Genomic DNA, 51,606 nt, shown 5'->3' on the forward strand with positions numbered 1-51,606 from the left:
CCTTCGCGAGGTCGCCGCGGCCGCGCACCAGGTCGGTGCCGAAGGAGTGCCGTAGCACGTGCGGGCCGAAGGGTTCGCCGTCGTCAGCCGGTCCGATCCCGGCCGCCGCGCCCAGCTCGCACACCACCGCGTTCGCCGTCCGGGTCGACAGGGCCCCGCCGTCGCGGTTGCGGATGAGCGGCCCGGCGGCAGGGCGGCCGAGTGCGTCCAGCAGCACCTCCAGGGAACCGCGCACCTCGGCGTGCAGGGGGACGGTGCGGTCCTTGCCGCCGAACTTCCCCTTGCCGCGGACCCGCACGGTGCCCTTGCGTGCGGACAGGCGGATGTCGGCCACGTCCAGGGCGACGATCTCGGCGATGCGCAGGCCCGCGTAGTAGGCCAGGTGGCAGATCACCCGGTCCCGGGGCGAGGCGTCGCGGGCCACGGTGCGCAGGAACCGCAGTTTGGCGCGGGCATCGAGCGCGCGGGGAGCTCTGGGGCGGGCCAGGTGCTCGCGGACCACGTCCGGGCGGCCCGAGCCGCGCAGGGAGAAGAAGGCGTCGATGGCGGCGAGGCGGTTGTTGATGGTGGCCGCCGACAGGCGACCACCAGAGCGGGTTCGGGTGTTCTTCAGGGTGCGGCGGTAGTCGCGCACCGCCCAGTCCCTCGCGTTCGGGTCGGTGAGGGGGGGGCGCCGTCCAGGGCACCGGCCTCCTTCGCGTTGGCGAGCCAGGCCAGGAAGTGGGCGGCGTTGCGTCGGTACTTGTCGCGGGTGGCCGCCTCCAGGTCGGTGGAGGCGGCCAGCTTCTCACTGAAGGCGCGGTGTTCGTCCGCCAGGTCGTCAGGCAGGGTGAGGGTTCGGCGCGGCCGACCGGTGCGTGTGTTTCCAGAAGTAGGACACCCGTCACGAACCTCGACCAAGTTGTGTGCAGCCTGCGCCTACAGCAGCTCGTTTGATTGTGCGGGAATATTCGCACTATTATTGTGCGGTAATAGTCGAACGATCGTGGAGGTGCTGGCGGTGGCTGCGATACGGACCTACGTTCACCCTGAGACCGAGGAGATCTCGCTGCCGCGCGTGCTATTCGCGCTGAGCGAGCCGCTGCGCTTGGAGATGGTCCGCAAACTCGCCCAGGAGGGCGAGGTGGACAGCATCGACCTGGGCCCCGACCTGCCCAGGTCGACCCTGACCCACCACACCAGCCTGCTGCGCGAGTCCGGCGTCGCCTTCGTGCGGGCCGAGGGGCGCAAGTGCATGATCAGCCTGCGTACCGCGGATCTGGAGGCCCGCTTCCCCGGCCTGGTGAACACCGTCCTGGCCGGATACGAGCCCGAGCCATCCGACGAACACGACGAGAAGGCCCACAGCGAGGGCGCAGAGCAGGGGGCCGACCAGTGATCCGCCGACTGTGGCCACTGGTGGCCGCCACCGTCTCGCTCGGCATCGACGCCTACGTGCTGGCCGGCGTCCTGCCCCAGATCGCGGGCTCGCTCACGGTGTCGGTGGCCGCCATCGGCCTGGGCGTCACCGCCTTCACTGGCGCCTACGCTTTCGCCGGGCCGCTGCTGTCGGGGCCGCTCGTCGCCGGTTCCACCAAGCGCGCCCTGGCCGTCGCACTGGCCCTGTTCAACCTCGGCAACCTCGTCACCGCGCTGGCCCCCGGCATCGCGGTGTTCCTGGCATCACGTGTGGTGGCCGGCCTCGGCGCCGGGATCCTGACCGCGGTGGCGACCGCCACGGCCGCCGCGATGGTCGCCGACCACGAGCGCGGACGCGCCATGGCGCTGGTGACCTTCGGACTGTCGACCGGGACCGTGGCGGGCGTGCCGGTGGGCATGCTCATCGGCCAGTGGGCGGGATGGCGCTGGACCATGGGGCTGGTCGTGGCGATCGGCGCCGTCAGCATGGCCGCGGTCCTGGCCCGACGGGCACCGTACCCGTCCATCGCGGTGGTCAGGGTCGGTGAGAACCTCCGCCTCCTCAGATCTCCCGCGATCGCCACCGGCGTGATCCTGGCTTTCCTGCTCGGGCTGGCGAGTCTGGGCCTGTACACCTACCTGGTCCCCATGGCGCAGGCGCGCGACCTGGCCCCGTGGGCGTTCACGCTCGTGTGGCTGTGGGGCCTCGGCGGTGTCGCCGCCTCGGCCCTGATCGGCAAGCCCTTGGACGCCTGGGGGCCCAAGCGGCTGTTCCCCGCGGTCGTGGCGGTTCTGGCCCTGGCGTTGGGCGCTCTGTCGCTCCTGGACCAGGCCGCCGTGTGGGTCGTCGCGGTCGCCCTGTGGGGAGCCGCGGGGTGGGCGAGCGTGCCCGTCCTCCAGCACCTGCTCGTCCACGGGCGTCAGCGGCAGGCCATGGCCCTCATCGCCTTCCAGATGGCCGCCATGTACCTGGGTTCGGCGGCCGGTGCGGCCCTGGGCGGCCGGCTGCTGGATCAGGGCACGTCCGCCGGAGCGCTTCCCGGATGGGCGGGCGGAGCCGCGTTCGTGGCGCTCGTACTCGCCGTGGCCATCACGCGTGGCAGGGCGATGCGGTCGACAGAACGGACCGAGGCCAGTCTCAGCCGGTCCTGAGACCGCAGAGGTCGCCGACGGGATCGACCGGCCTCGCCTCCCGCAGATGCCTGACCTGTCAGATCCGCGACGGGCGGCGCTGGCACCGGGCGATCACGCGGGGGCGGGGCCTGCCGGCCTCGCCCCCGTGCCGATGTCCAGACGCGACCCCAGGTCCAGGTTGACCTCGCCGTAGGGGCGCACGTGGCTCCAGAACAGCGGGGTCAGCCCGCGCCGGTCGGCGCCAGTGAGCCGGTCCGCCCATGCGGGTTCGGCCAGCACGTCCTGGAGCATGAGGGTGTTGACGTAGACCAGGGACGCCTGGAGGATCCGCAGGCACAGCGCGGCCATCTCCACCTCCTCGCGCCGGTTGGTGGAGATCTCCCCGCCCTTGCCGTAGTAGATGACCGCGTTCGCGGCGTTCCAGGACTCCACCACGTTGAGCCCCTCCTCGATCTCGCGCTGCAACTCGCGCTCGCGCAGATAACGGGCCACGAAGCAGGTGCGTCGAGCGCGCCCGATCTCCAGCATCGCCTGGTAGGCCGGATGCGAGGCGGCACGGGTGAAGCGCGACAGGATCGCCTCGGTCGAGGCGGTCCCCGAGCAGATCGCGGTGGCGTACTTGATGACCTGGTCGTAGTTGTTCTCGATCACGTCCCAGCGGATCGGCCGCGTCGTCGCCGGGCCCAGGTTCGGATAGGCGTCCGGCTCGCCGACGTTGGGCCGGTACAGCCGGACGTGGTTGATCTGCTTGATGCACGGCAGCAGGTCCACGTTCAGCAACCGCGTGATGCCGAACCCGATCTCCGACTGACCATGCGAGTCGACGTGGTTGCCCTCCACCTTCATCGTCGTGCCGTGGCGGATAGCGCCCTCCACCATCGCCGCGACCTTCGAGGCCGAGGCCCGCAGCGTCTGGGAGTGCACGACCACCGACCCGCGTTCGACGTGCCAGTACACCAGGATCCCGCGGCCCCCGTAGCGGGAGTGCCACTCGGTGAACAGGTTCTGGTCCCAGGCCCGGAAGTGGGTGGAGTCGGAGGCCACCGCCGTGGAAGAGGCGCCCCACAGACCCGTGTCGCGGGCGGCGAAGGTGGCGTTGGCGATCTCCACGGCGATCTGCCGGGCCGACTCGGGGGTGAGGTAGCGGCGCCGAACGTAGCGGATGTCCTCCTCGGTGTGGCCGTGCGTGCCGCCCGCCACGGCGCGGATCCCGGTGTTGGTGCCGTAGCCGTAGATGGCCAGCATCAAACGCTCGGCCAGCACCTCGACGGGCATGCTCCCGCCGCCGGCCACCGAGGTGACCTGTCTCAGGCAGCCGGTGCGCAGGATCGCCTCCTTGAGCATGTCGATCAGCGGCACACCGTCCCACCTGCGCCGGACCTCGCCCTTGAGCCGGCGCAGGTGGCGCGGCTCGGGGGAGGCCTCCGGCGCGGTGAACCGGATCGCCCCCGCCTTGCGCGCGGCGACCTGGACCCACTCCAGGCCGGGCAGGGCGGCGTCGAGCTCGCCGAGCTCGGCCTCCATCTCCTCGCGCAGCGCGCGGGTGAAGGCCTTGGGGGCGCGGGGTTTGCGCAGCTCGGTGTAGTGCTCGGCGCGGCGCGCCTCGAAGTCGGCGGGCAGGTCCTCATCGGGGTTGCGCCACCGCCCGGCCCCCACCACCCACACCTCCTTGCAGCGCAGCTGCTCGCGCAACGCCTGGAAGGTGGCGACCTCCTAGACCGTGCGCACGGTGCGGCTCCGGCCGCGCTTGTCGTCGCGGCGCACCACCTCGGCCCACTGGCCCGAGGTGCCCCGGTGTTCGGGGATGTGCTCGCCCAGCGGGTAGTAGGTGGTGTTGCCCGCCTTGGCGTAGCGCTCCACCAGGTCCAGGGCCTCGATGACCGGCCGGTGCGCGGAGTTGTTGGACCGGAACTCCAGCACGCCCAGCAGCTCGATCAGGCCGCGCCGATAGTGGTTGGTGTAGGAGGCCTTGAGCGTGGTCTGCACCGTGCGCCGGTACACCGGCCCCTTGGTCCGGTACTCGTGCACCAGCTCCTTGAGCGTCTGCTCGCCGCCGGTCACCGCGGGGAACACCACCTCGCGCACCTGTCCGCCCGGGTCGGCCACGGAGGCCTCGGCGATGTGGAACAGGATGTTCTCCTTGCCGGTGACCCGCTTGAAGGCGTTGATCAGCTCGTTGGTGACCTTGCGCTCGGCGCGCGCGCCGATGCGGTGCACGGTGGCGGTCAGCAGGTCCACCAGGGAGTCGGTGACCTCCCGCTCCCGTTCGGCCAGCAGCGCCGACAGCAGGGTCACGGCCGACTCCGGGGAGCGGCGGCGCAGGTGGGAGGGCGACTCCACCACCGCCCGCTGCCGCCAGGAGGCCAGCACCTTCGGCGCCACGTCGGCGAACAGGGTCGGCGGCAGGCCGATGGAGCGGATCGCGTTCAGCTTGCGGATCTCCCGCAGCATCGACTCCAGGCTGATGTTGCCCGGCATCGCCTTGGCCAGGGACAGCACCGATCTGCTTGCGGTGGTACTCGATGGTGCGCCCGGACCACTCGTAGAAGGCGAGGTCGGCGGCGGGCACCTTCACCTGGCGGGCGACGAAGCCGACGACCTCGTCGGCGAACTCGGCCCGGCCGCGGGGGAAGCGGCCGCGCCGTGTGTAGTACTTCAGCAGCAGCGCGAACCCCAGCTTCGTCGCGCCACGCTTGCCCGCCACCGGTTCCAGTTCGTCGTCGAGCACGGTCCAGTGCTCGACCAGTTCATCCATGCCCACCGACTGTCGTCCCATGGGGGTGCAGCGTGGTGGAGGCACGTTAGAACAGGACGATCAGGGCGAGTCCATCTCGTTTGCGGCTGGTGCCACGTTCGTTAACGGCACCCGAACTCGCCCCGGTAGAAGGCGGGTGAGCCCTTCTCCCCCGCCCAGATGGTGAGGACGTCTCCCTCCAGCGCGTAGACGTAGTCGAAGGTGTTGCCCTGGCTGTCGTAGAAGCGCGACCGCAGGTCCTCGCCCGGCTCCTCGGCGCCGAAGGGGCGCTCCCTGCCGATGATCTCCGTCCCCACCACGTCCTGGCCGTACTGGCGCAGCCTGACGTCCTGGATGAGGAAGAACCCGCCCTCCATCCAGCGGTAGGTGACGGTGCCCTCGGCGCCGCCGGTGATCTTCCAGCTACCGATCAGGCGGTCCAGGGCGGCCATGCGAGGCGTCCACGTAGCGCCGCAGCACGTCGCGCTCCTCCGGCCCGCTCTCGGTGGGCGCTGCCCGGTCCAGCAGCTCGTCCGGGTAGGGCTGGAGCCAGACGACCTCGGTGAACGGTGAGGATCCCGGTTCCCGGGACAGGGGCCTGGTGCGGCGTGCGGAGAGCGCGTCCAGGCAGGTGTTGGTGGCGATCTTGTACAGCCAGGCCCGGAAAGTGGAGTGCCCCCGGAAGGAGGCGCGGTTGCGCCAGGCCTTGAGCAGCGTCTCCTGCACCATGTCCTCGGCCTCGGTGAAGGAGCCCAGGACGCGGTAGCAGTGCACGCGCAACTCGTGGCGGTGGCGCTCGGCCAGCGCGGAGAAGGAGGCCTCGTCCGTGGGAGCCGGTTCGCCGTCCGCTGTGGTGTTTCCCGTCGCGCTCTCGTCCGCCACGTGCCGCCCCTCCCTTTTCGCCTCGCGCCGTCGGGGCCGATCCTAGGGCGCCGGCGGGCTCTGGACCGGGCTTTGCGCGCCGGCGGCGCGTGCTCGGATCCGGCGTGCGGCGCGGCCCCGCCAGAGCACACCCTGCCTGGGTGAGAGCAGGTAGGCCAGGGCGAACGCCGCGGCCTGGGCGAGCACGATCAGCCCGCCGGTGGACACGTTCAGGTAGAAACTGGCGAAGACCCCCACCACGGCGGCGACGACCGCGACCGACGCCGAGATCACCAGCATCCGCTCGAAGCGGTCGGTGAGCAGGTAGGCGGTCGCGCCGGGGATGATGACCATGGCCACCACCAGGATGATCCCCACCGCCTGTAGCGCCACCACCACGGTGACTGACAACAGGCCCAGCAGCAGGGTCTCCAGCAGGCGCGGGTTGATGCCCATCGCGTGCGCGTGGACCGGGTCGAAGGCGTACAGGGTCAGGTCGCGGTGCTTGTACCAGACCACGGCCAGTACGAGTCCGGCCAGTGCCAGCACCTGCCAGATGGCGGCGTTGGAGACTCCCAGCACGTTGCCGAACAGGATGTGTCCCAGGTCGGTCTGGCTGGGTATGCGCGAGATCAGTACCAGGCCCAGGGCGAACATGGCGGTGAAGACCACTCCGATGACGGCGTCCTCCTTGACCCGGGAGGTGCGGTTGACCACTCCGATCAGGGCGACCGAGCCGGCGCCGAATACCAGAGCGCCCGCGGCGAAGGGCAGCCCCAACAGGTAGGACAGCACCACTCCGGGCAGGACGGCGTGGGAGACGGCGTCTCCCATCAGCGACCAGCCCACCAGGGTCATCCAGCAGGACAGGACGGCGCACGCCACTCCGGCGACCACGCTGACCAGCAGGGCCCGTTGAACGAACTCGAACCGCATGGGCACGGCGAACCACTCCACGACCGTCATCAGCGTGTCCATGCCGTTGCCTCCTCGTCGGTGTGGACGCCGAAGGCCTCCATGAGGGTCTGCGGGTGCAGGATCTCCTCGGGGTCGCCGTGTGCGATGACGCGGCGCTGTAGGAGTACCGCCTCGTCGCATAGGAAGGGCACCTGGGCCAGGTCGTGGGTGGACACCAGCAGGGTGTGGCCCTCCCGGCGCAGTTGGAGGAGTAGTTCGGTGATGTGGCCCTCGGAGCGTTTGTCGACCCCGGCGAAGGGTTCGTCGAGCAGCAGCACGTCGGCGCCCTGGGCGATGGCGCGGGCGAGGAAGGCGCGTTTGCGTTGGCCTCCGGAGAGCGCGCCGATCTGGCGGTCGGCCAGGTCGCTCAGGTGGGTGCGGTCCAGGGCGTGGGCGACGGCTTCCCGGTCGGAGGGGCGGGCCCTGCGGCGGCCTCCCATGTGTCCGTAGCGGCCCATCATCACCACGTCGCGCACGCGTACCGGGAAGGCCCAGTCGACCTGTTCGGACTGGGGTACGTAGCCGACCAGGCCTCGGCGGCGGGCGACGGTGCCGGTGCGGCCGAGGATGCGTACGCGGCCGTGGTCGGTGGGGACCAGGCCGAGCACGGTCTTGAACAGGGTGGACTTGCCCGATCCGTTGGTGCCGAGCAGGCCACAGATCCGGCCGGGGGCGATGGAGAGGCTGACTGCGTCCAGGGCCAGGACGTCGCCGTAGCGGACGGTGGCGTCGGTGACCTCGATGGCGGCGCTCACGCGGTTCCTCCCTTGAGTCCGGAGACGATGGCCTCGGCGTCGTGGCGGAGCAGGTCCAGGTAGGTGGGGACGGGGCCGCCCTCCTGGGACAGGGAGTCGACGTAGAGGGTCTGGCCCATCCGCGCACCGGTCTCGCGGGCCACCGAGCGCTGGGCGCTGTCGTTGACGGTGCTCTCGCAGAACACGGCGGGGACCCGGTTGTCGTGGACGAACTCGGTGACGGCGGCGGTCTGTTGGGGTGTGCTCTGGGATTCGGCGTTGACCGGCCACAGGTACATCTCGGTGAGGTCGGCGTCGCGTGCCAGGTAGGAGAAGGCGCCCTCGCAGGTGACCAGGGCCCGGGAGCTGTCGCCGACCTCGGCCAGTTCGGTCTCCAGGTAGTCGCCGACCTCGCTGATCTCGGTCTTGTAGGCCTGTGCGGCCTGGGCGTAGACGGCTTCGCCCCGGGGGTCGAGTTCGGTGAGGGCCTCACGGATGTTGTCGACGTACAGGTGGGCGTTGTCGGGGGACATCCAGGCGTGCGGGTTGGGTGCGCCCTCGTCTTCGCCCGAGGAGATGGGGATGGTCCGGACTCCGTCGCTGAGTACGGCGGTGGGGGCCTGCACGCGTTCGGTGAACTGGGTGAACCAGGCTTCCAGCCCGAGACCGTTCTCCAGGATCAGGTCGGCCTCCTGGCCGCGGACGAGGTCGTCGGGGGTGGGTTCGTAGCCGTGGATCTCGGCGCCGGGCCGGGTGAGGGAGGTGACCTCGACGCGGCCGTCGGCGACGTTGCGGGCCATGTCAGCGATGACGGTGAAGGTGGTCAGGACCAGGAGCCGCCCGTCCGGGCGGGTTTGACCAGCGGAGGTGGAACAGGCGGTCAGGGCCAGGGCAAGGGTGAGGAGGGCGGCGGGGACCCCCGCCGCCCAAGGGTTTACGGAGCCCTCACCTCTAAAGTTCGCCACGCCTAACTTTTTACCACAAGTGCGCCGAACTAAACGGCGTGACAGGGCCGGTCAGCCCCTACCCGCACAGGAGCGGCCTTGACAGGGAGCCCCTACCCACGGCCCCACCGGGTAGACGGAAGGGGTCTCCTCCACGACTCCCCACCGACGCCTCCCCCCTCCAGGCCGACCTGGCCGAGTCCCAGCCCCGCACGCCCCACTCAGCCAAGGCCGTCCAGGGCTTCTTGGGCGGCCGCGGCCCAGTGCGCCGCACCCGACCGCTCGGCCACGCGCAGGGCTTGGCGGTAGTGCTCTGCCGCCCGGTCCTGGTGCCCGAGTGCGCGGGCCAGCTCTCCCAGGTCCTGCGCGGCAGGCCCCAGGACCAACATGCCGCTGCCCGCACCGGCCAGCTCACCGCTCGCGGGCAGCAGCCGACGGTAGGCGCGCTCCATCGCGGAGCGGTCGCCGGCGGCGGTGGCGGTGCGGGCGGCCAGGCAGGTCAGGGCCTCCTGGAGCAGGCCGGGCGGCGCCTTCGGCGGGGGCTGGGCGGTGCCCGGGTCGGCCAGCGCGCGGGCCCAGGGCGCGTAGGGACCCCAGTCCTGCTGGAGGTCCACCCGTGCGGGTCCGGCGTTTCGCACGTGCAGGCACAGCAGGGCCAGGGGGAGGATGCCCTGCTCCACACCCGGCATCCCGCTGCCGGCCAGGTGCGTACTCGCTGTGCGGTAGGCGGCCTCAGCCTCGGCCGGACGTCCCGCCACGGCCAGCCGCAACGCGTCGTACCACCGGGTGAACACACCGACGAGCGGGATCTCGTGCCGTGCGCCCAGCTGGTCGGCGGCCATCGCATGGGCGTCGGCGGCGGGGAAGTCGGCGAGCGCGCAGTGGGCCTGGACGAGGACGAGGTGGCCGAGCACCTCGAAGGTCACCAGGTCGTGCCGCTCGGCCAGCTCGACCAGTTCGGTGCCGAGCGCCGCACGCCGCCGGGCCAGCCCCGCGCGTTCGAAGGACTGCATGAAGCGGGCGTTGAGAGCCAGGGCGAGCAGTGCCGGGTCCCCCAGCCCGCGGGCGATCTCCTCGGCCTGGTGGGCGGCGCGGCGGCCCCGCGTGCCGGAGGTCTCCCGCAGTTCCAGGGCGATGGTGCCCAACAGGCGGCCGCGGTGTCGCCGATGCTGTCCGGGCAGGGCCTCCAGAGTGCGCTCGGCCGCCTCAGCGATCTGGTGGGCCAGTGCCTCGTCGTCGTTGCGAGTCCAGATGGCGGGCACGTCGAAGGCGGTGATGACCTGCGCCGTCAGGTCCGCCTCGCCCAGTTCCTCGGCCTCGGTGACCGCTTGGGCGCGGTACTGGCGTGCCTCCTCCAGCCGTCCGGTCACGGCCAGCGCGCGCACCATGCCCGTGACCGCCTCCAGACGACCCCGGACGTCGGCCCCGCCCGAGCGGTCGTGTGCGGTGACGGCCTCCCGCCACAGCCGGGACTCCTCGTGCGGGGCGAACCGCTCTTGTGCCTGAAGGGCCGCCCGACGTGCGTGGTGTGCGGCCCTGGCAGCCGTGACGCGGGTGCCCGCCCGGCCGAAGTGGTGGGCGAGTGAGGCGCAGCGGTCGGGATGGAGCGCTTCGATCGCCTCGGCGACGGCCGTGTGCCAGCGTGCCCGGCGGGGGTGGGAGATGTCCTCATAGAGGGTGTCGCGCACCAGCACGTGCGCGAACCGCAGCGAGCGGGCCTCGTCCTGGTTCACCGGGTCGGCCTGTTCGGTGAGGAAGCCCGCGCGTAGGGCCGTGTCCAGGGCGTCGAGCAGTTCTTCCTCGTTCGGTGACAGGGCGGCCAGGACATCGGTGTCCACGTCGCGGCCGATCACGGACGCCACGCGCAGCAGGCGCTGGGCCGGGGGTGCCAGCGTGGCCATGCGGTGGCGGATGATGTCGCGGACCCCGGCGGGGACCGCGTCGAGTGCGGCGCTTCCTTCAAGGTCCAGGAGGCGGGCCAGTTCGCGGGCGAAGAAGGGGTTGCCGCCGCTGCGCCGGTGGATCGTGCGCAGGGCCCCGGCGTCGACGTCGTGGTCGAGCAGGGCCCGTACGAGTTCGCCTGTCGCGGTCTCGGGCAGGCCGCCCAGGTAGATCCGGGCCGGTTCACGGGGGGCTAGGTGGGCCAGGGCCGTGGCCAGGGGCGGGTCGATCTCACCGGTGCGGTGGGTCCCGACCATCAGCACCGGCCCAGGGAGGGGTTCGCCGGCCAGGGCGGTGACCAGTTCCAGGGTCTCCCGCCCGGCGCGGTGCAGGTCGTCGAAGACCAGCAGGACGGGGCTCCGCTGCGCTGCGGCGGCCAGGAGCCGGACGGCCTCGCGCAGGGCGCGGAATCGGGCCGCGGCCGGGTCCGCCGAGGCGTTGGGGACGTCACGGTCGGCCCCTGTGCTGTTGGTGCCCGCGGTGTTGGGATGTGCGCTGAGGTCCGTGGCCGGTGCCGGGGCCACGGGTGTGCCGGGGCTGCGGAGGTCCTCAGCCCGCGGGGCGACGGCGCGGTTCAGCGTCGTGGCGATCTGCGTCCAGGGCCAGGCGGCGGGCGCCCCCTCGTGTTCGGGGCCACGGCCCCAGGCCGTGGTCCATCCTTGTGCGGCCAGCCGTTGTGTGAGGGTGTGTGCCAGAGCCGTCTTGCCGGCCCCGGCGTCGCCGGAGACCAACGCCACCCGGGCCGGGGCGTTCGGTGCGGCGGACGCGGCTGCCTGCTCCAGTAGCCCCAGTTCCTGTGCGCGGCCGGCGAGGGGGCGCGGGAGGGGTTCGTGGGGCGGGGCCCGCGTCGTCGCGGGTGGGTGGGGGCGCGCGGTGGCGGGGGCATGTGGGGTCAGGTGCGGTGCCTGGGCCAGGATGTCGGCTTCCAGCTGCCGCAGTTCCGGGCCGGGGTCCACACCCAGCTCCTCCGCCAGGGTCCCGCGTGCCCGGTGCAGCGCTGTGAGGGCCTCGCCCTGGCGGCCGGAGCGGTACAGGGCCAGCGCCAGTTGCCGCCAGGTGCCCTCCCGGAGAGGGTGGGCCAGTGCGTGTGATCGCAGCTCGGGCACTGTCTCCGCCGCCCGGCCCAGTTCCAGGAGCGCCTCGGCCCGTCGTTCCACGGCCAGCAGACGCAGCCCCTCCAACCGGTCACCCTCACTGAACGCCCACGGGTAGGAGGTGAACTCGGCGTAGGCGGGGCCTCGCCACAGTGCGAGGGCCTCCTCCAGTTCTGTCAGTGCCTGGCCGGGCCGGCTTTGGTCGAGTAGCCGCCCGCCGTGCGTCACGGCTTCCTCGAAGCGCCGGGCGTCGACCGCTTGCGGACCGGTCCGCAGCGCGTAGCCCGGTGGTGCGGTCACCAGCAGCCGGGCGGGCTCCCGTGGGGGGCGGTCCGGTTCCAGGGAGCGGCGCAGCGCGAAGACGAAGGTGCGCACCGCCGCCACGGCGCCGTCCGGGGGGTCCCGCCACAGGTCCTCGACGAGTCGGTCGACGGGTACGGCGTGGCCCCCCGCGGTCAGGAGCCGGGCCAGGACCGCGCGGTGGCGCGGTCCTTTGAGGGCGAGCGGCCCGTGCGCGTCGAAGGCCCCCAGCGGGCCCAGCACACGGAAGCTCACCGTCGCGTCCCTGTTCTGCCCCGTCATGCCAGCCAATATATCGGGCCGTGCGTCCCGGACACGGCCTTTGGAGCCCGTGCTCATCAGCTGCTCATCGGCTGCTCATCCGTTCCCGTCAGGCTCGTGCACGACCGAGCTCGTCGGGGATCGCCCCGGGGAGCCTTCGTGAGCGTTCGAGAGGAACCACCGTGGAACCGAGGATTCAGGGATTCGACTACCAGCGCGTCCCCGTGGCCGAGGATGTGGCGCTGAACGTCGCCGTTGGCGGGTCGGGCAGCCCTGTGGTGCTGCTGCACGGCTTTCCCCAGACTCATCTGATGTGGCGGCACGTGGCGGCCGACCTGGCCGCCGACCACACCGTTATCTGCCCGGACCTGCGCGGCTACGGCGACAGCGACAAGCCCGCCGACACCGACGGGCGGGCCTACTCCAAGCGCACCATGGCCGCCGACGTCGTCGCCCTGGCCCGGGCCCTGGGACATGAGGGTTTCGCCCTGGCGGGCCATGACCGGGGCGCCCTGGTCGCCGTCCGGGCCGGACTGGACCACCCGGAGTCGATCACCCACCTGGCCTCGCTCGACGTACTGCCGACCCTGGACATGTGGGACGTGTTGCGCGGGGCCTCGGCCGCCGTGGGCTTCCACCTCTACCTGATGGCCCAGCCTCCCGGCTTGCCCGAGCAGCTGATCGGTGCCAGCCCGGACGCGTTCTTCGGCCACTTCCTGGACATGTGGGCCAGCGCCCCCGAGGCGATTCCGGCACGGGTGCGTGCGGCCTACCTGCGGGCCTCCCGCGAGGCCGTGCCCTCCATCGTCGCCGACTACCGGGCCTCGGCCGGTGTCGACATCGAGCACGACGAGGCCGACCGTGCGGCGGGGAACCGGCTGCGCATGCCGGTGTCGGTGCTTCAGCAGGACTGGGGTGCGGCCCTGGGCTATGACGCCGCCGCGGTGTGGCGGGCGTGGGCATCCGACCTGGACCACAGCACGGTTTCCTGCGGTCATTTCATGGCGGAGGAGGACCCGGCGGAGGTGGTCAGGGCACTGCGCGACCTCCTGGTCAGGTAGGGGTCGTGTCAGCCGTGCGCGTGGCCGGGCCTTAGGGCGTCAGTGGATGATCGAGACGATCTGGCAGGCGGCCTCGGCGAGCCTTCGGTCGCCGGTGAGCGTGCCCCGCCCCACCGCGGTCCTGGGTTCGACGCCGCGGGCGTACAGCAGCCAGGCGGTCTCGGGGTCCAACCGCACTCTTGCGGCCGGTTCCCCTTCGGGGGCGTATGCCAGGGGCCAGCCCTGGCTCGTGCGGGTGGTGGTCCACGCCCCGCCTGAGGGCCCTCCACCTCCACAACGACACGGGTGCCCTCCGGTGCTGGTGTGGTGCTCAGCGTGTGGGGCAGGGCGCGCATGAACGTGTCCAGGACCAGGGCGGCCGGGCTGATACGCGAGGTGGCTCGCACCCATTCCTGGTTGTTCTGAGGGTGAGGAGTGCCGCGTGCTCGGCATCGAAGTGGGGGCGGGCGTCGATCGGCGGGCGCTCAGCTGTCCAGGTAGCGCAGTACCGCCAGCACCCTGCGGCTGTAGCCGGAGGTGTGGGTCAGCCGCAGCTTGTCGAAGATCGCGTTGGTGTGTTTTTCCACCGCGCTCAGCGACACGTACAGCCGCTCGGCGATGGAGGGGTTGCTCAGTCCCTGCGCCATGTGCTCCAGCACGGCGCGCTCGCGCGGGGTGAGCCGGGCCAGCGGGTCGGTGTGGGTGGTGCGTGCCAGCAGCTGGCGCACCACCTCGGGGTCGAAGGCCGCACCGCCATCGCGCACCCGCTCCAGGGCCTCCAGGAACTCCCCCACCTCCGAGACCCGGTCCTTGAGCAGGTAGCCGACTCCGCTGGAGGCACCGGCCAGTAGCTCGGCGGCGTAGCGCTGCTCCACGTACTGCGACAGCACCAGCACCGCCACCTCCTCGTGTTCGGCGCGGATGCGCAGCGCCGCACGCAGTCCCTCGTCGGTGTGGGTCGGTGGCATGCGCACGTCCACCACGGCGGCGTCGGGCCCGCGCTCGGCCACTTCGGCCAGCAGTGCGCCGGCGTCGCCCACCGCCGCCACCACCTCGTGGCCCTCCTCCTCCAACAACCGCACCAGGCCCTCCCGCAGGAGGACCGAGTCGTCAGCGATCACCAGGCGCATGGGAGCTCCGTATCCGTGTGGTGGTCAGCGGCAGGGCGGCGCGCACCGTGGTCGGGCCGCCGGCAGGGCTGTGTACCGACAGTGTGCCGTCCAGGGCGCGCACTCGTCTGGCCAGGCCGGTCAGCCCGCTTCCGTCGGGATCGGCCCCGCCCCGCCCGTCGTCGAGGACCCGCAGGTCCAGAGCGGCGCCCTCGTCGCTCAGGTGCACGATCACCGAGTCGGCCCCCGCGTGCTTGACGGCGTTGGTGATGGCCTCGCGCGCCACGAAGTAGACCACCGTGGCCAGCTCGTGCGGCGGCGGGACGCGCAGGTGCGAGCGCACCTCCACCGGCAGCGGGCTGCGTTCGGCTACCTCGGTCAGCGCCGACTCCAGCCCGAGCGTGTCCAGCGCGGTGGGATAGACCCGCCAGGCCACGTCCCGCAGCTCGTCCAGCAGTACCCGTGTCTCGGTGTGCGCCTGGCGGACCAGCCGTGCCGCTCGCTCGGGATCCTGGCCGCGCTGGGCCCGCCCCAGCAGCATGGCTAGTGCCACCACCCGCTGCTGGACCCCGTCGTGCAGGTCGCGTTCGATGCGGCGCCGCTCCTCATCCACCGCTCGCACGATCCCCGACCGGGTGTGGGTCAGCTCGTCGATGCGCCGGTGGAGCAGGTCCTCGCGGTCGGGGCCCAGCATACGGCGGGCCAGTGCCCGCTCCGCTGCGGTGACCAGGGCCGCCGCGGCCCACACCAGCAACAGCATGAGCAGCCCGAAGAGCGCGCCCAGGGACGTGGTGGAGGCATAGAACCGCACCCCTGGCATGATGATCGTGACCTGGGAGGCGTTACCGGTCACCACCTCCCAGGCCACACCGCCGACGAACAGGGCCAGCATCCATCCCAGGGCGAGGAGCAAACACGCGGTGGCCAGCGCCAGCGGCAGGCGCGCCAGCAGGTAGATCGCGCGCGGCGCGGTCCCGGGACGGGGATGGACGGCGCACCCGGCCCATCGGGCCAGCCGGGCCAGTTCGAGGTCGCACAGGCGTTGCGTCCACCGGCCCACGAGTCGCCGTGCGCGGTGGTGGCGGGAGGTGCGGGGCAGGGTGAGCAGCAGGACACAGACCGAGGCCGGGGCCCAGAACAGGATGAGCGAGGCGGTGAACACGCCTTGGACGCTTCCGACGAGCTCGCGCCCACCACGCTGTGGGGACGCCAGTACCATCCGGGCCCAGGCGCGTACGCCGTGTGTCTCGTCCATGGCCTGCCCCGCACCTTCCCCTTCCGTTCAGGCGTCCCGGCGCTGAAGCACCAGGGCGCCCACCGTCAGGCTCGCTACCGCCCAGCACACCAGTACCAGCCCTCCGGCCGCCGGGGAGAGCGAGTCCTGGGACTGTCCCATGACGAACGTGCTGTCGATGAAGGACACTCCTGAGGCGAACGGCAGCCGGTCGGCCAGGTACACACCGGCCTCGTTGCCCAGCAGCAGGAGCATCACCGGCAGTCCCAGGATCAGCATGAACACCGTGGTCAGGGCGGCCGCCGACGACCGCAGGGCCGTGCCCGCGCCCAGGGTGAGCGCCGCCACCAGGGCCAGGTACACCGACTGGCGCACCACGTCCGCGACGGCCTCTCCCGGATTCAGGGTGCCGTACCCCTCGATGAGCGGGTGCAGCATCACCAGGTGCGACAAGAGGGTTCCGGCCGTGGCCAGCACCAGTCCCACGACGAAAACGAACACGGTCAGGGACAGGGTCTTGGCGGCCAGCATCCGTACCCGCGCCGGTACCGCTTGCAGGGTGGGGTGGATGGAACGAGAGGAGTACTCAGAGGTGATCACCGGAAGGGCGATGGCGATGACGGCGAACTGCACCACCCACATGGTCGCGTAGGCCGACATCTCCGAGGCGGGCACATCGGTGGAGGGGACGAAGCCGTTCTGCATGTTGCCGATGGTCGCCACCGCCCCCATGGGTGCCACGGCGACCATCAGGGCCAGAGCGGCAGCCGTCCCCCACCAGGTGGAGCGCACCGAGCGGAGCTTGACCCACTCCGCGGAGGTGGCCGCGGCCAGATCGGACAGGGCCAGCGCGGGGCCGGGGCCGCGGTCGGCCGCGGTGGCGGACGGCTGGGCCGTCTTGACGGGTGCGGAGGTCGACACTGTCAGTTCCTGCTCTCGGTGGTGTACTGCACGCTGTCGGCGGTCAGCTCTCGGTAGGCCTGCTCCAGGGAGGCGTCGCGGGTGCTCAGCTCGTGCAGGGCCACCCCCGCGCGGTGGGCCAGTTCCCCGACCCGCTCGATGGGTACTCCGGTGATCACCAGTTCGCCCGGGCTGGAGTGCTCCACCTCGGCGCCCTCGCTCTCCAGCGCGGTGACCAGGTCCTCGGGGTGGGGAGCGCGTACCAGCACGGCCGTCCAGGCGCTGTTGCCCAGTACCTCGGTCAGGGGCGCGTCGGTGATGAGCCGTCCTTGGCCGATCACCACCAGGTGGTCGGCGGTCAGCTGCATCTCGCTCATCAGGTGGCTGGAGACGAACACGGTGCGCCCCTCCCCGGCCAGGGAGCGCATCAGGTCGCGGATCCAGCGCACGCCGTCGGGGTCCAGGCCGTTGACCGGTTCGTCGAAGATCAACATGCCCGGGTCGCCCAGCAGCGCGGCGGCGATGCCCAGGCGCTGGCTCATGCCCAGGGAGAAGGTGCCCGCGCGTTCGTGCGCTACCTCGGCCAGCCCCACGGCCCCCAGTACCTCCTCCGCACGGCGGTCGGGGATGCGGTGGGTCCGGGCCAGCGACAGCAGGTGGGCGCGGGCGCTGCGGCTCGGGTGTACGGCGCGGGCGTCCAGGACGGCGCCCACGTGGTGCAGCGGCCGGTCCAGGTCCCGGTAGGTGCGCCCCTCGACCAGGGCCTGGCCGGAGGTGGGCTGGTCCAGGCCCAGCACCATCCGCATCGTCGTGGTCTTGCCGGCGCCGTTGGGGCCGAGGAAACCCGTCACCCTGCCGGGGCGCACCTCCAGATCCAGGGAGTCCACGGCGAGGGTCTCTCCGTAGCGTTTGGTCAGTCCTCGCATGGTGATCATGGTCGGTCCCGTCGTCTCATCGGAAAAAGGCGGCGGTGCTCACGCTAGGGAGCGGGCCCGGACCAGGCCATGAGGTGGACCGTTCGGCCGGGTGCGGTGCGCACCCGGCCGGGGGTGGGGTCGTCCTCAGGGCGTGCTCCGTCCGGGAGCGTTGGTTTTCCGGTCCGGGCCGCGGGGGACAGTGCTGATTCTGCTCTGTTCGCCACTTTCACGCATCAGGTGGGCCGTTTCGTGCCCGCCGGCACGCGCGCGCGGATAGCCTCGACCCGTTCCCTGTTGCAGGAGGTGCTCGGTGTCCCACACCTGGACCGCGGTCGACTTCGAGACCGCCAACCACGACCGTGGCAGCGCGTGCGCGGTCGGGCTGGTGCGGGTGCGTGACGGCGCGGTCGTGGACCGGTACACCACCCTGATTCGACCGCCCCGGCAGGCGGGCTTCTTCTCCCGCCGCAACACCGCCGTGCACGGCATCACCGCGGCCGACGTCGCGGACGCCCCTTCCTGGCCCGAGGTGCACACGCACATCGTGGAGTTCGCCGACGGCGATCCGCTGGTGGCGCACAACGCCGCCTTCGACATGGGTGTACTGCGCCAGGCCTGTGAGCACACCGGGATGTCCCACCCGGCGTGGGAGTACGCGTGCACGCTGGCGCTGTCGCGGCGTACCTGGGCTGAGCTGCCCGACCACAAGCTGCCGACCGTGTGCGCCCACATCGGCCACCGGGTGGTGCACCACCACCGGGCCGACGCCGACGCCGAGGCCGCCGCGCACATCATGATCGCCGCCATGGCCCGGTACGGCAGCTCCTCACTGGCCGACCTGGCCCGTGCCGCCCGGCTGGAGCTGCGCCGGATGCAGGCCGCCGTCGGGCACCGGGGCCCGGCGCCCGTGCCCCCTGCGGCCTCGGCGGTGTCCGCTCCCGCTCCGGAGGAGGACCGTTTCAGCCGGTGGCAGCGGGTCGCCCAGGCTCCGCTGCCCGAGCCCTCCCCCGACGCCGACCCCCACGGGCCGCTGTACGGGCGCACCGTGTGCGTCTCGGGCGACCTGGAGTCCATGGACAAGCCCGAGGTGTGGCGGCGCGTGGCCGAGGCGGGTGGCCGCCCCGCCAAGAACGTCACCAAGAAGACCGACGTGCTCGTGGTCGGCGGTCATGACGGCGCCGGCAAGACCGCCAAGCACCTGCGGGCCGAGGCCTACCGCGAGCGCGGCCAGCGCATCGACTTCGTCAGGGAGGCCGACCTGTTCGCCCTGCTGGGGATGACCACCGGTTCCTGAACGAGCTTGGTCACACCGGTGGCCGCCCGCGCCCCGGTGCGGACGCGGGCGGCCACCGTGTCGGTCAGGCCCCGTGTTGTTCGGTGTTGGGAAAGCGCAGGATGGCGCAGGTCTCGGAGGTGGTGTGGCCGTGGTCGAGCATTTCGTTGAACTCCGCGCCGGAGGCCAGCGCCGAGCGCAGCATCAGTGCGCTGGCCGGGGCCCGAAACGCCGCGTCCGGATCGTCGAGGTTCGCCGGGTCGTCGGCGATCAGGATCGGTTCGTGGGGCGAACCCCACAGCTCGGGCTCACCGTCGCGCTCCGCGCCCAGTAGCAGGGTCTGCACCCGTGCCTCCGACAGCATCGGCAGGGTGGCCTTGGCGCCGTCCACCGCCTGGTCGTTGGCGAGTTTTTGCTGGAAGTCGGCCAGGATGTCGTCGTGGCCGTCGATGACGAAATCGCGTAGTGCCTCCACCGCGGCTTCGTGCAGGCGCTCCTCCGCGTCGGGGCCGCCCCGCCCGCCGGGCACCAGCCGGATCGGTGTGCTCAGCTTGCGCTCGCCCAGGTTGTCGCGCAGGAAGGCGATGGCCTCCTCGTCGCCGCCGACGAAGATGACCTTGGCGTCCACCTCGGCGACCGCGTCGCGTACGTGCTGGGCGATCCTGCTGGCGTTCTCCCGCCATGTCTCGCGGGGGAAGTGCTTGCCGTCGAACCGGCCGTTGTAGCCGCTGAGGACGCCGGGCCCGCCGCGGCCCATCGGGTCGATGTTGCGCAGGTCGGCGCCGGAGAACTCCTGTTCCGAGGCCGGTTCGGTGGAGGGTTTGGCCGTGTAGGCGAACACCTTGGCGTTGACCCGGTCCAGTGCCACCAGGACGTAGGGAAGGTAGCGTCCCCGGTCCACGGTCAGGGGAAGGGGGTCGGGAACCGGCATCAGCAGGGCGCGGCTCTCCCGGGGCGGCTCTGAGAGGGTGTACGCGCCCAGCAGCCGTCCCTCGGAGGCGAACAGGGACTGGCCGTGGTTGCCGAAGGCTCGGGACGAGCTTTCCTTCACCGCTTCCTCGAGTACGTCCAGGGTGGCCTTGTCCGCGTCCAGCGAGGACAGCTCCTTGCGTAGGTGGCGCCAGCGCAGTTCGATCTCCTTGCTGGCGTCGGTCTTGTCGCGGCTGGTGTCCAGGTGTACCGAGGCCACTGGAGTGCCACTCTCATACAGAGGTCGCAGAAAACCCAGGTCCATGTATCCGCGGGGCGTGTGTCCCCGCCCCGCTCACCTCCTTCTCGGGGTCGGTCTGCGGGCCATCCTCGGGCCAATATTGCTCATGCCGGGTGTGCCACGTCGACCCGGACACGCTCCTTGCCCAAGGATTTCCTGGCCTTGGGGATCCCCCTACCCAGCGGACCGGTGAACAGTGGTGGACCGACCGGAGACGACCCCCGAGTGTCGGGTGCGGTAGGGGGCCGCGTTCCTAACGTCGGTGGTGCGAGGAAGAAGGGAGAGCACCATGCTGGACCGCCTCAACCAGGCGCTGGAGAAGGTGGAGGAGGATCCTGCTGCGCCGGTGGACGTGGCGGAGATGGCGCGCATCGCGCTCACCTCCGAGCACCACCTGCGCCGCCTGTTCTCGGCGTTGGCGGGGATGCCCTTGTCGGAGTACGTGCGGCGGCGCAGGCTCACGCTCGCGGGCACCGAGGTGCTCCGGGGCGGTGACGGCCTGCTCGACATCGCGGTCCGTCACGGTTACGGGTCGGCGGAGGCCTTCGCCCGGGCGTTTCGTGCCATGCACGGCGTTGGCCCGGGTGAGGCCCGCAGGACCGGCGCGGTGCTCAACTCCCAGCCGCGGATGACGTTTCGCCTGACCGTTGAAGGAAGCACCACCATGCGTTACCGGATCGTGGAGAAGGAGGCCTTTCGTATCGTGGGGCCCAGGGCCAGGGTGCCGCTGGTGTACGAGGGGGAGAACCCGGCCATCACCGAGTTCGTCCGGGGCCTGGGCGAGGGTGTTCACCGGAAGCTGGCGGAGCTGTCCGACCAGGAGCCGCGCGGTGTCCTGTCGGTGAGCGCGAACATCGACCTGCCCAGTGAGGAGGGCAGCGAACTGGACTACTACCAGGCGGCGGCCACCTCCTCGCCCGCCCCGGAGGGGATGGAGGTTCTCCAGGTGCTCGCGGGCACCTGGGTGGTCTTTCCCTTCTCCGGCCCTTCGGGGAGTTTTCCGGAGTCCCTGCAGTGGATGTGGGCGGACGCGTTCGCGCAGTGGTTCCCCTCCCACCCCTCCTATCGGACCAAGGAGGGCCCCTCGATCCTGAGGGTGGAGTACGGGGAGGACCCCACCGCCGCCGAGGGTGAGCTGTGGCTGCCCATCGAGCGCGCCTGAGGCGTTGTCCTTCGCCCCGTGTGCCCACGCGGGTCCCCGGTCTTGTCCGGGGCCGCGCACACGGGGCCTCAGCGAGCGCCGGCCCTAGACGCGGGCGCGGCAGCGGTCCAGGAACCGGCGCAGTACCTCGTTGAACCGCTCGGGCCGCTCCAGGTTGGGCATGTGCCCTGCGCCCTCGATGATCTCCACGAGCGAGTCGGGTACCAGCACGTGCATGGACTCGGTGAAGTCGGGTGGGGTGAACTTGTCGTGCTGGCCTCCCACCAGGAGGGTCGGAGCGGACACCCGGCGCAGCAGGGGTACGTAGTCCTGGCGCTTGGCACGGCCCAGCAGCGCGGCCGCCGCGCCCTCGGGCGGGGCCGCGTACATCATGGCGCGCACGTGGTCGGCCACGGCGGGCATCTGCCGCACGTTGTCGGCGCTCATCATGCCCACGAGCATCTCGTCGGCGTAGCCCCGCATGCCCTCGGCGCGCAACCGTTCCGCCAGAGCCACGCGGGCGGCCCTGCCCTGCTCGGTCTCGGCGCGGGGGTTGGTGGCGGCCAGGGTCAGGGAGTCGATCCGGTCGGGAAAGAGCCGGTACAGCTCGAGTGCGATCTGGCCGCCCATCGACAGCCCCACCGCGCTCACCACGTCCAGCCCCAGGTGGTCCAGGAGCGCGGCCAGGTCGCGGGCGAAGGCGTCCAGGTTGGTGGTGCCGGGCACGACGGTGCTGCGTCCGTATCCGCGCAGGTCGGGGACGACCACCCGGTATCCGCGTCCGGCCAGTGCCCTGACCTGTGGTTCCCACATGGTGCGGTCGAAGGGGTGGCCGTGGATGAAGAGAACGGGGTAGCCGGCTCCCCGGTCGGTGTAGGTGACGTTGATCCCGCGCACGGAGGCGATGCCCGGGCCGTCACTGTTCGCGGTGTTCGTCGTCTGGTGTGCCACAAGAGACGATGCTAGTCACGCGTGCAAGGGTGTGCTTCCACCGGGAGGAGGAACAACGGCTGGGCGGGCGGGCCGCAGGCGGTCCCTCATCGCCTGCGGCCCGAGTGCACCGTGACCCGCCGTCCTCGGGCACGGTACGGCGGGGCGGACGAGGGCCCGCCCCGCTGCGCCGGAGCGTTCACACCCGACGACGGGGAAGACGCACGGAAGTGCCGTCGGGTTCGCCCTCCGCGCTCTGGAGTTGCCGGGCCTCCTTCAGCGGGTCCCCGCCGTGGCCCGCCCGGTGCGGGTCCAGCCCAGGATCAGGGCCGCCACCAGGTAGGGGGTGGCGAACAGCGCGAACGCGGTGCCGTGTCCGGTCGCCGCGAACACCCCCGCGTACAGCAGGTAGGAGGCCGTGGTGAGCGCGTCGGTGCCCAGCTCGGCCAGTGAGGTGACCGTGGCCCGGCTGGGTCCGGTGATGCGGTCCTGGAGCCGGGCGTCGGCAACCACACCGGCCATCTGGCACACACCGAAGCCCGCGCCGAGCAGCACCCATCCCGGCGGGGTGCCGAGCAGCGCGCCGACGGCGATGGCGGGTGCGGCCAGGCCCAGCAGGAGGGCGAAGGTGCGCGCGGACAGCCGGGAGGCGGGTCCGGCGAGCAGGCCTGCGGCGCTGACGCACACCCACACCACCAGCACCACGATGGGCACGTTGGCGGCGGGGACTCCGGCCTCGGCGGCCAGCAGGGGGAGGTACTCCTCCAGCATCATCCAGAACGAGGCGACCACGACCATCAGCACGATCGCGCCGCGCGCCCGGCGGTTGGAGCGGGCCTCGCGCAGCCCTGCGCGCAGGACGGACCGGTAGTCGGCGACCTCCTCAGGTTCGGCGTCACCGGTGCGGCCGCTGGCGGACACGGTGACGCGGTGCTCGGGCAGGGCCAGCGCGGCCAGGGCGCACAGCACGCAGGCGGCGACGCTGCCCGTGCCGATCGCGGCGTAGCCCCCGTGGGCCATGACGGGGATCGCCAGCAGGGTGGCGGCTCCGACGGCGGCCACGTCCAGGGCGCGGACCACACCCATGACCTGGGCGTAGCGGTCGGTGGCGCCCCGGTGGCCGAGCTCGGTGTAGACGAGCGCCTCAAGGGCTCCGGAGGCCAGGGCCCCGCCCGCGCCCCACAGGACGAAGCCCGCCGCGAAGGTCCAGTAGCCGGGCCAGAGCAGCCACAGCGAGAATCCGGCGGCGGCCAGGAGCGGTGCCGCGGCCAGCAGACAGCGGCGGGGCACCACGTCCGCCCAGGCCCCGGCGGGCACGGACGTGACGACGGAGGTCAGGGACCAGATCACGAAGAGTGAGCTGATCTGGGTGACGGACAGCCCGGTCGCCTCGAACAGAATCGTGTACAGCGGGTAGAGGAGGATGAGCTCCCCCAGTGCCGCGTAGGCGTACAGGGGCCGGGTCAGGCGGGATACGCGCGCGTGGGGCGCGCGCGGGGGCAGGGTGGTCATGAGGGTCTTTCGGTCGAGCGGAAGAGGACACCGGAATGGGGGCTGTCCGGTGGCCCCCGTGCTCGGACCGAGGACCGGCTGAGAGCTTAATGTCGCTGGAACATGTCTTCAGGATAGGAGCGGGAGCTGCGTTCCGCCAAGGGGCGGGCAAGCCGGGCCCTGCGGCGGTACCAGGCAAGGAACAGGGCCACGGCCAGGAGCAGTTCGGCCAGGTCACCGCCGTAGTACATCCACTGGGCGGCCTCACCCGCCAATGCTGTGTGCGTGGCTCCCGGCGGCCAGGTGTCGGGGTGGGCGTAGAGGAGCTTGGCCAGGAGCGAGTGCGCCGCCACGGCCAGGAACAGGACCGTGAGGCGGGTGGCCGTGCCGGGGCGGCGCGGCGCGGGGTCGGGGCCGGCGATGGACCAGGCGAACAGGTAGCCGGCGGCGAAGTAGTGCAGGTGGACCGCGCCGTGCACCGTTGGGTGGGTCTGCGTCGCCGTGTGCACGGGGGTGAGGTGAACCAGGTAGAGGCCGCCGGTGTCGAGCAGCAGGGCGGTGACCGGATGGCTCAGGACGTGCAGTGCTCGGTTGCGCATCAGGCGGGCCACTGGACGGCGCCGCGTGGTCGGCAGGGCGCGCAGGGCCAGGGTGACCGGTGCGGCCATGACCAGTGCCAGGGGTGCGTACATGCCGATGAGCAGGTGCTGGAGCATGTGGAGGCGCGGATCGTGGTGGGAGGTGTGCGCCAGGGAGAGCAGGAGGGCGGCGCCCAGCAGCACCACCCCCAGGGTGAAGGAGGCGGTGCGCAGGCCGTTCCAGCCGCGCGGTGCGCACCGTGCCCTGCGTGCCGCGGCGGTGTAGGCGGCCAGGGCGACGGTGAGCAGGACCAGGACCAGTGCCGTCCCCCAGACGGTGGCGGTGGATGCGGCACCCCCGTGGGCGAGGTGGGACGGGATCATCGCGGTGTGGTCCGGTTGCCGGTGTTCGGAGCGCGGCGGGCCCACCAGGCCGTGGCCGTTCCGGCGGTCAGCAGTAGCACGGCCGCGCCGTTCCACACCAGGTCGTAGGGCAAAAGGTCGACGCCGTAGCGGATCTGGTGCAGTCGCAGCACCTTGTGGTCGATGATGCCGTCGAAGAGCTGGAAACCGCCCAGGCCCAACAGCAGTCCCGCCCAGGCGGCACGCCGGTGCAGGGCACGGTGGCGGCACAGGTCGGCGAGGAGGAAGAAGCCCGCGACCAGCGCGATGAGCTCACCAGCGTGCAGCAGCCCGTCGGAGAGCAGCCCCACGGTCGGGGTGGAGCGGTCGTAGAAGTGGTGCCAGGCCAGGATCTGGTGGAAGACGATCTCGTCGACCGCGGCCATCAGGCCGATCCCCATCACGGCCGTGGCCGCCAGCGACCGGCCGAACCGCGTGCTGTGCCCTTCTCCCCCTCTGCCGGCTGTCACGGTGGCCCCCTTGTGTCTGGGAGGTTCTGGTCTCGGGTGGGTGTTCGGGCGCGGCTGAAGGCGTGTTCGCCCAGGCGACCCGGGACCGGCCACGCGCCCAGGGGCCACGGTGCCATCAGTGCTTCGCCGGTCAGGTGTGCCGCGCCGGTCAGGGCCGGTATGGCGGGTCAGGAGCCGTGCAGCTCACGGGCCCAGGCCTGGAGGCCGGCCGCGAATCCCTCCCGCTGGCTCGGGGAGAGCTGTTCGAAGGTCCGCAGTAGTGGCGCGGCCCGCCTGGCCATGAACGTGCGCATGAGGTCGCGGTGCTCCTCGGCCGGGGACACGGTCAGCCCCGCACGTGGGGCCCGGGCCGTTCCAAGGGGGCGCAGCGCGCCGCTGCTCCTTGCCGGGCACCTGCCGGCCGACCGTTCGGCCATGGTCCTGCGACGGAGCGCGATCAACAGGTTTCCCACACCTCCGGCGTGTTGCGAGCCTGACCTGCGCCGCAACAGCCGGTTACCTGCTAGTCACCCATATGGGGCCAACGTTCACCACGCGGTGGTTGGGACGTTCCGCCTTCCGTGGCCGGATAGAGCACGGTCCCCGCCCGGCCCGCAACGGGTCCGGGCGCCTCCCCACCTTTCAGGAGACCGTGAATGCCGGGAACCCCCCACACCCCCGCCCCCGTTCCCATCCCCACCGACTCAGCCGCGAGCACCACCCGGCGCCAGGTCCTGGTCAGCGGCGCGGCCACTCTGGGCGCCGTCGCACTGGGCACCGCCTGGAGCCCGCGGGCCCACGCGGACACCACCGCTCGACCGGGCCGCATCGTCGAGCCCTTCACCCTGGGCGTCGCCTCCGGGGACCCCTTCCACAGCAGTGTCGTGCTCTGGACCCGCCTGGCCCCCGACCCCCTGGCCGAGGACGGTCTCGGTGGCATGCCCGACCAGCGGGTGGAGGTCGAGTGGCAGGTGTCGGAGGAGGAGGGCTTCGGCCGTATCACCACCTCGGGGACCGTGGAGACGGGCCCCGAGGCCGCTCACTCGGTGCACGTGGAGGTTGAGGGGCTGCGCCCCAGGGCCGAGTACTTCTACCGGTTCCGCGTGGGAAACGAGATCAGCCCGGTCGGCCGTACCAAGACCACTGTGCCTCCCGGAATGCGGCTGGACCGGTTCGCCTTCGCCTTCGCCAGCTGCCAGAGCTACCCCAGCGGCCATTACACCGCCCAGGCGCATCTGGCCGATGAGGACCTGGACCTGGTCGCGTTCCTGGGCGACTACATCTACGAATCAGGCGGTCAGGGAAGCATCGGTCGGGGACACGTGCCCCAGAGGGAGGTGCGCTCCCTGACCGAGTACCGGATCCGGCACGCCCAGTACAAGAGCGACACCAACCTACAGGCCGCGCACGCCGCGTTCCCGTGGGCGGTGGTCTTCGACGACCACGAACTGGAGAACAACTGGGCCGACGACGAGTCCGACGGTGAGGACATTCCCAGCGAGGAGTTCCTCCACCGGCGCGCCCAGGCACTGAAGGCCTACTACGAGCACATGCCGCTGCGCCGCGCCCAGCTGCCCAACGGCCCGGACATGCAGCTCTACCGCAGGCTGACCTTCGGCGACCTGATGGACATGCACCTGCTCGACACCCGCCAGTACCGTGACCGGCAGGCACCCGAGGAGCGCGAGGACCCCTCCCGCACCCTGCTCGGTGCCAGTCAGAAGCAGTGGCTGTCGGAGGGGCTGTCCTCCTCACGCTCCCGCTGGAACGTGCTGGCCCAGCAGGTGTTCTTCTCCCAGCGCGACTTCGCTGACGGTGAGGCGACCAACTTCAGCGACGATGCCTGGGACAACTACCTCGTCGAGCGCAACGAGGTCCGTGACCAGCTGGCGCGGGTGCGCAACGGTGTGGTGATCACCGGTGACGTGCACGCCAACTACGTGAGTGACATCAAGGCCGACTTCGACGACCCGGCGTCGGAGACGGTGGCCACCGAGCTGGTGGGCACGTCCTTCACCAGCGGTGGCGACGGTGCGGATCAGTACCCGGGTGACGCGGTGCAGCTTCAGGAGAACCCGCACATCAGGTTCGTCAACCGCAGGCGGGGCTATGTGCGCAACGTCCTCACGCCCACCGAGTGGACGGCCGACTACCGGACCGTGGACTACGTGAGGGAGCCGGGCGCCCCCGTCAGCGACCGGGCGCGGTTCGTCGTCGACGATGGTGTCGCGGGCGTGCGCACCCAGGGGTGAGGCATCCCTGGCCGTGGTATTCCGGTTCGGGGCCCGGAGGCGGCGCCCCCCGTGTCAGGCCCCGGACCGGGCCGGCCTCCGTGCGGAGGCGGTGTTCTCCCGAAGGTTCCTACCGGTCGGGACACGCGCGGCTCCAGGACCCACTCCCGGCACCGTTCAGAAACGGTCCGGGCTGATCCACAGGGCCTCGGCCGCCACCAGGCCCAGGGACTGCGAGCGCTCCGGGGAGCCGTCGTCGGGGAACACGGTGATCTGCATCGACCCGGCGAAGGGCTGGCGCTCGACCACCTCCACGCGCATCCCGATGCCGATATCGATGTCGGACAGGTAGCGCAGCAGGTCGGGGTCGATGTCGTTGACGCGCACTATCACCCCGCTGACGCCCTTGTCGGCGTCCGAGAGCAGCACGCTCTCGCGCTGGACGAGGTGGCCCTCGCGGGTGGGGATGGGGTCGCCGTGCGGGTCGACAACGGGATCGCCCAGGTGGGTGGCGACGCGGTCGACGAACTTGTCCGAGACCACGTGTTCGAGGATCTCGGCCTCGTCGTGCACCTCGTCCCAGGAGTAGCCCAACTCGGCGACCAGGTAGGTCTCCAGCAGCCGGTGGCGGCGCAGCACCGACAGTGCCGCCCTGGTGCCGGACTCGGTGAGGGTGACCGCGCCGTAGCGCCGGTGCTCCACCAGACCCAGTTCGCTGAGTTTGCGGAGCATGCCCGACACCGATGAGTTGGACACTGACAGGCGCTCGGCCATACCGGAGATGGTCACCGGTCCGGTGCCGCGTTCCTGGAGGTCGTAGATGACCTTCACGTAGTCCTCAACCGACGTGGACGGTCGTGTCGGTGCGTTGTCCATGACCGTAACCGTATCGCGGACCGCTCATCGGCCACCATTTGTGCACCGTGCCTGTGGACGGCCCCGGCCGTTTCGTCCATCCCCGATTTGGTCTGCGCGGAAGCTTTTGGTCGAATCAGAACGTGGAAAAAGACAGCGCATCCCCCAACCAAGGCTCCCATCGCCTGCAACGTTGGCGGTCCGTAACCGAACTGCCTCTGGTCGCCGCGGCTCTGGTCTTCGTGGGCGCCTACGCCTGGCCGATCCTCGACCCGGACCTGTCACAGAGCTGGCGGTGGTTCTGCGAGGTACTCATCGTGGCCGTGTGGGTGGTCTTCGCCGCCGACTACGTCACACGCCTGTACCTGGCACCGGACCGGTGGACGTTCGTCCGCGAGAACCTGCTGGACCTGTTGATCGTGGTGCTGCCGATGCTGCGCCCCCTACAGCTGGTCCGGCTCCTGACCGTGGTGTCGCTTCTGCACCGGCACATGTCGTCGTCCCTGCGCGGGCACGTGCTCCTGTACACCGCCGGTATCACCGTCATCATGCTCGCCATGGCATCACTGAGCGTGCTGAAGGCGGAACAGGGCGTTCCCGACGCCAACATCACCACACTGGCCGACGCGTTCTGGTGGTCACTGGTGACGGTGTCCACCGTCGGCTACGGGGACCTGTACCCGGTCACCGCGACCGGCCGTCTGATCGCCGCCTTCCTCTTCGTCATGGGTATCGGCCTGCTCGGTGTCATCACCGGCACGCTGTCCACCTGGTTCGTCCAGCGCGTCCAGGACGACTCCGATACGCGTGAGCAGGCCGCGGAGGAGGACACGCAGCAGCAGTTGCGCGAGCTCACCGAGCAGGTCCGCGCGCTCAGGGACGAACTCGGCCACACCGCCGGAGTCGCCGAGCCGGTGCCGTCGGAACGGCCGGAGCCGGCGCCCTGAACGGCCGGAGGGCCCCAGGGCTTCACGGCGCTCCAGTATCCGGAGGCATGAGCGGGCCCCATCCCCCGAGCGCGCGCGGATCGTCCCCCTACGACCGGCCCCGAATGCCCGACCGCTACGGCGAGCACCGCCACGGGGCCGGGTTCGTCCTCACCGCGCTGTGTGAGTGCGCCCCCGTACGGGATCTGTTCTGCGGGTACGGGCAGGAGTACGCGCGCCGTCGGCGTTGCCGAGCCCGGCGGTGGTGTGCAGCTGCACCAGTGCCGGGCGCTCGCGTGCCAGTGCCCAGCCGGTGGCCATGCCCACGGCCGCCCCCTCGTGCAGCGCCAGGACGAAGTCGATGTCCTCGGGCAGGTCCGCGAGAAAGGGCACCTCGGTGGAGCCGGGGTTGGCGAAGAGCGTGGTCAACCCCAGTTCGCGCATGAGGTCCAGGGTCCGTTCGCGGACCGTGGGGCCGGTCTGGTCGGGCACGTCTTCCCTTCCGGTGGTGCTGGCGGTGCGCACGGTATGTCCCTGAGCGGTGCGGCTCTCACTGGTACAGCGCGGTCAGGTCTGCCTCGGTGTCGATGAGCCCGTCTTGGAGCATGAGGTCGGCCAGGACTCCGACGGACTCCTCGTCGACCTCCCCGGGCCAGCGGGGCAGGCGGACCTGGTCCAGCAGGGCCTCGTCGATCTCGGTGTAGGTGGGGACGATCCTGCGGACCTCGTCGGGGTTGGCCTGGGCGTAGGCCAGGGACTCGCGCAGGGCGGCCTCGATGTCGGCGATCAGTTCGGGGTCCCGGGCGAGCATCTCCTCGGAGGTGAAGTAGGCCGCCACGGTGAGTCCGGGGTGGGTGTCGACGAAGTTGGAGGCGATCTCGCGGTGCCCGGCCTCGATAGCCATGGTGGTGAAGGGCTCGACCAGTCAGACTGCGTCCACGTGTTCGTCCTCCAGGGCGGGTGCCATGTCGGGCAGGGCCATCTCGACGAACTCGATGCTGGAAGGGTCACCGCCGTCATCCCGGACGGACTGGCGGACGGTGGTGTCCCCGATGTTGAGGAGGTTGTTGGCGGCGACCGTCATGCCCTCCAGGTCGGCGGGGGTCTGGAGGGGGCTGTCGTCCAGGACGAACACCGCGCTGAAGTCGGCGCCCTGCTCGCCGTTGGTTGCCACCCCGTTGGTGAAGATCTTCAGGGGCAGGTCCTGGTCGCGGGCGACCAGGACGGAGACGACGTTGCCGAAGGCGAACTCGAAGTTGCCGCTGACCACGCCGGGGATGGCGGCGGCCCCGCCGGATCCGGGCTGGATCTCCAGGTCGACGCCGCGGTCGGTGAAGAACCCCTGCTCGACCCCCAGATGGAGTGGGGCCACGTCCACGATGGGGATCGCACCGGCGGTCACCTGTCGTAACCCCTCCCGTCCTCGGTGCTCTCCTGGGTGCCGCCGCAGGCCGTGGCCAGGATGAGCACGGTTGTGCCGGTGAGGGCCGTCCACTGTCGACGCATCTGCGGCTCCTGAGTCAGTCGGCGGTCGGGAAGGGGGGCGCCGACCCCGGTCCGGCAGATCGGGGCGGGGCGTCCGAGCCCCGGCGCCACAGCGAGCTGCGCAGGGCGCGGACACCGCCGGCCTCGGTGGCATAGGTCAGGTGCACCAGGTCCGGGGCGAGCAGCCTGCCCACCATGTCGCTGACCCGTACCCGGTCACGTCTCGGTGCGCTCTCCCCCGGGCTGCCGGGCTCGGAGAGGCCGTCCATGGTGGCCAGCTCGACCAGCATCGACTCCCGGTCCCAGCGCCTGCCCGATTTTCCGACTTCGGTGAACTCGGCGTCCAACAGCTCCCCGGCGAGCCCGCGTGAGGCCCGCACAGGAGACTCCAGGAGCCGTAACTCCCCATCGGTCACCCGCTGGACCGCCTCACCGGCCCCGTCCTCGCTCACACCCATGCCTGCTCCCTCGCACGGTTGTCCGGTACAAGCTGGTCAAAGTGCACGGATTGTTAACACGCCGCCGGTTCCGCTCCTCCACGGCGCCTCACTAGCCTGTGGGAGTTTCGTCCACCCCCGCTACCCCCAGGAGACACACATGGCAGAGGACCCCGGCATCTCCCGACGCGGCGTCATCGGCGGACTGAGCGCCGCGGGCGCCCTCGCCCTGGCGGGCTGGCCCGGTACGGCGACCGCGTCCTCGGCCCGTGACGCCCTCATCACCGTCATGGGCACCTCCGACCTCCACGGCCACTGCCTGAACTGGGACTACTTCAAGAACGCGGAGTTCGAGGACTCCGAGGGCAACCACATCGGCATCGCCAAGGCCGCCAGCCTGGTCAAGGAGGTCCGTGCCGAGCGCGGACGCAACAACACCCTGCTCTTCGACTCCGGAGACACCCTCCAGGGCGCCCCGCTGGCCACCTACTACAACGTCGTCGAACCGATCACCGAGACCGGTCGGACCCACCCGATGGCGCGCGCGATGAACGCCGTCGGATACGACGCCGTGGCTCTGGGAAACCACGAGTTCAACTACGGCCTGGAACACCTGGACACCTGGATCGACCAGATGCAGGCCCCGGCGCTGGCCGCCAACGCCGTCCACCACGGCACGGACAAGCCCGCCTACCGCCCCTACGTGCTCAAGCGCATGAAGGTGGACTGCCTCGACAAGCCCGGCACCCAGCCCCTGGTGGTCGGCGTACTGGGGCTGACCAACCCCGGGTCCGTCATCTGGGACCGCCACCACGTCGAGGGGCGGCTGGAGTTCGAGGACCTGGTGGCCAGTGCCCGCCACTGGGTACCCGTCATGCGCAGCGAGGGCGCGGACCTGGTGATCGTCAGCGCCCACTCCGGTGACAGCGGCACCTCCTCCTACGGAGACGACATCCCCGTCGAGAACGCCTCGGCGATGGTCGCCGAGGAGGTGCCCGGCATCGACGCCATCCTGTTCGGCCACTCCCACCAGGACGTCTCCGAGCGCTTCGTCACCAACAAGGCCACCGGCGAGCAGGTCCTGATGACCATGCCCTCGTACTGGGGGCGGCGGCTGTCGGTGATGGACCTGGCGCTGCGCCGGGAGAAGGGCCGCTGGCGGGTCACCTCCAAGAGCGCGGTCACGCTGAACAGCAACACTGTGGAGGAGGACCCCGAGATCGTGGAACTGGTGGCCGACCAGCACGCCACCGCGGTGGAGTACGTCAACCAGGTGGTGGCGACCTCGGTGGAGGAGCTGAGCGCGGCCGAAGCCTGCTGGCGCGACACCGCGATCGTGGACTACATCCAGCACGTACAGATCCAGACGGTCCGCGAGGCGATCCAGGACACCGCCGAGGCGGACCTGCCCGTGCTGTCGATCGCGGCGCCCTTCAGCCGCTCGGCGGTCTTCCCCGCCGGGGACGTGTCGATCCGCGACATCGCCGGTCTGTACGTGTACGACAACACCCTGCTGGCCAGCGTGGTCACCGGCGCCCAGTTGCGAGAGTACCTGGAGTACTCCGCGCGCTACTTTCACCGGGTGCCCGCCTCCGGCACGGTCGTCCCGGGCGATCTGACCAACGCCGACGGCGTTCCCGACTACAACTTCGACCAGATCGCCGGACTGGAGTACGACATCGACGTGTCCCGGCCCGTGGGTGAGCGGATCGCCTCGCTGACCGTGGAGGGGGCGCAGGTCCTCGACGGCCAGCGGTTCGTGTTGGCGGTCAACAACTACCGCCAGTCGGGCGGGGGCGGGTTCCCGCACATCACCGGCGCCCCGGTGGTCTACAACGAGCAACTGGAGGTCAGGCAGGCGCTGATCGATTACGCCACGGCCACCGGCACCATCGATCCGGCCGACTTCCACGTGGTCAACTGGCGCCTGGTCCGCGAGGGCGCGCCCGTGTTCGGGTAAGGCCGCGCGATGCCGGTAGGAAGGCACCGGATCTTCCCGGTGCCTCCAGCGGTGGCGGCCCGCCCCTTCCCGGCCGCCACCGTGAACACCTCGGTCCTCAGCCGTCGGCCGCCCGCGGTCCGGTGCCGCGCACCGACTCCTCAGCGCTCTCCCCTGAGCTGCGGAGTGGCGCGGCAACAGCCAGGTCGCCGAGCACATGGGGGTGGCGGTCACCGACTTCCAGGCCCCCGCGCCCTGAACCAGGAGGGGCCGACCACCGGAAGCATCCTCGCTCAGCGCACAGGCCTGACCCCGGGGTCGTCCTCGCGAATGACCGACCGCCTGGAGGCGGCGGGGTGCGTCCGCCGCTTCCCTGACCCCGGCGACCGCCGACGGACGCTCGTCGAGGCGGCCTCCGGGGGCCTGGAGCGGACCGAGTCCTACTACGCCGGGCTGACCAGGCGGACCAGGGAGGACCTGGCGGGGTTCGACGCTCGGGAACTGAGCATCCTTCTCCGGTTCATCCAGGCCGCACGCGCCAGCGCATCCGCCGAGGTCGACGACCTGCGAAGCGCTGGGAACCTCGGCGGGTGAACCGGCCTTCGAGCTCCACCGGGCCGGCTTCGACGAAGACCATCGTGCGGGCTCAAGAGGCCGGACACGTCTCCCCCGTCCTGGCGCCGGCCGACGTCCACTCCATGGTGACCTCCCTGGCCATGACCTGGTCGCCGGTCAGCTTTGCCTACACCGCGACGGCGGCCGACTCCGAAAGCGACCACGAGCGCCGCCGCGCCAGCCTCGCCACCGCCGTCCGCCACGCCTTCGCACCGTGACCGCGCCGGCGCGGTCCTCGGGGAGTTCGAAGCCGCTGTGGCCGGGCGGGAAAACCTGTGGCGCCGAACACACGAAGATGGTCCCCTGAGGACATGCCGAGCTTCGATGACCCCGCCTTCTTCGGGGAGCACTGGTCAGAGCACTACGACGACAGGGCCAACCCGGACCCGGCCCCGGCAGTGGACTTCCTCCAGCCCCTCGCCGCAGGAGGGCGGGCACTGGAACTGGCCAGCGGTACGGGGCGGATCATCCTGCCCCTGGCCGCACGGGGCGTGGACGTGGAAGGTGTCGAGGGATCGGCCGCCATGGTCGAGCGGATGCGCGCCCTCCCGGGCGGCGCGGACGTCCCGGTGGTGGTGGGCGACATGGCCGAAGTCCCCGTCGAGGGCCCCTACGACCTGGTATTCCTGGTCTTCAACACGCTCTTCAACCTGCCGGACCAGGAACGGCAGACGGACTGCTTCGGCAACGTCGCGCGAGTCCTGGGACCCGGCGGCCGGTTCGTGCTGGAGTGCTTCGTTCCAGGGCGCAAGGAGTTGGAGAGCGACTCCTGGGTGGAGGTCTCCCATCTCACCGAGGACTCCGTCACCCTGAGCACGTACAAGAACGACCCGGTCGCCCAGCGCTACGCGAAGCAGATCCTGACGTTCACGCCCGATGAGGGGATGAGGAGCATGCTCCCGGTGGCGCTGCGCTACTGCTGGCCCGCCGAGTTGGACCTGATGGCCCGTTTGGCGGGTCTGGAACTGGAGTCGCGTCACGCCGACTGGCGGGGCCGCCCGTTCGACTCCTCCAGCTCCAGCCACGTCTCGGTCTACCGGCTCCCTGAACAGGAGTAGCCACTCCGTTCAGGCCGTGTGCGTGTTCTCCTCGCACGCGGCCGGGACGGGGCGCAGGTGGTCCAGCTCGTGTGGCGCGATCGGGAAGGGGGACTCCTCGGGCAGCATCCGGGTCGCGGCCGCGGTGTCCCCCTCCTGGACCAGCGTGCGCACCCGGTGCGCGAGCGGGGTGACATCGCTGATGGAGACGATCCACTCGTCGGTGTAGCGACGCACGGCCTCACCCGTCAGCCCCAGCTGTAGGGAGCGGCGTTCCAGCGGCCTCAGGTGCAGGTCGCGTTCGGGGTCCCACTGCACGCGGGCCGGTGCCTGACGCAACCGCCTACGCCAGGTGTCCCGGTCGGGGTGCACGGCGGGCGTGTAGTGCGACAGGCATGCGTTGCGCAGCGCCCACTCGAACCCCTCATGGGTGATCTCCACCGCCAGCACGGTCTCCTGGTCCTTCTTGCGTGCCCATCCGCAGCGGTACATCATCCACAGGAACGACGGCTTGATCCAGGTCATGCGATCGCGCTTCCAGGCGGAGGGGAAGCGGCCCTCGCGGGCGGCGGGCAGCCCGAGGGAGGGGGCGTAGGCCTGGTAGACGGTGACCGTGGTGTCGGTGCGGCGCGCGCGGATCTGGTGTCGGGGGAGGTTCATGGGCCTCAGCGTGTTGGCCGGGGCCCGGCCACGGCAAGCGGTTTTCCCGTCCTCTTGGGCGGTCAGCGGCCGTGGGCGGGCACGGCGGCCTTGAGGAGCATCTCCTCGTACTCCTCCTCCGGGTCGGAGTCCAGCACGATCGCGCCGCCCGCGCCGATGGTCAGCTCGTCCCCGGCCAGTACGGCGGTGCGGATGACGATGCTCAGGTCGGCCGTGCCGGAGGAGGACACGTAGCCCAGCGCGCCGGAGTAGACCCCGCGCGCGGAAGGCTCCAGCCGGTCCAGGATCTCCATGGTGCGTTCCTTGGGCGCTCCGGTCATCGACCCGCCGGGAAAGCAGGCGCGCACCGCGTCCACCGCCGACACCTGCGGGCGCAGCCTGCCGCGCACGGTGGAGACGAGTTGGTGCACGGTGGCGTAGGACTCGGTGTACATGAACGCGGGCACCTCGACGCTGCCGACCTCGCACACCCGGCCCAGGTCGTTGCGCAACAGGTCGACGATCATGAGGTTCTCGGCGCGTGTCTTGGCGCCGGTGCGCAGCTCCTCGGCGACGCGTGCGTCGACGGCCGGGTCGGGGTGGCGGGGCGCGGTGCCCTTGATGGGGCGGCTTTCGGCGGTGTGGCCGCCGTCCACGCGCAGGAACCGTTCGGGCGAGGCGCTGAGCACGCTCATCGCACCCAAGCGCAGCAGAGCGGCGTAGGGCGCGGGGCTGGCGGCACGCATACGGCGGTAGGCGTCCAGATCGCCGCCCGTGTGGGGCAGGCGCATCCGGTTGGTCAGGCAGATCTCGTAGCTCTCCCCGGCGGTGAGCTGGGCCAGGCACTCCTTGACGTCGCCGACGTAGTCCTCGCGCGGGCGCTCCAGCAGAGGGGCCAGCTCGGTGGTCGGTGCGGAAGGGGTGGGCGGGCCCAGGGACGGCGGGTCGGTGAGGGCGGCCAGGGCCTCCTCCAGCCAGGCGCCGCCGTCGGGGCGGTCGTCGGCGCACACCACGTAGGTGCGGTTCTGGTGGTGGTCGACGGCCACGAACCGGTCGCAGCGCAGCCACACGGCGTCGGGGTGGGGTGAGGTGTGCGCGTTGGCGGCGCCGCAGTCGGCCTTGAGTTCGTAGCCGAGGTAGCCCACGTATCCGCCGGTGAATTCGAAGGGTAGTTCGCTGGGCGTGGGGCGCGGGGTGCGGCGGTCCAACGCGTCGAACACCGTGCCGGGCTCGGTGTGTTCGGTGCCGTCCGCGGCGCGGACGTGGACGGGTCCGCCGACGCGGTAGGTGAGGACCTCGCCGGTGGCGGAGCCCAGGAAGGAGAAGCGTGCGGGCCCTTCGGGGCGGGAGCTGTCCAGCCAGAACGCGTACTCGGAGTTGCCGTACAGGCGGGCGAAGGCGGCTTCGGTGTCCACGGCCAGGGGGAGTTCACGTGTGCGGGGGAAGGTGTGACCGGACGTGTGCCCGGGGCGCTCTCGGGGAGGTCGGTGCGCTTTCGCCGGGAGGGTCGGGGCGTTTGCGTGTGCGTGCGGGACGGACGTTCCTCGCCTTGGTGAGTCGCCTGCCCACCCGTTGTGCGTGGTTCTCCCCGTCTCGAGGGCCTCGGTCGATGGGTCCACCGGCGCAGAGGGCCGGCTCCCGTCCCCGAAGGTGTGCGCGCGGGCCAGCTCCAGGAAGTTGGCGACCAGTTCCGCGCCGAACTCGCTGGCCACCGACTCGGGGTGGAACTGCACCCCCCAGCGGGGCAGGTCGCGGTGCTCCAGCCCCATGACCACCTCGTCCTCGGACCAGGCGGTCACGGCCAGCGGCCCGTGCGGGGGCGCGGGGACGGCCAGGGAGTGGTAGCGCACGGCGGTGAAGTCCTGCGCCAGGCCTGTGAACAGGCCCGTTCCGGTGTGCCGGATCCGGGTCAGGTGTCCGTGGCGGGGCTGGGGGGCCGAGACCACGTCCGCCCCTGCCAGGTGGGCGATGGCCTGGTGGCCCAGGCACACGCCCAACACCGGCAGGAGGGTGTGGTCCAGGAGTTCGTGGACGCGACCCAGGTCGCGCGGGTGCTGGGGGCGGCCCGGTCCGGGTGAGACGACCACGGCGTCCACGGTCGCCGGGTCGAGGGCGTCCCAGCGGGGGTCGTCGTTGGTGAGCACCGTGGGCGTGCGGCCCAGGACGCGTGCCAGGAGCTGGAAGAGGTTGTACGTGTATGAGTCGTGGTTGTCCACGAGGAGGACGCGCATCCCGCCCCTTTCGTCCGGATCGCGAAACTCCAGGTTACGGCGGTCCGAGCGAGGGCGGTTGTCCACAGGTGCGAAGTGCCTCTGGAGAAGGAGCCCCGATCGGGGTACATAAGAAGAAGGTGGAAGAGCGATTTCCTTGTGAGGAGTGGAGATGACCTACGTGATGGCCACGGTCGTGATCCTCATCATGGTGGCGCTGGGCGTCTTCGTGGTCGTCACGATCGCGTCCATGGCGGGTCCGGATCGCGATGGCCGCACCCGTCCAGGCCAGCGTTCCTCCTCCACCGCGCCCGGACCGCAGGCCGTGGACGCGGCGGAGGAGGAACTGCGTCTCAGATACGCGCGGGGCGAGATCGGCCGTGAGGAGTTCCTCCAGGGGAAAATCGACCTGGAGCGCTGAACCCTCAGCCCCGCATCTCCTCCAGGGTCTTGCCCTTGGTCTCGCTGACGAACCGCCACACGAAGAAGAACGACAACAGCGCGAAGAACGCGTACAGCATGTACGTACCGCTCAGGCTCCAGTCACGCAGGCTCGGGAAGCTCACGGTGATCAGCCAGTTGGTGAGCCACTGGGTCGCGGTGGCCACAGCCATCGCGGCAGCACGGATGCGCAGCGGGAACATCTCCCCCAGCAGCACCCACACGACCACACCCCACGACAGCGCGAAGAAGAGCACGAACAGGCTGGCCGCGGTCAGCGCCACCGCGCCCCACACGAACGGCAGCGTCACCTCCTCGCCCTCCACGAACGCGTGGTTGAAGGCGTAGGCGGCCAGTGCCAGCGACACCGTCATACCCGCCGAGCCCACCAGCAGCAGCGGCTTGCGGCCGACCCGGTCCACCAGCAGGATCGCCACGAACGTACCCACGATGTTCACGATGGAGGTGAACAGGCTCAGCAGCAGCGAGTTGGCCTCGGCCACGCCCACCGACTGCCACAGCGAATTGGAGTAGTAGAAGATGACGTTGATGCCCACCAGTTGCTGGAAGGCTGAGATGGCCATACCGATCCACACGATCGGCAGCAGACCGTAGCGGCCGGTCAGGTCGCTCAGCTTCGGTTTGACCTCCGAGCCCAGAGCTTCGCGGATCTCGCCGATGCGGTGGTCCATCCATTCGGGGCCTCCGCCCTCCACTTCGGCGAGGATGCGGCGGGCCCGGACCACCTGCCCCACACGGACCAGGTAGCGGGGCGACTCGGGGATGAGCAGGCTCAGGCCCACATAGACCATCGCGGGCAGGACCTCGATGCCCAGCATCCACTGCCAGCCCTGGACCGGTCCCAGCATGTTGCTCGCGCTGCCGTCGGCCATCTGGGCGATACCGAAGTTGACCAGCTGTGAGGAGGCGATACCCAGCACGATCGCCAACTGCTGCAACGACGCCAACCGGCCGCGGTAGGGAGCTGGCGACACCTCGGCGATGTAGGTCGGGGCGATGACCGAGGCCAGGCCGATGGCGACACCGCCCAGGATCCGCCAGGCTGTCAGGTCCCACACCCCGAAGGGCAGGGCCGAACCGATGGCGCTGATCGCGAACAGCACACCGGCGATCTGCATGGTGCGGATACGGCCGACCCGGTCGGCCAGGGCACCCGCTGACGCGGCGCCTACCACACAGCCAAGGAGTGCGGAGGCGACCGTGAAGCCGAGCGTGGCCGGTCCCACGCCGAAGCGCTCCTGGATGGCCGGTACCGCGCCGTTGATGACGGAGCTGTCGTAGCCGAACAGGAAACCGCCCATCGCCGCCGCGGCGGCGATCATCGTCACGTGAACGATGTTGCTTTCACCCTCGGGGATCTTCTCGTCCCCGGGCTGGCTGGCTCCGCTCACATCCGTTTCCTTCCCCGTGACACAACAGTTGTCGCCCCAGGGTGGACACGCCGATGCACGAGGGTCACGGACAAAACGCCCACAGGCCAAAAGATGTCCAGTTTTTGGCACACGGTCTGTATTGGAAACGTTGCTCTCTGTTCTCACGGGTCGAGCAAGGAGGTGAGCGAACTCCCCGGCACGCCCTCGGGACCGGACAGATCCTCAGCCGCCGAAACCGCGAGGTGACCGACCGCCACGGATCCGGTGGGCGAGCGGTTCGAGCGCGTACGATCTGGTCGGTGTCGCCCATGGGGCAGCGAAGGAAGGTGGGACCTCTTGATCGTGCTATTCGACCTGTTCGGCGTCCTGGCGTGCCATCAGTCAGAGGAGGGCAAGGACCGGCTGGTCCGGGTCGCCGACGCACCCGCCCCGGCCTTTTGGGAGGCGTACTGGGCACAGCGCCCCTCCTACGACCGTGCGGACACCACCGCCTCCGAGTACTGGCATCGCGTGGGCGAGGCCTTGGGCGTTCGTTTCGGAGATCAGCGGATCGCCGAGCTCGTCGAGGCCGACATCGCCAGTTGGAGCGCGGTCGACGACACCATGGTCGCCCTGGTCGAGGAGCTCACGGCGTCCGGACTGCGGACCGCGCTGCTGTCCAACCTCCCCGAGGAGCTGGCCGTTCACTACGAGGCGCACCATTCATGGCTGCGCAACTTCCGGGTACGCGCCTTCTCCTGCCGGATCGGCCGCGTCAAGCCCGAACCGGAGGCCTACCTGTGGTGTCAGGAAGCCCTGCGGGCCAAACCGGAGCACATCCTCTTCGTTGACGACCGTCAGGCGAACGTCGAGGGGGCCAGGGCGGTGGGCATGCACGGGCACCGGTTCACCGGCGTCGCCCGGCTGCGTGAGAACCTCGCCCGCTTGGACGCCAACGCGTCAGCGTGAGGTGGCGGCCCCGCCGGGGCCGCCCGCGCCGCTCACCGGCACGGAGTCAGACCGTCACGTTCGGTACTGAAACGCCAGCGAAACGCAACAACCGCTCCGTACAAGACTTCCCCCGCGTTTTTGGCTTCTTCCATGGCTGTGCCGTATCCGTTCGGGGGCCCAGCATCGTCTCCGTGACCACATTCCTCCCCCTGGCCGAGAAGGCCCTGCGCCGTGAGAAACCCGCCCGCGACGAGCTCCTCGAGGTTCTGTGCGGCTCTGACGACGACTTGATGGACCTGGTCGCCGCCGCTTTCCGGGTCCGGCTGCGCTACTTCGAGCGTCGCGTCAAGCTCAACTACCTCGTGAACCTCAAGAGCGGCATGTGCCCGGAGGACTGTTTCTACTGCTCCCAGCGCCTGGGCTCCGAGGCCGAGATCGTCAGGTACACCTGGCTCAAGCCCGACCAGACCCGCCAGGCCGTCTCCCACGGGGTGAGGGCGGGCGCCACCCGGGTCTGCCTGGTGGCCAGCGGGCGCGGTCCCACCGACCGCGACGTGGAACGCCTCGCCCCCACCATCGAGGGCATCAAGACCGAGCACCCGGGAGTGGAGGTGTGGCCTGCCTGGGCCTGCTCGCCGAGGGCCAGGCCGACAGGCTGCGCGAGTCCGGGACCGACGCCTACAACCACAACCTCAACACCTCGAAGGAGCGCTACGCCGACATCTGCACCACCCACGAGTTCTCCGACAGGGTGGAGACCGTGGCCAGGGCCAAGCACACAGGTCTCTCCCCCTGCTCGGGGCTGATCGCGGGGTTGGGTGAGAGCGACGACGACCTGGTCGACGCCCTGTTCGCGCTGCACGAGCTGGCGCCGGACTCGGTGCCGGTCAACTTCCTCATGCCCTTCGAGGGCACCCCGCTGGAGGGCACCTGGGAGCTGACCCCGCAGCGGTGCCTGCGCATCCTGGCCGCGACCCGGTTCGTGTTCCCCGACGTGGAGGTCCGTCTGGCGGGCGGCCGCGAGATCCATCTGCGCTCCCTACAGCCGCTGGCGCTGCACATCGCCAACTCGGTGTTCCTGGGGGACTACCTCACCAGCGAGGGACAGGCGGGCGGGGCCGATCTGGAGATGATCGCCGACGCCGGGTTCACCGTGCAGGGCGCGGGTGAGCCCACCCTGCCCCGCGAGCGCCACGACCTGCTCAGGCCGCGTCAGCGGGGTGTGGGGACCGCTCTTCCACCCAACGCCTGACACCGACGCGGCCCGGGTTCGTGGGGCGGCGAGGAGGGCCGTCCGGTTCAGGGCCGCGGTACGGCCTGCTCGCTGCCGTGCCAGATGGGGATCTGCTGGTAGTTCTGCGCCATCTCGGTGGCCAGAACATCCTCCTGACGGTCGCGCACGCACTTGGCCAGGGTGAACGTGGAGGTGATGACGTAGAGCAGGCCCAGGCCGAGGAAGGCCCGGATCCACAGGTCGACGGGGAGGTAGATGACTCCCGCGCCCACCCCGACCGCCGAAACTCCGAAGGACAGGGCGGACTGGAGGTAGAACTGCGGGCTGGAACGGGGCTGAGGGGCGTAGGTGCTCATGGCGTCCATGCTGCCGCTCACCCCGCTCCCGTGCCTGAGTACGGCTACTCACCGTTGCCGGGGCAGCCTCCTCACCGCTTCGCCGCGTCCCCCGGTCGGGGCCGTGTTCTGCCGTACCCCGGCGATCTCCTCGGCGGTGGGGGTCATCGGCCGGTCGGGGCGGAAGGGGGACAGGTCCACGCCCGGGTCCTCCCCCATCGCCAACCGTGCCGCGACCAGCCCTTGGTAGGGGCCGAAGGTCAGTCCGTCACCGCCCAGACCGGTTGCCACCACCACTCCGGGCAGCCGCTCCGTGTGCCCCAGCAGCTGCTGGCCGTCGTGTGTGCCTGGCCGAAAACCCACCCGGGTCTCCATCACCGTGGCGTCGTCCAGATCGGGCAGCACCTCAAGTGCGGTGGAGAGGTTGTGCAGCAGACCCGAGGCCGTCACCCGGCGGTCGAACCCGGCCTCAGGCTCCAGCGTGCCGCCGGTGACCACCCGGTCCGGGCCGAACGCCGACACGAAGTACCCACGTTCGCCAAAGCGCACCACCGGCCATGACCTGGTGTCGTGCCCCGGCAGAGCGAAGTGCGTCGTCTGCCCGCGCACCGGGTGCACGGGCAGGTCCACTCCGGTGGCCGCGAGCAGCCCCGCCGACCACGCGCCCGCCGCTACGACGACCACGGGTGCCTCCAGGTCCTCAGTGCCCACCCGCACGCCCGTGACCCGGTGGCCGTTCCACAGCAGACGGGAGTCGCCCTTGAAGTAGCGCAGGCCCCGCTCCTCCGCCGCGTTGAACAGCGCGGCCCGAGCCGCCGGGGCGTTCAGTCGGGCCATCCCCTCCACGAACACCCCGCCGTAGGGCGCGGGCACCAGCGGGAACCGCTCGCGCGGCTCGCCCGGGCCCAGCCGCTCCACCCCGCCCATCGTGGTGAACTCCGGGCGTTCTGACAGGGTGCGTAGCAGGTCGAACCCGGCGTCGTCCCCCTCCAGGTCCACGGACATGCCCCCGACCACCTCGTAGCCGGTGGTCTGCCCGTCCTGGGCCAGTTCGGCCATCAGCCGCGGATAGTGCTCAGCCGCGCGGGCTTTGAAGTCCCACACCGGCTCGGCATCCCACGGGAACGGCCACGGGTAGATGACCCCCAGCCCGGCAGCCGTGGCCTGCCCCAGGTGCGCGGCGTCCACCAGGGCGGTGGACACGCCCTTCTTGGCCAGGTGGAACGCCGCGCTCATGCCCACGATCCCGCCACCGACAACGATCACGTCCATGGCCCCACCCTGCCCGGGCGAACGTTCGCGAACAAGCTGGACAGCCCGCGTGCCGCGTCCGGGAAACGGGTACGGGAGCGCGATAGGTTGTGCTCTCCCGAAATCCCCGCAGCGAGCCCTGGAGGACGTGTACGTGGACGGATACACCTACTACGGGTTCGCCCTGATGCGCCGACCCAGCCCTGAACTGGCACGAGGCATCGTCACGCACATCCCACGCGCCGAGGTGGACCCGGTCCTGGCCGCACGCCAGTACACGATCTACCAGGAGGCCGTCGCCTCGGCCGGGTGGCGGGTGCACGAGGTCGCGGCGGCGCCCGAGCACCCCGACTCGGTGTTCGTGGAGGACACCGTGGTGGTGTGCGCAGACCTGGCGGTCCTGACCCGGCCCGGGGCCGAGGCCCGCCGCGGAGAGGTGGAGGGGGTCGAGCCGGTGGTGCGTGCGCTCGGGTTGCGGGTGGCGCGCATCGAGGCGCCCGCGACCCTGGACGGCGGCGACGTGCTCCAGGTGGGTTCCACCGTCTACGTGGGGGTAGGAGGGCGCACCAACGCCGAGGGCGCCGCCCAGCTCGAACAGCTGCTCAAACCACTGGGCCGGGAGGTCGAGCGGGTGGGGATGGGGGCGGCACTGCACCTGAAGTCGGCGGTGACCGCGATGCCGGACGGGTCGTTCGTGGGCCTGCACGACCTGGTGGAGGCCGATGTCCTGCCGCCGGTACACCGCGCCCCCGAGGAGCCGGGCGCGCACGTGTTGCCGTTGGGCGGGCGCGATGTCCTGGTCAGCGCGGCGGCGCACGAGACCATCCACCAGCTGACCGCCGACCGCTGGCGGGTGCTGCCGGTGGACATCTCCGAGTTCGAGAAGCTGGAGGCGTGCGTGACCTGTCTGAGTGTCCTGGTTCCGGACCAGGACACCACTGGCTGAGACTCCTCCATGCCGTGCCGGTCGGGGACTTCCTCCAGTGACCGGTGAGCGTCGCCGTCGGCCCTCGCGCGGGCGGTCTTGTACCTGTGGGCAGGTCCGGCGTCGAGGGCGACCACAGGTATGAGACCGACGGAGAGTGGATCCCACCCGTCACACCGGCACCGGAGGCCCTCTTCGTCTGCGTCAGGCGGGGTGGGTGTCACCCACCAACCTCAGTGGTCAGTACACCTAGTCAGGCCTGGAGAAGCGCCGCGCGGCCAGGAACAGGCACAGCGCTCCGAAGCAGGCCAACACCGAGAGTTCCTCCATGACCGACGGGCGGAGGTCCCACACCCTCAAACTCCCGAACAGGTGGTCGGGCGCGTCTGTGGGCAGGTGGGCGGCGAGGGTGCGGCGTGCCGCGTCCACCGCGTGGGTCAGAGGGTTGAGCGCGGTGGGCGCGGCCAGCCAGGGCGGTAGGCCGCTGAGCGGGAAGAAGGCTCCGGACAGGAATACCAGCGGCCCCAGGAGCAGACCTGTCGCCGCTTGGAAGGTCTGTGGACTGGGCAGGCAGACCGCCAGCAAAGCACCCAGGGAGGTCATGGCGAACGAGGCCAGCACCAGCACCGCTATGAGGGAGGCGAACAGCACGGGATCGTAGGGTACGCCGGCGGCCCCGGCGAAGACCAGCAGGATCCCGCCGTGGCAGGTGGCGGTGGTGGTACCGGCGAGCACCTTGCCGAGCAGCAGGGACTCGCGGCGCACGGGCGCCACGAGCATCTTCCTCAGGAAGCCGAACTCGCGGTCCCACAGGATCGAGGCGCCGGTGGCGAAGGCCGGGGGCTGAATCGCCATCACCAGGACACCGGGGAACAGGAAGGTCACGTAGCCGATGCCGGATCCGCCGTCGGGTACGACCGTGCCCAGTCCGATACCCAGGGCGGCCAGGATCAGCAACGGCTGCGCCAGTCCGGTCACCAGGCGCAGCCGCTCACGCAGGAAGGTGATGATCTCGCGTTGCCACACGGCGGCCGCCGCGCGCGCCTCGGCGTCCACCCGAGCGGCCACCGTCGTGCTCATGTGCGGTCCTCCCCCGTCTCGGCGGAGCGCAGGTCGCGCCCCGTGTAGTGCAGGAACACGTCGTCCAGACTCGGTTGGGACAGGGTCGCGGAAATGACCGCCCCGTCCAGGGCGGCCATGATCTCCGGCAGCGCGCGCGCACCGTCCGCCACCCGTACCACCAGGGCGTGGTCGACGACGGTCGGGGCCAGCCCGAGGGCGTCGGCGAGGCGTTCGGCGTCTCGGTCGGGGGCGGCGGTCACCAGGCGGACGCAGCCGTCGCCGATCCGGGAGCGGAGTTCGTCCGGGGTGCCCAGGGCCACCACCCGGCCGCGGTCCAGGATGGCCACTCGGTCGCAGTTGTCGGCATCGGCCAGTTGGTGGGTGGTCAGCAGCACGGTGGCACCGGACTCACGGCGCATACGGTGCACGTGCCGCCACACGTCGGCGCGGCTGCGCGGGTCGAGGCCGACCGTGGGCTCGTCCAGGAACAGGACGTCGGGGCGGTGCAGCAGGCCCCTGGCGATCTCCAACCGCCGCTTCATCCCGCCGGAGAGGGTGCGCACCAGGCTGCACCGCCGGTCGAGCAGGTCGGCCAGGGTCAGCATCGCGGTGACGCGTTCGCGTGCACGGCGACGCGGTACTCCGTAGAGGGCGGCGTGAACGCGCAGGTTCTCCTCGGCCGTGAGTTTGTCGTCCAGGGTGCTGTCTTGAAAGACCACGCCGATGGAGCGCCGGACCGCGACCGGGTTGGTGTGGACGTCCTGTCCGGCCACCCACAGGCTTCCGGTGGTGGGGCGGGTCAGTGCGCACAGCATCGCGATGGTGGTGGACTTTCCGGCTCCGTTGGGGCCCAGGAACCCGAAGATCTCCCCGGGGTGTACCAGCAGGTCCAGCCCTCGGACCGCCTCCACACCGGGGTAGGTCTTGACGAGGCCCTCGGCTCGGATCGCCGGAGGGCGTGGGGATCCGGTCCGGACTTCTTCTGTGTTTGGGAGCGTCACTCCGGGTGGGGCACCGGTGTGGATTCCTGTTTCCAATTCACTCCTCATGGGGGCAGAACGACACCAATGCCTGGTGGCCAGGTTGGCCTTCTCAGTGACGAAGCGGTTTTCAGCATGGGGGCGAGGGGATGAAGCTCGCGGCAAAGCTACCTGAGGTAGTTGGCCTCTAACAAACAGTTGCCAAAAGGAGTAGTCCAGGGTCGTGCAGGAAACGCCCCGCGACGCAGGAGCACTCGACACCACCGCTCTGGTCTCGCTCGGGACCGAGACCGAACTCATCTCCGAGCAGCTCAACGCCGGCTGCCTCCACACCTGCATCAGCGGATGGACCATCCGCTGTGACGGAGCCACCTTCTGACCGGCAGCGACTCAGGACGGCGCGCATCGAGGGGCCATGACCGCGGCTGAGGAGCCGCGCGCCGGCCGCGCGCCCTGCCCCGCCTCCGGGGCGGCCAACGCATGGCGGGGGCCGTCCCATCATCCATCCGGACGAGACCGACCGAGCACGAAGGAGACAGGGTGCGGGACCACGGCGCCACACCGGCGTGCACGCGGCAGGTGCGCGACAGGATCCGGGACGTGTGACCGCCGACCACGGGCCCTGGACGGACGTGGCCGTGCCAGGGCTCGACCTTCCTCCCCAAGGGTGGAAGATCTACGTTTCCGCACGGCCCTCCACCCTGTTGGACACGGTCGAACGGGTCCTGCCCCTACTACACGGTCGGCCCCGACTCCTTGGCGGGCCTGGTCTCCGGCGCGCTGGCCCGCTCCCTGCTCACCGGCGACGATCGCGCCCCGGGCGGTATGCCCAGCCCCACCAACCAGTACCGAGGGGCGGCGGGAGTGGGCATGGAACTGCTGCGCCATGACGACGCGGACTCGGGGGTCGAGACTGGCAGGAGTCTTTGATCGAGTGGTCTGTATTCTCCGGAGCTCCCGCCGTGATGATTACTGTGCGTAGTTACCGAGCGTTGCGCGGGGCTTTTTCGCGCCCTCTTGGACACAGCGAGTAAATACCCTGTCACTTCTTGCTTCGAAAGGGTATCAGTGCAGGCCATCGGGATAGAGGCCCCGGAGGACATGACCCACACACACCGGAGGTTCCTCATGCGCAAGCTCGCCTCGTCCCTGGCGCTGGCCGCCGCCGTCCTGGCCCTGGGCGCCGCGCCCGCCCACGCCCAGGACGACGACGACTTCGATGACATCATCGCCGTTCCTACGCTGACCGCCATCCCTGTGGTGGGGAACGTCGTCGAGGCGGTGACGGATGATGATGAGGATGAGGGCGGCTGGATCATCGACGTTGCCCCCCAGTAGTCCTGTACTGACCATGGAGGTTGGTAACACCCACCCCGCGTGACACACGCAAAGAGGGCCTTCGGTATCGGTGTGGATTGCGACATCTACCCGACTCACCAGAAGGCCCTCGATGCCCCACACTACCCACGCCAACGCCCGCCTGACCCCCGCCGGACGCCTGCTCCTGGCCCGCTGCGTGATCGACGAGGGCTGGCCGGTGCGGTCGTTGTGCCAGATCGCGGCGGTCAGCGCCAGGACCCGCTGGAGCACCCGGATGATCACCCCGCCCGGGGTGCGTCCGCCGTGGCGCTCCAGGTCCAGTCGGCCCTTGAAGGTCTGGTTGATCGACTCGATGACCTGGCGCAACGGCCGGAACAACCCTGATCCGGCCCGTGGGGGGCTCGCCCTTGCGGGCCGGACGCAGCAATGACAGGCCTGCTTCGGCCACAGAGCGTTCGAAGTCGCGCCCGTAGTAGTTCTTGTCCGCGATCAGCGTCTGTCCGGGGCGATCGGTGACCAGGCCGTGATCGGCCGCGAAGATCTCCAGCAGGGTGGTGCGCTCATCGGCCTTGGCGCCGGTCAGCGCGAAGGCGGTCGGGAGGCCGCTCAGGGTGCACACCAGGTGCAGGCGCAGCCCCCAGAAGTAGCGCGAGTGGGAGGCGCAGTACCCGTATTGGGCCCATCCACCGGCACACCGGTGTATGGGTGTGCCGGTGGATGGGCTGACCTGTGCGGATGTGAAACCGCGGTCCTTCGCCGTCTCTGACGAAGCCGCAGGCGCCGCTACACCTCCAACTGCTGCAGGGCGGCGTGCAGGCGCTGCATCTCGAATTCGGCAGTCAGCAGCGCAACGATGAGTTTGGGCACGGTTGAGGGTCAGTACCGGTGAGCACTCCGTACGAACGAGGGGAAGGTCCTGTTGTGGCGAAATTCGTAACCATCGGATACGGGGACCAAGACGGCTACGACCGCACCGATGCGGCGGTACGGGATGAGGCGCATGCGCATGACGCCCGCCTGCTTGAGGCCGGGGCTGTTCTGGGCATCGCCGGCTCACCTGTACAGGTGACCCACCACGATGGCACCGGCATGACGGTGGAGCGCGGCTCCTTCATGTCCTCGGCCCTCCCGGTGGCCGGGTTCGGGATCATCGAAGCCGCAACCATCGAGGAAGCCATCCAACTCGTGTCGAAGACCCCATGCGCAGTTGCACAGGGCGTGGTCGAGGTCTGGCCGTTGCAGGAATCGTCGTAGACCGTGGGGGCGACGCACTCTCATCGGCTAGTACTACATAGATAGTGCGGTGACTGAAAAGGTTCACCGGGTTCGTTGAGGCCTGACAGGGTGGCAGGTGAAAACTCGCCACACCCTCTGGGACGTCGGGGTGCGCGCAGGGCCGAGCGCCCACGAGGAAGCGGCCCCGCTCCGTGTCCGGGAATCCGATGTGTCCGCCCACCGGTGTGGGCGTGCCCCTTCGGTGGTCTGCGGGGCGTTCTGCCGCCCACCGCCGGACCGATCCTCCTCAACCCCGCTTTGTATCCAATCTTGTTATTCCCACCGATAAGGCCCGGCAGGACGTTCCTGCCGGGCCTTCCTCATGCGTGGGTCAGGTCGCCTACCGCCAGTTGGTTCGGCGGTGGATGTTCCTGCACAGCGACTGGCTGTCGGCGAGGAGGCACGCGCGGAAGACATGGGCACTGCTGCTGGTGGTGGGAGCTCCCTGAGTCCACACCACACTGCCGTTGGGCCCTCTCGACGAGACCTCATCCGGGTGGCGGTCGCCGTTGGTGTCGGCCTCGAAGAGGAGGGTGTAGTTCAGTTGCATGTTGTGTGCGCGTCCCAGGGCGTGAGGAACATTGGAGCAGGATCGTGCGCTAAGCGTTCTTCGCGCAGGTCAGCGAGGTGCAGCTTCGCGAGGCCCCATCCACGCCCGAATGGGGGCCTTCGCCATATCCAGACCTCACTTGGTGCGCACCGACACCCCAGCGCACCTCGTCACAGGAGGGCGGACAAACCGATATCGAGGAGGCCGTCGAACGAGTCGAGGTACGGGCCACCGAGCCCGAGGGCAGCGGCGGCGGGACTGGCGGCGGCAAGGGTCCCGACCAGGGCCAGGGTGAGGACGGTCAGCATCCGGCGGCCGGTACTCTTCATAGCGGACCCATCACTTTCAGTGTCTGTTTGTGACCTTCAATTACTGAGAGTATCCAGGGGAGGTGTCCACGAAACCGCCTCGCCGGAGGTCGAGAATCTGAAATCTGCGCAGGTCACGCGGGTGAGGTGCCTACTTCATGGCAGTCTCGGCCGCTACTTTGCGGCTCGCCGTAGCTTCGGGAGAACCGGGCCGACTACGCCCCCGCGTACCAACGGCGCCGGTGCCGCCGCTGGTACTGCCGCTTGACCTGGAACGCCCCCGCCGAGGTGGAGAACCCGGCTTGCCCGCGCTGCTACACCCGCCTCCAGTGAGGTCACGGCTCTATCGCCAAATCCTGTAGTAATCCTCCTCGGCCCCCGGATCCGGGACTGGCTCGGTGACGAACTGCTCGCCGCTCGCACCTGAGGGTTCAGCGGTGTCCGCCGGTCGGCCCGGTGCGCCCTCGCTACGGACGGAACCGGAACCGCAGCGGTGCACGCGCGCGTTGGTTGAGGTGTACCGACCGACGAGCACCCGGGAGCACGATGAACGCGGTCACGCTGATCCGCAGCCAGACCCTGACCGAAGCCGTGGAATACGCCTACGCCGCCACGGCCCAGCCGCCAGCGCGGGTGGTGTGGACCGCGGGGGCGTGTCCACTCGACGCCGGGGGCGTGACCGTCGCCGTGGGCGACTACGCAGGCCAGGCCGAGCAGGTCATGCGAAACCTGCGCACCGCACTGAACGATGCCGGGGCCGACCTCACCGACATCGTCAAGACCACGGTGTACGTCGCCTCCACGCGCCAGGAGGACCTGGTCCAGGCGTGGAAGGTGGTGCGCTCCCACATGGGCGGTCACGACGCGCCCGGCACCTTGCTCGGGGTGACCGTGCTCGGCTACGAGAACCAGCTGGTCGAGGTGGAGGCGGTCGCAGTCACGTCCGCGGCCGTCTGACCGTCTTTGTCGGCGGCGGACGCCCGCCGGTGGGCGTCCGTGTGCGTGCAGGACAGGAACCGTCCTCCACTTCTGGCAGGCTTCGGGTATGAGAGCGGCCTCCGCGCGACTGCTGCGCCTGTTGTCCCTTCTACAGACACGCAAGGACTGGCCGGGCGGCGAACTCGCCGAACGACTCCAGGTGAGCTCGCGCACGGTACGCCGTGACGTGGACCGGTTGCGCGAGCTGGGCTATCCCATCCAGGCGACTCTGGGCACCGGGGGCGGCTACCAGCTCGGCCCGGGCGCCTCCCTGCCGCCGCTGCTGCTGGACGACGATGAGGCCGTGGCGGTCGCCGTGGGGTTGCGCACCGCCGCCCAGGGCGGAGTGTCGGGGATCGAGGAGACCTCGGTTCGTGCCCTGACCAAACTCCTACAGGTACTGCCCTCGCGGCTGCGCCGCAGGGTGAAGGCCCTGGGCGCTTTCACCGTCCCCATGCCGGCCGGCGGGCCCACGGTCGACGCCGACACGCTGGCCCTGGTGGCCGCCACCTGCCGGGACAGCGAGCGGCTGCGCTTTGACTACGAGAGCCAAGACGGCAACGCCTCGCGCCGGATCGTCGAGCCCCACCGGTTGGTCTCGCGGGGGCGGCGCTGGTACCTGGTGGCCTGGGACACCGGCCGTGACGACTGGCGCACCTTCCGGGTGGATCGGATGCGCCCGCTCGCCCCGACCGGTCCGCGCGTGCCCCCGCGCGACCCGCCCGAACAGGGCGTGGTCGCCTACCTGGAGGAGCGGATGAACGTGCACATGTGGCCCGTGCAGGCGCGGATCAGGTTGTTCGTCCCGGCGGAGGAGGCCAAGCGCACGGCAGGGGGCCACGGGTGGATCGAGCCGGTGGACGAGCACTCGTGTGTGCTGGTGTGCGCCGGGAACTCGCTGCTGCACATGGCCTGCTACCTGGGCATGCTCGACATGGACATGGAGGTGCAGGAACCCGAGGAGCTGCGCGGGCACATGGCCCGTCTGGCGACCAGGTTCCATCGCGCGGCGGTCCCCGGCTGACACAGGTCCAGAGCCTGTCGACCTCGGTCAGATCGATATCGATGGAGTAGGGGAACTCGACCTTGAGCCGCTCATGGTGGATCCCGGTGGGGACTTGACGTCCTCCTCGGGGTGGGCCCCGGGGATTCCCACGACCTCGCGGCCATGGGCGCGGTGCGCCTCGCGGTGTCCGCTGGTTCCTGTTTCGCCGGCC

The 51,606-nt window shown here is 70.5% G+C and carries 55 protein-coding genes and 5 pseudogenes (1 of these 60 cut by a window edge); 23 read left to right on the top strand and 37 right to left on the bottom strand.

Features of this window, described 5'->3' with window-relative positions; all coding sequences use genetic code 11:
* Positions 1-634: the 5' portion of a tyrosine-type recombinase/integrase gene (locus tag AC0T5L_RS14365; RefSeq protein ID WP_476165957.1), read on the bottom strand. The gene continues 128 nt to the left of window position 1, outside the view; only the first 634 of its 762 coding nucleotides appear in the window; the start codon lies at positions 632-634; its stop codon lies off the left edge, out of view.
* A complete protein-coding gene (locus tag AC0T5L_RS14370) occupies positions 610-900 on the bottom strand; it encodes a hypothetical protein (RefSeq protein ID WP_476165958.1) in 291 nt (96 codons plus the stop codon). Before AC0T5L_RS14370 ends, AC0T5L_RS14365 begins: the two co-directional genes overlap by 25 nt.
* Positions 901-1,000: 100 nt before the next feature.
* Between AC0T5L_RS14370 and AC0T5L_RS14375 the strand changes: the two genes are divergently transcribed.
* Positions 1,001-1,378, top strand: coding sequence for an ArsR/SmtB family transcription factor (locus AC0T5L_RS14375; protein WP_476165959.1), 378 nt, complete (start codon positions 1,001-1,003; stop codon positions 1,376-1,378).
* Positions 1,375-2,550, top strand: a complete 1,176-nt coding sequence (locus AC0T5L_RS14380; protein ID WP_476165960.1) for an MFS transporter — start codon at positions 1,375-1,377, stop codon at positions 2,548-2,550. The genes AC0T5L_RS14375 and AC0T5L_RS14380 overlap by 4 nt, the downstream gene beginning before the upstream one ends.
* A gap of 93 nt (positions 2,551-2,643) precedes the next feature.
* On the opposite strand, the gene AC0T5L_RS14385 is transcribed toward AC0T5L_RS14380, so the two are convergent.
* From AC0T5L_RS14385 to AC0T5L_RS14425, 9 genes and pseudogenes are all read right to left on the bottom strand, one after another.
* A complete protein-coding gene (locus AC0T5L_RS14385; protein ID WP_476165961.1) occupies positions 2,644-4,224 on the bottom strand; it encodes a transposase in 1,581 nt (526 codons plus the stop codon).
* Between the two features lie 21 nt (positions 4,225-4,245).
* Entirely contained in the window at positions 4,246-5,031 is a 786-nt protein-coding gene (locus AC0T5L_RS14390) for a hypothetical protein (protein WP_476165962.1), read from the bottom strand.
* Positions 5,032-5,089: 58 nt separating this feature from the next.
* A pseudogene (locus AC0T5L_RS14395) lies at positions 5,090-5,308 on the bottom strand (DUF4158 domain-containing protein); the annotation flags it as partial.
* Positions 5,309-5,388: 80 nt separating this feature from the next.
* Positions 5,389-5,718 carry a hypothetical protein gene (locus AC0T5L_RS14400; RefSeq protein WP_476165963.1) on the bottom strand — a complete coding sequence of 110 codons (330 nt, stop codon included), beginning with the start codon at positions 5,716-5,718 and terminating at the stop codon, positions 5,389-5,391.
* On the bottom strand, positions 5,690-6,148 hold the full coding sequence (locus AC0T5L_RS14405) for a sigma-70 family RNA polymerase sigma factor (RefSeq protein ID WP_476165964.1): 459 nt from the start codon (positions 6,146-6,148) through the stop codon (positions 5,690-5,692). The genes AC0T5L_RS14400 and AC0T5L_RS14405 overlap by 29 nt, the downstream gene beginning before the upstream one ends.
* Positions 6,149-6,190: 42 nt before the next feature.
* The gene (locus AC0T5L_RS14410) at positions 6,191-7,105 is read right to left on the bottom strand and encodes a metal ABC transporter permease (protein ID WP_476165965.1); all 915 of its coding nucleotides are present in this window, start codon (positions 7,103-7,105) and stop codon (positions 6,191-6,193) included.
* On the bottom strand, positions 7,093-7,839 hold the full coding sequence (locus AC0T5L_RS14415; RefSeq protein ID WP_476165966.1) for a metal ABC transporter ATP-binding protein: 747 nt from the start codon (positions 7,837-7,839) through the stop codon (positions 7,093-7,095). The genes AC0T5L_RS14410 and AC0T5L_RS14415 overlap by 13 nt, the downstream gene beginning before the upstream one ends.
* Positions 7,836-8,783, bottom strand: a complete 948-nt coding sequence (locus tag AC0T5L_RS14420; RefSeq protein WP_476165967.1) for a metal ABC transporter substrate-binding protein — start codon at positions 8,781-8,783, stop codon at positions 7,836-7,838. Before AC0T5L_RS14420 ends, AC0T5L_RS14415 begins: the two co-directional genes overlap by 4 nt.
* A gap of 200 nt (positions 8,784-8,983) precedes the next feature.
* On the bottom strand, positions 8,984-12,379 hold the full coding sequence (locus AC0T5L_RS14425; protein WP_476165968.1) for a BTAD domain-containing putative transcriptional regulator: 3,396 nt from the start codon (positions 12,377-12,379) through the stop codon (positions 8,984-8,986).
* 161 nt (positions 12,380-12,540) lie between these two features.
* Here AC0T5L_RS14425 and AC0T5L_RS14430 point away from each other — a divergent pair, with 161 nt between their 5' ends.
* Positions 12,541-13,419: an alpha/beta fold hydrolase gene (locus tag AC0T5L_RS14430; RefSeq protein ID WP_476165969.1), complete on the top strand. Its 879-nt coding sequence runs from the start codon at positions 12,541-12,543 to the stop codon at positions 13,417-13,419.
* Positions 13,420-13,458: 39 nt separating this feature from the next.
* Here AC0T5L_RS14430 and AC0T5L_RS14435 read toward each other — a convergent pair whose 3' ends face one another.
* From AC0T5L_RS14435 to AC0T5L_RS14455, 5 genes are all read right to left on the bottom strand, one after another.
* Positions 13,459-13,590, bottom strand: a complete 132-nt coding sequence (locus tag AC0T5L_RS14435; protein WP_476165970.1) for a hypothetical protein — start codon at positions 13,588-13,590, stop codon at positions 13,459-13,461.
* 293 nt (positions 13,591-13,883) lie between these two features.
* On the bottom strand, positions 13,884-14,528 hold the full coding sequence (locus AC0T5L_RS14440; RefSeq protein ID WP_476165971.1) for a response regulator transcription factor: 645 nt from the start codon (positions 14,526-14,528) through the stop codon (positions 13,884-13,886).
* Positions 14,509-15,762 carry a sensor histidine kinase gene (locus AC0T5L_RS14445; RefSeq protein ID WP_476165972.1) on the bottom strand — a complete coding sequence of 418 codons (1,254 nt, stop codon included), beginning with the start codon at positions 15,760-15,762 and terminating at the stop codon, positions 14,509-14,511. The genes AC0T5L_RS14440 and AC0T5L_RS14445 overlap by 20 nt, the downstream gene beginning before the upstream one ends.
* 27 nt (positions 15,763-15,789) lie before the next feature.
* Positions 15,790-16,662: an ABC transporter permease gene (locus AC0T5L_RS14450; RefSeq protein ID WP_476165973.1), complete on the bottom strand. Its 873-nt coding sequence runs from the start codon at positions 16,660-16,662 to the stop codon at positions 15,790-15,792.
* Between the two features lie 2 nt (positions 16,663-16,664).
* Complete coding sequence (locus AC0T5L_RS14455) at positions 16,665-17,576, bottom strand: ABC transporter ATP-binding protein (RefSeq protein ID WP_476165974.1); 912 nt, start codon at positions 17,574-17,576, stop codon at positions 16,665-16,667.
* A gap of 292 nt (positions 17,577-17,868) precedes the next feature.
* Between AC0T5L_RS14455 and AC0T5L_RS14460 the strand changes: the two genes are divergently transcribed.
* On the top strand, positions 17,869-18,852 hold the full coding sequence (locus AC0T5L_RS14460) for an exonuclease domain-containing protein (RefSeq protein ID WP_476165975.1): 984 nt from the start codon (positions 17,869-17,871) through the stop codon (positions 18,850-18,852).
* A gap of 64 nt (positions 18,853-18,916) precedes the next feature.
* Here the strand turns inward: AC0T5L_RS14460 and AC0T5L_RS14465 are convergent, their stop codons facing one another.
* Positions 18,917-20,065, bottom strand: coding sequence for a baeRF2 domain-containing protein (locus AC0T5L_RS14465; RefSeq protein WP_476165976.1), 1,149 nt, complete (start codon positions 20,063-20,065; stop codon positions 18,917-18,919).
* Between the two features lie 265 nt (positions 20,066-20,330).
* Between AC0T5L_RS14465 and AC0T5L_RS14470 the strand changes: the two genes are divergently transcribed.
* Positions 20,331-21,203, top strand: coding sequence for a helix-turn-helix domain-containing protein (locus AC0T5L_RS14470; RefSeq protein ID WP_476165977.1), 873 nt, complete (start codon positions 20,331-20,333; stop codon positions 21,201-21,203).
* An 84-nt stretch (positions 21,204-21,287) separates the two neighbouring features.
* Here the strand turns inward: AC0T5L_RS14470 and AC0T5L_RS14475 are convergent, their stop codons facing one another.
* The 5 genes from AC0T5L_RS14475 to AC0T5L_RS14495 form a co-directional block, all read right to left on the bottom strand.
* Positions 21,288-22,133, bottom strand: a complete 846-nt coding sequence (locus AC0T5L_RS14475) for an alpha/beta fold hydrolase (RefSeq protein ID WP_476165978.1) — start codon at positions 22,131-22,133, stop codon at positions 21,288-21,290.
* Between the two features lie 255 nt (positions 22,134-22,388).
* Positions 22,389-23,624 carry an MFS transporter gene (locus AC0T5L_RS14480; RefSeq protein ID WP_476165979.1) on the bottom strand — a complete coding sequence of 412 codons (1,236 nt, stop codon included), beginning with the start codon at positions 23,622-23,624 and terminating at the stop codon, positions 22,389-22,391.
* Positions 23,625-23,710: 86 nt separating this feature from the next.
* Positions 23,711-24,565 carry a cytochrome c oxidase assembly protein gene (locus tag AC0T5L_RS14485; RefSeq protein ID WP_476165980.1) on the bottom strand — a complete coding sequence of 285 codons (855 nt, stop codon included), beginning with the start codon at positions 24,563-24,565 and terminating at the stop codon, positions 23,711-23,713.
* A complete protein-coding gene (locus tag AC0T5L_RS14490; RefSeq protein ID WP_476165981.1) occupies positions 24,562-25,053 on the bottom strand; it encodes a DUF2243 domain-containing protein in 492 nt (163 codons plus the stop codon). The genes AC0T5L_RS14485 and AC0T5L_RS14490 overlap by 4 nt, the downstream gene beginning before the upstream one ends.
* 167 nt (positions 25,054-25,220) lie before the next feature.
* Positions 25,221-25,493, bottom strand: a complete 273-nt coding sequence (locus AC0T5L_RS14495) for a hypothetical protein (protein WP_476165982.1) — start codon at positions 25,491-25,493, stop codon at positions 25,221-25,223.
* 195 nt (positions 25,494-25,688) lie between these two features.
* Here AC0T5L_RS14495 and AC0T5L_RS14500 point away from each other — a divergent pair, with 195 nt between their 5' ends.
* Positions 25,689-27,284 (top strand): alkaline phosphatase D family protein, encoded by a 1,596-nt coding sequence (locus AC0T5L_RS14500; RefSeq protein WP_476165983.1) that lies wholly within the window; start codon positions 25,689-25,691, stop codon positions 27,282-27,284.
* Positions 27,285-27,440: 156 nt separating this feature from the next.
* On the opposite strand, the gene AC0T5L_RS14505 is transcribed toward AC0T5L_RS14500, so the two are convergent.
* Positions 27,441-28,139, bottom strand: a complete 699-nt coding sequence (locus AC0T5L_RS14505; RefSeq protein WP_476165984.1) for a metal-dependent transcriptional regulator — start codon at positions 28,137-28,139, stop codon at positions 27,441-27,443.
* Between the two features lie 122 nt (positions 28,140-28,261).
* Between AC0T5L_RS14505 and AC0T5L_RS14510 the strand changes: the two genes are divergently transcribed.
* Positions 28,262-29,065, top strand: coding sequence for a potassium channel family protein (locus AC0T5L_RS14510; protein ID WP_476165985.1), 804 nt, complete (start codon positions 28,262-28,264; stop codon positions 29,063-29,065).
* A gap of 150 nt (positions 29,066-29,215) precedes the next feature.
* Here AC0T5L_RS14510 and AC0T5L_RS14515 read toward each other — a convergent pair whose 3' ends face one another.
* The 4 genes from AC0T5L_RS14515 to AC0T5L_RS14530 all read right to left on the bottom strand — a co-directional run bounded on the left by AC0T5L_RS14515 (position 29,216) and on the right by AC0T5L_RS14530 (position 30,987).
* A complete protein-coding gene (locus AC0T5L_RS14515) occupies positions 29,216-29,569 on the bottom strand; it encodes a thiamine pyrophosphate-binding protein (protein WP_476165986.1) in 354 nt (117 codons plus the stop codon).
* A gap of 25 nt (positions 29,570-29,594) precedes the next feature.
* The gene (locus tag AC0T5L_RS14520; RefSeq protein WP_476165987.1) at positions 29,595-29,948 is read right to left on the bottom strand and encodes a substrate-binding domain-containing protein; all 354 of its coding nucleotides are present in this window, start codon (positions 29,946-29,948) and stop codon (positions 29,595-29,597) included.
* Positions 29,949-29,969: 21 nt separating this feature from the next.
* Entirely contained in the window at positions 29,970-30,446 is a 477-nt protein-coding gene (locus AC0T5L_RS14525; RefSeq protein WP_476165988.1) for an ABC transporter substrate-binding protein, read from the bottom strand.
* 118 nt (positions 30,447-30,564) lie between these two features.
* Positions 30,565-30,987 (bottom strand): DUF4440 domain-containing protein, encoded by a 423-nt coding sequence (locus AC0T5L_RS14530; RefSeq protein ID WP_476165989.1) that lies wholly within the window; start codon positions 30,985-30,987, stop codon positions 30,565-30,567.
* Positions 30,988-31,126: 139 nt separating this feature from the next.
* Here AC0T5L_RS14530 and AC0T5L_RS14535 point away from each other — a divergent pair, with 139 nt between their 5' ends.
* The 4 genes from AC0T5L_RS14535 to AC0T5L_RS14550 all read left to right on the top strand — a co-directional run bounded on the left by AC0T5L_RS14535 (position 31,127) and on the right by AC0T5L_RS14550 (position 34,578).
* Positions 31,127-32,926, top strand: coding sequence for a bifunctional metallophosphatase/5'-nucleotidase (locus AC0T5L_RS14535; protein ID WP_476165990.1), 1,800 nt, complete (start codon positions 31,127-31,129; stop codon positions 32,924-32,926).
* 9 nt (positions 32,927-32,935) lie between these two features.
* On the top strand, positions 32,936-33,499 hold the full coding sequence (locus tag AC0T5L_RS14540) for a MarR family winged helix-turn-helix transcriptional regulator (protein WP_476165991.1): 564 nt from the start codon (positions 32,936-32,938) through the stop codon (positions 33,497-33,499).
* A gap of 44 nt (positions 33,500-33,543) precedes the next feature.
* Positions 33,544-33,738 carry a hypothetical protein gene (locus tag AC0T5L_RS14545; RefSeq protein WP_476165992.1) on the top strand — a complete coding sequence of 65 codons (195 nt, stop codon included), beginning with the start codon at positions 33,544-33,546 and terminating at the stop codon, positions 33,736-33,738.
* Positions 33,739-33,831: 93 nt separating this feature from the next.
* Positions 33,832-34,578 carry a class I SAM-dependent methyltransferase gene (locus AC0T5L_RS14550; RefSeq protein ID WP_476165993.1) on the top strand — a complete coding sequence of 249 codons (747 nt, stop codon included), beginning with the start codon at positions 33,832-33,834 and terminating at the stop codon, positions 34,576-34,578.
* Positions 34,579-34,587: 9 nt separating this feature from the next.
* On the opposite strand, the gene AC0T5L_RS14555 is transcribed toward AC0T5L_RS14550, so the two are convergent.
* Together AC0T5L_RS14555 and pabB are read right to left on the bottom strand one after the other, a co-directional pair.
* Positions 34,588-35,217 (bottom strand): DUF4291 domain-containing protein, encoded by a 630-nt coding sequence (locus AC0T5L_RS14555; protein WP_476165994.1) that lies wholly within the window; start codon positions 35,215-35,217, stop codon positions 34,588-34,590.
* A gap of 62 nt (positions 35,218-35,279) precedes the next feature.
* On the bottom strand, positions 35,280-37,427 hold the full coding sequence (gene pabB, locus AC0T5L_RS14560) for an aminodeoxychorismate synthase component I (RefSeq protein WP_476165995.1): 2,148 nt from the start codon (positions 37,425-37,427) through the stop codon (positions 35,280-35,282).
* Positions 37,428-37,578: 151 nt separating this feature from the next.
* Between pabB and AC0T5L_RS14565 the strand changes: the two genes are divergently transcribed.
* Positions 37,579-37,827: an SHOCT domain-containing protein gene (locus AC0T5L_RS14565; protein WP_476165996.1), complete on the top strand. Its 249-nt coding sequence runs from the start codon at positions 37,579-37,581 to the stop codon at positions 37,825-37,827.
* A 4-nt stretch (positions 37,828-37,831) separates the two neighbouring features.
* Here the strand turns inward: AC0T5L_RS14565 and AC0T5L_RS14570 are convergent, their stop codons facing one another.
* Positions 37,832-39,259, bottom strand: coding sequence for a sugar porter family MFS transporter (locus AC0T5L_RS14570; RefSeq protein WP_476165997.1), 1,428 nt, complete (start codon positions 39,257-39,259; stop codon positions 37,832-37,834).
* A gap of 324 nt (positions 39,260-39,583) precedes the next feature.
* Here AC0T5L_RS14570 and AC0T5L_RS14575 point away from each other — a divergent pair, with 324 nt between their 5' ends.
* Positions 39,584-40,189: an HAD family hydrolase gene (locus AC0T5L_RS14575; protein ID WP_476166021.1), complete on the top strand. Its 606-nt coding sequence runs from the start codon at positions 39,584-39,586 to the stop codon at positions 40,187-40,189.
* 173 nt (positions 40,190-40,362) lie between these two features.
* A pseudogene (bioB, locus tag AC0T5L_RS14580) lies at positions 40,363-41,423 on the top strand (biotin synthase BioB).
* Positions 41,424-41,470: 47 nt separating this feature from the next.
* Here bioB and AC0T5L_RS14585 read toward each other — a convergent pair.
* Entirely contained in the window at positions 41,471-41,761 is a 291-nt protein-coding gene (locus AC0T5L_RS14585; protein WP_476165998.1) for a YiaA/YiaB family inner membrane protein, read from the bottom strand.
* Between the two features lie 48 nt (positions 41,762-41,809).
* Entirely contained in the window at positions 41,810-43,012 is a 1,203-nt protein-coding gene (locus AC0T5L_RS14590) for an NAD(P)/FAD-dependent oxidoreductase (RefSeq protein WP_476165999.1), read from the bottom strand.
* A gap of 133 nt (positions 43,013-43,145) precedes the next feature.
* On the opposite strand from AC0T5L_RS14590, the gene ddaH reads away from it, so the two are divergent.
* On the top strand, positions 43,146-43,937 hold the full coding sequence (gene ddaH / locus AC0T5L_RS14595; RefSeq protein WP_476166000.1) for a dimethylargininase: 792 nt from the start codon (positions 43,146-43,148) through the stop codon (positions 43,935-43,937).
* A gap of 228 nt (positions 43,938-44,165) precedes the next feature.
* Here the strand turns inward: ddaH and AC0T5L_RS14600 are convergent, their stop codons facing one another.
* Both AC0T5L_RS14600 and AC0T5L_RS14605 read right to left on the bottom strand, forming a co-directional pair.
* Positions 44,166-44,996 carry an ABC transporter permease gene (locus AC0T5L_RS14600; RefSeq protein ID WP_476166001.1) on the bottom strand — a complete coding sequence of 277 codons (831 nt, stop codon included), beginning with the start codon at positions 44,994-44,996 and terminating at the stop codon, positions 44,166-44,168.
* Complete coding sequence (locus tag AC0T5L_RS14605) at positions 44,993-45,979, bottom strand: ABC transporter ATP-binding protein (RefSeq protein ID WP_476166002.1); 987 nt, start codon at positions 45,977-45,979, stop codon at positions 44,993-44,995. Before AC0T5L_RS14605 ends, AC0T5L_RS14600 begins: the two co-directional genes overlap by 4 nt.
* Before the next feature lie 202 nt (positions 45,980-46,181).
* Here AC0T5L_RS14605 and AC0T5L_RS14610 point away from each other — a divergent pair, with 202 nt between their 5' ends.
* The 5 genes and pseudogenes from AC0T5L_RS14610 to AC0T5L_RS14630 form a co-directional block, all read left to right on the top strand.
* Positions 46,182-46,337, top strand: coding sequence for a cinnamycin family lantibiotic (locus AC0T5L_RS14610; protein ID WP_476166003.1), 156 nt, complete (start codon positions 46,182-46,184; stop codon positions 46,335-46,337).
* Positions 46,338-46,524: 187 nt separating this feature from the next.
* A pseudogene (locus AC0T5L_RS14615) lies at positions 46,525-46,686 on the top strand (class III lanthionine synthetase LanKC N-terminal domain-containing protein); the annotation flags it as partial.
* 28 nt (positions 46,687-46,714) lie between these two features.
* A complete protein-coding gene (locus AC0T5L_RS14620; RefSeq protein WP_476166022.1) occupies positions 46,715-46,888 on the top strand; it encodes a hypothetical protein in 174 nt (57 codons plus the stop codon).
* Between the two features lie 171 nt (positions 46,889-47,059).
* Positions 47,060-47,296, top strand: coding sequence for a hypothetical protein (locus tag AC0T5L_RS14625; RefSeq protein ID WP_476166004.1), 237 nt, complete (start codon positions 47,060-47,062; stop codon positions 47,294-47,296).
* 112 nt (positions 47,297-47,408) lie between these two features.
* Positions 47,409-47,495 (top strand): annotated as a pseudogene (locus AC0T5L_RS14630) (hypothetical protein); the annotation flags it as partial.
* Here the strand turns inward: AC0T5L_RS14630 and AC0T5L_RS14635 are convergent.
* Positions 47,486-47,963, bottom strand: a pseudogene (locus tag AC0T5L_RS14635) (transposase); the annotation flags it as partial. The pseudogenes AC0T5L_RS14630 and AC0T5L_RS14635 sit on opposite strands and share 10 nt — an antisense overlap.
* Before the next feature lie 236 nt (positions 47,964-48,199).
* Between AC0T5L_RS14635 and AC0T5L_RS14640 the strand changes: the two are divergent.
* Positions 48,200-48,532 (top strand): YciI family protein, encoded by a 333-nt coding sequence (locus tag AC0T5L_RS14640; RefSeq protein WP_476166005.1) that lies wholly within the window; start codon positions 48,200-48,202, stop codon positions 48,530-48,532.
* A 361-nt stretch (positions 48,533-48,893) separates the two neighbouring features.
* On the opposite strand, the gene AC0T5L_RS14645 is transcribed toward AC0T5L_RS14640, so the two are convergent.
* Both AC0T5L_RS14645 and AC0T5L_RS14650 read right to left on the bottom strand, forming a co-directional pair.
* Entirely contained in the window at positions 48,894-49,103 is a 210-nt protein-coding gene (locus AC0T5L_RS14645; protein WP_476166006.1) for a hypothetical protein, read from the bottom strand.
* A gap of 170 nt (positions 49,104-49,273) precedes the next feature.
* Positions 49,274-49,432: a hypothetical protein gene (locus tag AC0T5L_RS14650; RefSeq protein ID WP_476166007.1), complete on the bottom strand. Its 159-nt coding sequence runs from the start codon at positions 49,430-49,432 to the stop codon at positions 49,274-49,276.
* A 525-nt stretch (positions 49,433-49,957) separates the two neighbouring features.
* Here AC0T5L_RS14650 and AC0T5L_RS14655 point away from each other — a divergent pair.
* On the top strand, positions 49,958-50,368 hold the full coding sequence (locus AC0T5L_RS14655) for a RidA family protein (RefSeq protein ID WP_476166008.1): 411 nt from the start codon (positions 49,958-49,960) through the stop codon (positions 50,366-50,368).
* 88 nt (positions 50,369-50,456) lie between these two features.
* Positions 50,457-51,413 (top strand): helix-turn-helix transcriptional regulator, encoded by a 957-nt coding sequence (locus tag AC0T5L_RS14660; protein ID WP_476166009.1) that lies wholly within the window; start codon positions 50,457-50,459, stop codon positions 51,411-51,413.
* Positions 51,414-51,606 lie beyond the last annotated feature (193 nt).

It is taken from the genome of Nocardiopsis sp. TRM 82005 (genome assembly GCF_056312425.1).

Bases quoted from the DNA above. Each gene is read 5' to 3' on its own strand.
- AC0T5L_RS14505 (WP_476165984.1), bottom strand. From the start codon at position 28,139: ATGGACAACGCACCGACACGACCGTCCACGTCGGTTGAGGACTACGTG.
- AC0T5L_RS14530 (WP_476165989.1), bottom strand. From the start codon at position 30,987: ATGGGTGTGAGCGAGGACGGGGCCGGTGAGGCGGTCCAGCGGGTGACC.
- AC0T5L_RS14465 (WP_476165976.1), bottom strand. From the start codon at position 20,065: ATGGACCTGGGTTTTCTGCGACCTCTGTATGAGAGTGGCACTCCAGTG.
- AC0T5L_RS14470 (WP_476165977.1), top strand. From the start codon at position 20,331: ATGCTGGACCGCCTCAACCAGGCGCTGGAGAAGGTGGAGGAGGATCCT.
- AC0T5L_RS14625 (WP_476166004.1), top strand. From the start codon at position 47,060: ATGACCCACACACACCGGAGGTTCCTCATGCGCAAGCTCGCCTCGTCC.
- AC0T5L_RS14645 (WP_476166006.1), bottom strand. From the start codon at position 49,103: ATGCAACTGAACTACACCCTCCTCTTCGAGGCCGACACCAACGGCGAC.
- AC0T5L_RS14500 (WP_476165983.1), top strand. From the start codon at position 25,689: ATGCCGGGAACCCCCCACACCCCCGCCCCCGTTCCCATCCCCACCGAC.
- AC0T5L_RS14480 (WP_476165979.1), bottom strand. From the start codon at position 23,624: ATGACCACCCTGCCCCCGCGCGCGCCCCACGCGCGCGTATCCCGCCTG.
- AC0T5L_RS14590 (WP_476165999.1), bottom strand. From the start codon at position 43,012: ATGGACGTGATCGTTGTCGGTGGCGGGATCGTGGGCATGAGCGCGGCG.
- AC0T5L_RS14660 (WP_476166009.1), top strand. From the start codon at position 50,457: ATGAGAGCGGCCTCCGCGCGACTGCTGCGCCTGTTGTCCCTTCTACAG.
- AC0T5L_RS14600 (WP_476166001.1), bottom strand. From the start codon at position 44,996: ATGAGCACGACGGTGGCCGCTCGGGTGGACGCCGAGGCGCGCGCGGCG.
- AC0T5L_RS14555 (WP_476165994.1), bottom strand. From the start codon at position 35,217: ATGAACCTCCCCCGACACCAGATCCGCGCGCGCCGCACCGACACCACG.
- AC0T5L_RS14425 (WP_476165968.1), bottom strand. From the start codon at position 12,379: ATGACGGGGCAGAACAGGGACGCGACGGTGAGCTTCCGTGTGCTGGGC.
- AC0T5L_RS14440 (WP_476165971.1), bottom strand. From the start codon at position 14,528: ATGCGCCTGGTGATCGCTGACGACTCGGTCCTCCTGCGGGAGGGCCTG.
- AC0T5L_RS14535 (WP_476165990.1), top strand. From the start codon at position 31,127: ATGGCAGAGGACCCCGGCATCTCCCGACGCGGCGTCATCGGCGGACTG.
- AC0T5L_RS14550 (WP_476165993.1), top strand. From the start codon at position 33,832: ATGCCGAGCTTCGATGACCCCGCCTTCTTCGGGGAGCACTGGTCAGAG.
- AC0T5L_RS14520 (WP_476165987.1), bottom strand. From the start codon at position 29,948: ATGGCTATCGAGGCCGGGCACCGCGAGATCGCCTCCAACTTCGTCGAC.
- AC0T5L_RS14455 (WP_476165974.1), bottom strand. From the start codon at position 17,576: ATGATCACCATGCGAGGACTGACCAAACGCTACGGAGAGACCCTCGCC.
- AC0T5L_RS14650 (WP_476166007.1), bottom strand. From the start codon at position 49,432: ATGAAGAGTACCGGCCGCCGGATGCTGACCGTCCTCACCCTGGCCCTG.
- AC0T5L_RS14445 (WP_476165972.1), bottom strand. From the start codon at position 15,762: ATGGACGAGACACACGGCGTACGCGCCTGGGCCCGGATGGTACTGGCG.
- pabB (WP_476165995.1), bottom strand. From the start codon at position 37,427: ATGCGCGTCCTCCTCGTGGACAACCACGACTCATACACGTACAACCTC.
- AC0T5L_RS14540 (WP_476165991.1), top strand. From the start codon at position 32,936: ATGCCGGTAGGAAGGCACCGGATCTTCCCGGTGCCTCCAGCGGTGGCG.
- AC0T5L_RS14585 (WP_476165998.1), bottom strand. From the start codon at position 41,761: ATGAGCACCTACGCCCCTCAGCCCCGTTCCAGCCCGCAGTTCTACCTC.
- AC0T5L_RS14485 (WP_476165980.1), bottom strand. From the start codon at position 24,565: ATGATCCCGTCCCACCTCGCCCACGGGGGTGCCGCATCCACCGCCACC.
- AC0T5L_RS14400 (WP_476165963.1), bottom strand. From the start codon at position 5,718: ATGGCCGCCCTGGACCGCCTGATCGGTAGCTGGAAGATCACCGGCGGC.
- AC0T5L_RS14410 (WP_476165965.1), bottom strand. From the start codon at position 7,105: ATGGACACGCTGATGACGGTCGTGGAGTGGTTCGCCGTGCCCATGCGG.
- AC0T5L_RS14565 (WP_476165996.1), top strand. From the start codon at position 37,579: ATGACCTACGTGATGGCCACGGTCGTGATCCTCATCATGGTGGCGCTG.
- AC0T5L_RS14655 (WP_476166008.1), top strand. From the start codon at position 49,958: ATGAACGCGGTCACGCTGATCCGCAGCCAGACCCTGACCGAAGCCGTG.